Genomic DNA, 57,671 nt, shown 5'->3' on the forward strand with positions numbered 1-57,671 from the left:
GACATGGAGAACACCTCGTTTTTGAGATTTTCTCTGAGTTTAACATAATTATGCTTTTAGGGTTGATGATGTACTAGATTTACAGTGTTATAAAGTTTTTGCTCTTACCAACGAGGTAAGTCGCTTGTTTTATACCTAACCATGGACTGAAACAAAGCTGTTTACATCAAAATAATCTTTTTCCAGCGCCATGACAATTACACGAACTTATGTGAACAGAGAAAAGGCGCTAAGATAAAAGAACGCTTTATCTTAATCTTACTATCGTTTAATCAAACTAAAGAGTTATGAATAACCCTGATTTACACCCCTTCGTGTTCCTGCAGCCCCTTCCATTCCTTCTTAAATTTTAAATTGGTTCTTCATTGGTTGTGATTTTGTAGTCAATAAACTTTTAAATAAGAATCTAATTAGCGGGAAAGACAGTACTTCTTCAATAAGTAGCATTTTCGAATACTTGGCATTTTTGAAAATAAATCATGTTAATACCTTGAAGAATTACTGGTTAAAAGAAAAATGCATAATATATAATATGCTACTAAAACTCACTTTCTTTTGTACGGAAGGTAACAAGCATATAAGGTATTACAATAATTTAATGATCAACATTTAAACTGGGGAATTACGTTTTTTTCATGTTTTTAGCCAGTTTAATGATAACGAATACTTATGTAGAACTGTTGAAGAACGTCTTCAGTAAAAGCATTATGTATTCAAGAATTAGCTAAGTACTTGGACAGCAAATTTAAAGAATTTTCCGGATACAGGTCACTTTTCCACACTGCTACACCTAGCTAACCTTTTATATGAAGAAAGACAATCGAGTGCGGAACGATCGAGGTCCGACTAACATGTAGACTATCTTTAAAAGCATACATTTTGAGATGTTCTAAAAAGAACCAATGTTCTTTCATAGAGCCTTCTATGCCCGAGAAAAAGATATACCTTCCAAATAGATATCTTAAAACCTAAGTAAACAAAACTTATAGCTGCTCAAGAAAGCACTTAACTTTATTAAAATGATCATAAGATTGACGCTTTAAGCAAGAAGGTTGACGCTTCATACTAGTTACGTAACTCTCTGAAATTTGTAAAATGGACATATACAGCAAATCTATGCTGAATCCACTAAACAAAAGAGGAGCGGTTCCTTATGCAAAATGTGTTGTTGAATAACGGTGTGGAAATGCCTATTCTTGGTTTTGGTGTATTTCAAATCGACGATCAAAATGAATGTGAACAAAGTGTTTATGAGGCCATTATGGCAGGCTATCGTTTAATTGATACGGCCGCTTCGTATCAAAATGAAGAAGCTGTCGGTAGAGCCATTAAACGCAGCGGCGTAGCGAGAGAAGAATTATTCATTACCACGAAAGTTTGGGTGCAGGATGCAGGCTACGAAGCTACCAAAAGTGCCTTTGAAAAGTCTTTGGTCAAGCTGCAGCTCGACTACCTCGACCTCTACCTGATTCATCAGCCGTTCGGCGATGTATACGGTTCTTGGCGGGCGATGGAAGAACTGCACAAAGAAGGGAAAATCCGAGCCATCGGTGTCAGCAACTTTTCCCAAGATCGCTTGATCGACCTCATCCTTCATAACGAGATCATACCGGCCATTAACCAGGTCGAGACCCATCCCTTTAACCAACAAGTCGATAATGCAGATTTTATGAAAGAAAACAACGTGCAGATCGAGTCATGGGGACCTTTTGCCGAAGGGAAAAATGATTTATTCCACAATGAAGTCTTAATGTCCATTGGTGAGAAATATAAAAAATCTATCGCTCAAGTCGTCCTGCGTTGGTTGACTCAAAGAGGCGTTGTTGCGATTCCAAAATCGGTCCGCAAAGAAAGAATAGTTGAGAACTTTAACATTTTCGATTTTGAACTGTCTCAAGAGGATATGAAGCGGATTGCAGATCTGGATACGAAGCAGTCGCTATTCTTCTCGCATCAGGATCCGGCTATGGTGAAGTGGATCGGTACCCGTAAGCTTGAACTTTAGTCAACAAAAACTTAATGTTCGAAGCAGGAAAGGACAATAAATCATGCGTAAACGTCAATTAGGCAATTTGGAAGTATCCTCTATCGGTCTTGGTTGCATGGGAATGAGTTTTGGCTATGGCCCGGCATCCGATGCTAAAGAAATGACTAGGCTTATCCATTCTGCTATTGATCGCGGGGTAACTTTTTTTGATACGGCTGAAGTCTATGGACCGTTTACGAATGAGGAACTTGTTGGAGAAGCACTTCAGCCTTTTCGAAATAAAGTAGTTATTGCGACCAAATTCGGATTTGACCTACAGGGTACAAGACCAACCGGACTAGACAGTCGGCCCGAACATATAAAAGAAGCCGTAGAAGGTTCACTAAAACGGTTGAAAATCGAATCTATAGACTTGTATTATCAGCACCGCGTAGATCCCGACGTACCGATTGAAGAGGTTGCGGGAGCTATGCAAGACTTGATTCGAGAAGGAAAAATCAAACACTGGGGCCTTTCTGAAGCAAGCGTAAGCACGATTCGACGCGCCCATAAGGTTCAACCTCTCGCCGCCGTTCAAAGTGAATATTCCATGATGTGGAGACAACCCGAAGAAAACTTGCTGCCCGCGCTCGAAGAACTCAACATTGGATTCGTTCCTTTTTCTCCATTGGGAAAAGGGTTTCTTACTGGAAGCGTCGATCAAAACACAACTTTTGATAGCTCTGACTTCCGTAGTATCGTCCCACGCTTCAAGCCGGAGAATCTTAAAGCTAATCAGACGCTGATTGAGCTTGTGCAGCAGATTGCCGCTAACAAAAAGGCGACTTCGGCTCAAATTGCCCTGGCTTGGGTCTTGGCGCAAAAGCCTTGGATCGTCCCGATTCCTGGCACTCGCAAATTGGAACGACTGGAAGAAAATCTGGGAGCGGCAGATATAGAATTGACCTCCGAAGAACTTCGGGATCTGAATAAAGAACTCTCAAAGATTGAAATCGCAGGAGAACGCTATCCGGCAGAGCATGAGAAAAAGATTGATAAGTAAGATCTCCGCTCCTAGAAGTGAGCATTCAAGCAGCGTATGAAATGTTGCTATTCGTCCCCGAACTTTTCGGAAAACAAAAATAGACTGGACCTCTTTTAAAAGGGTCCAGTCTATTTTTTGAAAAGAAAGAAATCGATAACCGCAGCCTAATGCTCGCTCTCCCCACAAACCACTACTTTAAACTTCCACGTAAAGCTTGTCTAATGAAGATTAGGTGCTTCATTATCATTTTGAAAGTTTGATGCATTTAGCTGCCCGGCACGCCAATTTGAAGGTGTGTCGCCTTCCCAAACTCGAAACGCCCGATAAAATGAATTCTGATCCTCATATCCAAGTAAAAAAGCAACTTCTTTGATATCCAACATCGGATCCGTTAAATAACTTTGGGCCTGCTCATGTCTGGCTTCGGTCACTAATTGTTTAAAGCCTGTTCCCTCATCCGTAAGGCGCCGCTGCAAGGTACGATCGCTTAGTCCAAGTTCGCTCGAAACAAGTTGAATATCAGGACGGCCAGCGGAAAGGTTCCGTTTAATCATCCATTTGACCGTTTGAGTAAGTGAACTGTTTTGCTGCTGTTCATCCAACATTCTCTCCAAGGTCGGAGTTAAGATTTCCAACAGTTCTGCGTTGTATGAGTTGAAATAAAGGTCCAGATCTTTTCGATAAAGGGTCAAGCGGTTATGTTCGGCACCGGTCCGAACCGGACAACCAAAGTGCTTTTCCAGGCTGTGCACAGGTTCTAAAGACTGTTCCAGCTCTACAAGATGCGGCCTTATCCATTCTTTGGTTCCGTGCCGTCCAAGCTCAAGCAGCGTGATAAGTATGCCTACCGCCAACATGGCTGGCACAGGCTTCTCCGCGTACAGCCAGTCAAATTCTATCGTACAATATTCGTCTTTCTCGACGATTAGAAAACGCTCGGGAGCGCACATTTGTTTATAGCGAGTAAGTCTGGATAAGGCATCGCGGTAATCACGTGCGTGATAGGCGGCCAAAACGCTAGGAGGCAGTTGGGCAATATCCCGGTTGACCATCAAATCAAGAACAAGAACCGCCGAATCCCTGACAGAATCGGACAGAACTTGCCATAAGGTGAAGTATTGAGCGGTTGTAACCGTACTCGTATCGCTTATCAGAGTCACGGGGAGCCGGGCTGTACGAACGATATCCAATGGCGATACATTAATCTGCTGCATCCTCTTCCAAAATCCGATGGGTATCTTAACCGCATCCAAAGAATAAGGCATCACATGCTTCACTCCTTTCAGGGTCATAAGATTATCTATATATTTTACTCATCGAATACGCTTATGTCTCTAGCTGAAAACGACACGGCTCTTGCATGTTGTGCCAACTTTTGTTTTCTTATTCTTTAAACGATGCTAAAATTTACAGTTTCCAAAACAGAACCTTCAAAAAGAACGCAGCCTGATCAGCTGCATGCTTTTTTGAAGTTCATTTTGAATCAAATCTCTTGTTCAGCGATGAGTTTTTGCTTTGCTTATTTCACTGGGGCAACACCGCTTGTCATTCCTTTGAGTTCGCCAAGGGTAGTTTGATTACCTTCTTCATCTAAAAGGATGGTATCGTCGCCCTGGAATTCGCCTACCTGCGCTTTAGAGCTGGCAGATGTTGAGGCATGATTAGGAAGAATCTCTACACCAGGAATTTTTGAATTATCCCAACCAACAGGAGATATATTGCTGGAGACGAGACTTAAACTAACAGTTAAAGAGAAAGTTATACTAAAAAAATTAATCATTTTATAGACCTTCTTTCACTGTAGGTAGAATTAATAATATTCACTCGTAATTTTACTTCGATATAGACAGTAGGACTATTATAAAACTATTATAGAAATTTTTGCAAATACCAAGATCCCAGCTGAAGAAGCTAGGATCAGAGATAGCGGAGTTAACAGAAGGCAGCTCTCCTAAAGTTGTTTGATTCTCCTCTACGCTAGGACTAGATGCAAAAGCACATTCCTTTATCTTTGATCAAGGGATCGACGTGGCAAGCAAGTCTGATTTCGAGAAAAGCGAGGAGGTAGAGGGAGGAATTCAATGAAGGAACGATAGGGTTCGCCTTTGGGGTTCGAATTGATTCAAGATCAGGATTTGAACTTGCGCCGTTAATCGAGAAAACTCCGCTGGAATTTTCCTGAGGAAGCCGCTTTTTGTTCGTCGTCTGTCCGCCCGCTTCGCAGCTCTTTACAAATTCCCGACCGCAGGAGTAAGATAAACCTGTAAGTTGTATACAGGTATACCGGTTCGATAACGAGATTTATATTTTATCCAGGAAGAGAGAGTGGACAGCATGAAAATCGGAATGATCGGGCTCGGGAAAATGGGATACAATCTGGTTCTGAATCTGCTTGAGAACAAACATGAAGTGGTAGTCAACGACGTGAATCCGGAGCCGGGACGGGAATTGGCCGGCAAAGGCGCGATCGCGGCGGAGTCCGTGGCCGAACTGGTCGGACAGCTGGCGAAACCGCGCGTCGTCTGGGTGATGGTACCGGCCGGAGCGATCGTCGACGGCGTGCTCGAGGGCTTGTCGGAACTGCTGGAAGAAGGCGATATCGTTATTGACGGCGGCAACTCGCAGTACAAAGATTCGATCCGCCGTTCGGAGATGCTGGGACGCAAAGGGATCTTCTTCTTCGACGCGGGTACGAGCGGCGGCATGTCGGGCGCGCAGAACGGCGGCTGCTTCATGATCGGCGGCGACCAAGGCGCTTTTGCAACGATCGAACCGCTGTTCCGGGACCTGGCGGTCGAGAACGGCTATCTGTACACCGGACCGAGCGGAAGCGGGCATTATCTCAAAATGGTGCATAACGGTATCGAGTACGGCATGATGCAGGCGATCGGCGAAGGATTCGAAGTATTGGAGAAAAGCGCGTTCGATTACGATCACGAAGCGGTGGCCCGCGTCTGGTCGAACGGCTCGGTGATCCGCAGCTGGCTCATGGAATTGACGCAGAACGCTTTTTCCAAAGACCCGAATCTTGACGAAATCCGCGGCGTGATGCAGAGTTCCGGCGAAGGCAAATGGACGGTGCAGGAAGCGCTCGACCTCGAAGTCAGCACCCCGGTCATCGCATTGTCGCTGCTGATGCGCTACCGTTCGCTCGAGAACGATACGTTCCACGGCAAAGTGGTCGCGGCGCTGCGCAATGAATTCGGCGGTCACGCGGTCGTCAAAGAAGACTGAGCCAAAATCCAGCAGCGGGGAGTCGTTCCATATGCAATATCCTTCGGCTTGGCTGCAGGGGGCTTCGCTCGGCGAATCGATTGCCGGCCGGCTGCGCCTGCAAATTATTGGCGGAGAGATCGAACCGGGAGAGATTCTCTCGGAGAATCGGATTGCGGAAGGGTTCGGGGCCAGCCGCTCGCCGGTTCGCGAAGCTTTCCGGACGCTTGCCGGCGAAGGCCTGATCCGGCTCGAGCGGATGGGAGCGGTGGTCGTGGGGCTCGAGCTGGACGCGGTCAAGGAATTGTACGATGTCCGCTATCTGATCGAGAGCTTCGCCCAGCAGCGGCTGGCTTCCCGGGATAACGCAGCGTTGATCGCCCGGCTTGAACAGCAGATCGACGGGATGAAGCTTGCCGCCAGGTACGGAGACTGCGTAGAGTTTGCCCACCAGGATTTTTCGTTTCACGAACGGATTGTCGAAGAAGCGCAGCACACGCGTATCCGGCATTTGTGGACCAGTATCCGATCGATCGTGATGACGGTTATTCTGCTGACGACGGAGAAAGAATTCGAGCGGGGCGAGAGCCGGATGATCGAGGTCGCGGAGAAGCACCGGATGGTCATCGAAGGCCTCAAATCGGGCAGCGAAGAGAAGATCCGGGAAGTCGTCAGAGCGTATTTTGACGATTCGGATGCTACGCTTGGCCGCAGTTTGTATTAATCGACGAAAATAAGCGGGTCACTCCGTATCCGAAAGGAAGATTTCCACAGGATGAGCGAAAAGTTGATGATCGGCGTCGATATCGGCACGACCAGCACCAAAGCGGTAGTCTTTACGGAAAAAGGAGAAGTGGTTGCCCAGGAGAATGTCGGCTATCCGCTGCATACCCCGTCGCCTTCGGTGGCGGAACAGGATCCCGACGAGATCTACAGAGCCGTCACTTCGTCGATCGCGGGCGCGGTGCGCACGGCGCAGGCACGGCCGGAGCAGATTCTGCTGCTGTCGTTCAGTTCCGCGATGCACAGTCTGATCGGTGTCGATGCGGACGGAAATCCGGTTACCCGCTGCATCACGTGGGCGGACAACCGCAGCGCGGCCTGGACGAAGAAGCTGAAGCGCGAGCTGAACGGAGACGGGATCTACGCCCGGACCGGTACGCCGATCCACCCGATGTCTCCGCTGTCGAAACTGCTCTGGCTGCGCCATGATGAACCCGAGTGGTTCAACCGTTCCGCCAAGTTTATATCGATCAAGGAATACGTCTTTTTGCGGTTGTTCGGCGAGTATGTCATTGATCATTCTATCGCTTCCGCTACCGGGCTGTTCAATCTGGAACGATTGGATTGGGACGAGGAAGCGCTGCAGACAGCCGGCGTGACGCCGGAGCGTCTGTCCCGGCTTGTTCCGACGACGCATGTCATGCACGGCCTGCAGCCGGCGGCGGCCAGCGAATTGGGTCTTGCCGTGGATACGCCGTTTGTCGTAGGCGCAAGCGACGGCGTGCTGTCCAATCTGGGCGTAGGCGCGATCCGTCCGGGGGTCGTCGCGGCGACGATCGGAACAAGCGGCGCGATCCGCACCGTCGTGAACCGTCCCGTTACCGACCCCAAAGGCCGATTTTTCTGCTACGCGCTGGCGGACGGATTGTGGGTGATCGGCGGTCCGGTCAATAACGGCGGCATGCTGTTCCGCTGGGTACGCGACGAATTTGCGGCTTCGGAAGTCGAGACCGCCAAGCGGCTGGGCATCGATCCCTACGAAGTCTTGACCCGGATCGCCGAACAGGTGCGTCCGGGCAGCGAAGGGCTGCTGTTCCATCCGTATCTGACCGGAGAACGGGCGCCGCTGTGGAATCCCGATGCGCGGGGATCGTTCTTCGGCTTGACGATGAACCATCGCAAAGAGCATATGATCCGCTCCGTGCTGGAAGGCGTCATCTTCAATCTGTATACGGTCATGCTGGCTATGGAAGAGCAGATCGGCCGTCCTCAGAAGATCCATGCGACCGGCGGATTCGCGCGTTCGCCGCTGTGGCGGCAGATGATGGCGGACATCTTCGATCAAGAAGTCGTCGTCCCGGAGAGTTTCGAAAGTTCCTGTCTCGGCGCGGCGGTGCTGGGGTTATACGCACTTGGGCGCGTCGATTCGCTGGATGTCGTCGAAGGGATGATTGGCGGTACGCACCGGCATGAACCGATCGATGAGAATGCCAGAATCTACAAACACCTGCTGCCGATCTTTATCTCCGTTTCGCGCAGTCTGGAGCAGGAATACGAAGCGATCGCCCGGTTCCAGCGGGAGATGGCGGGAGAACTCTGAGCCTCCGAAGACGAAGCCTGAGCTGTAACGACTCCTTTCATGCCAAAAAGCCGCTTTTCCGTTTGGCATAGGCCATGGAAAAGCGGCTTTTGGTATTTTGGGTTTGCCAAGCGGCAGATGCGGGCCTACCGGCGCATGACCGAAACTGCGCTCAGCGTGCCCGGCTCGGCGAATGGTCGATCGAGGCGGCCATCACTTCGCCGTATGCCCAATAAGACGGGGGAACGTCGCTCCAGGTCATCGGAAGGCCCTTGTCCGCGGGACGTTCGATCAGGCGGTTGATCAGTGCGGCGGTCTCGGCTCTCGTCACCGGCCGATCGGGGCGGAAGCTGCCGTCCGGATAGCCGTCCATGGCGCCGTGCGAAGCGGCAGCCGCAATCGCGGCGGCGGCCCAATGTCCTTCGGTATCTCCAAAAGCGGTATCCGGTCCGCCTGCCCATCCGTATACGTTCACCAGGATTTGCGCCATTTCCGCCCGGGTTACGGCACGTTCGGGTTCAAAGCGGGCGCCTCCCGTACCCTGCATCCAGCCTTTGGCCGCAGCGACGGATACACCCGTCGTAAGCCATTTGCCGGAATCGATATCCCGGAAATCCGGATCGGAAGCAGCAGGCTCCCCGCTCATTGTCCGCTGCAAGATGACTGCCAGCTCCGCCCGGATCACGGGCTGTTCGGGGCGGAAAGTTCCGTCCGTATAGCCGTTCATATAGGCGGGATACTTGTGCTTCTCCGGCGTCAGTGCAAAAGCGTAGGGCGGGGATACGGCTTCGCCGGCGTGCAGGATGCCTGCGGCTCCGGCGTTTCGGCTGTCATAAGGCAGATAGCCTTCTTTTTCGCCGACGATGTAATAATCGCCTTCCGGCTGAACCAGCCGAAGATCCATTCCGTTCTCGCCTGGGACGGACGCAGCCGACGCAGGCTGACCGGGAAGGCGTCCGCTTGCGCGGTTGGCGGCCGTGTCGGCCCAATACAGCCCGATCTTCACTTCTTCGAGAGGCAGACCGGTAACCGCATCGGTGACGCTGATCCGCACAGGCGTCGTGACGCCGGTTTCCAGGGCGGAAGCGGGCACGGGAGAAGCTTCGGAAGCGGCCGGGAGCAGAACTCCGGCAGCCAGCAGCAGAGCGACAAAGGACGAACCGACGCGTTTGGGGACGGGCGTGCCGATGTTCATGGAAATCGCCTCCGTATCGGAATGGGATCAGCGGACAATCGAGTGGCGGACGGGGTCATGGGGGTCTTACTCTATACATAAACCTTTAAAAATCGGGAGAATCCGATCGCGGTCTCCCTGAATGGAAAAAGTTACGGCAGGGAGGCCCATACGGAAAAAAAGCCTGCCGAGCCGCATGCCGGGAAGGCTTGCGGTCTCGATAGACTTCTATTCCTGAAGCGCCGGCGGTCCGGATGATTGCATTTGAGGATGGAATCATACGAAGATTGCAGTCGGGATCGAAAAAAAGCATGCGACCCGGACAAGCGGCCGGCGCGGGACTTAAGCGACGTTGCGGCGGCCGGAACGGAAATCGGTCCGGCTGGCGAAGACTTCGCAGGATGCGCCGCGAAGCTTCGCGGTATAAGAACCGGCACAAACCGGACTTACGCAGTGGAACGAAGAGACGTCAAAAAGCCTCTTCCCATACAGATAAGAAGAGGCTTGAACAAGCGGAATCTCTTCTTATCTCTCCGTTCATTCAACGTTCCGCCAAGCGGAAAAATACGAATAAACGTGCAAGAATTAGCACCGTGCCCCCAATGGGGTCGGTTGCCGGGCTTCATCGGGCTGGTCCCTCCGCCTGCTCTTGATAAGATGTTTCAGGGTCTGGCTTATAGAGAATACATATGTTTGAATTATCGCATGACCCGCCGAAAACTGTCAACGGACCCTTGGAAGGTTTCCTGCTTCTTGGCCGCTGCCGCTTGCAATTCCGGCCGGCGATCCTATAGGCTGGATAGACATAGAGAAAGCTGGGCCGAAGAACGGAGGATGCGCGATGACCAAATGGAAAGTAACCTGTATCCAGCACGATGTGATCTTCGGAGACCCCGAAGCCAATTATGTACGGATGGAAGAACGGATTGACCGGGCGATGCAATCGAATCCCGATGTTCTGGTGCTGCCCGAATTGTGGACGACCGGCTACGACTTGACGCGGCTGGACGAGATCGCGGACAAGGAAGCGCGGCGCACGAAAGCTTTTCTTGCAGACCTTTCACGCAGGTACCGGGTACATCTGGTCGGCGGGTCGATCGCCCAGCGTACGCCGGCAGGCGTATTCAATACGCTGCTCGTGTACGACCGCGAAGGCCTACCGGCTGCGGAGTATCGCAAAGCCCATCTGTTCAAGCTGATGGACGAACATCTGTATCTTCAGGCGGGCGAGCAAAAAGGACTGTTCGAACTGGGCGGTGTCCGCGGAGCGGGAGTCATCTGCTACGATATCCGTTTCCCCGAATGGATCCGGGTTCATGCCGCGTCCGGTGCCGACATTCTGTTCGTTGCCGCCGAATGGCCGCTCTCCAGGCTGGCTCACTGGCGCGCGCTGTTGATCGCCCGGGCGATCGAGAATCAATGCTGGGTGGTCGCCTGCAACCGAAGCGGCAGCGATCCTTCGAACGTATTCGCGGGGCATTCGATGATTGTAGGACCGTGGGGAGAGATCGTCGCCGAAGCGGGAGAAGAAGACGAATTTTTGACCGCAGACCTCGATATGGACGAAGTGGCGAGAGCAAGAGGACGGATTCCGGTATTTGAAGACCGGAGACCGGAGCTGTACCGCTAGCCGCTTGTCCCGATAGACAAAAGCGTGCGGGCAGCTCCGGTCTCCGGTGCCAAATGGAGCGGTTGGAATCGACGGGATTCAGACCTTGATCTTGCGACCTTTCCAGCTTACGGAGTGGAACACGTTCACTCTAATGAACGAATACAAATAGATGCCTACGAAAAACGAGAACCAGATCGGATGAATCGCAAAAACCGCTTTTTTGAAATTGCCGATCCGGCCGGCAAACCGGGCGGTCTGCATCGCATACAGGACATACAAGCCTCCGCTGAGCAGGATAGCGGCCGGATTCCAGGCGATCAGGGCAGAGATCAGGGCGGCCGCGGCGATGAAACTGCCGGAGATCCAGAAGATGACCATGAGCATGACGACCGGATGTGTCGACTTGGAACCGACGGCGAAACTTTTGCACCAGCCTTCGATCAGGCTGCCCAGGCCTTCCGGGTACATACGGAAAGACAAGATGCCTTTGCCGCCGAGGCAGCGGACAGGAAGATCCTGCTCCACAAACGCTTCGCCCAGCGCCAGATCGTCCATGATCGCGCCTTCGATTTTTTTGTGTCCCCCGGACAAAAAGTAATCGTCGCGATTGCACAAAATACACGGACCAAACGAACCGGCCGTTTTAAACCGCGAACCCCAAAGGGTGAACAGATTCATGCCGACCACGACGATGATATTGAAAACGATCGAGATATATTCGTACAGACGCTCCACGGTATGGAAAGGTTGCAGAGCCATAATGCCCCGCGCTCCTTTTGCTTGGTAGGCATGCAGCAGATGGCTTAATCCGTCCTCGCTTTCAAACTGGGTATCGGCGTCCAAGAACAATAACCAGCTTCCGGTGGCCTGCTCGGCTCCATACCAGCAGGCCGACGATTTGCCCGACCCGTCGTTTTGAAGCACCTTTGCCCCGAAGCTTTCCGCAACGGCGGCCGTCTTGTCCGATGAATCGTCGTCCACCACCAGAATTTCGTAGGCCGTGAACCGCTGCTCCTGCAGCGACTTCAGCAGGGGCAGGATTCTGCGCTCTTCGTTTCTGGCCGGAATAATGATGGACAGAAAAGGTAGGCCGGCCGCCGATCCGGAAGAGGAGACCGGGATCGGCAGCGACCAGAATACCAGGCAGCCGGCGATCACGGCCGCAAGTCCAATCGCCAGTTTAATGAAGTCCAAAGCCGTTATAACATTCGCCCCCTTTTTTTATTTGATTTTCCTCGCTCATTTTACCGAATAATCGAACGGTTCTCCCGTATCGTCCTGGATCAATTCCTGGGCGGCAATTCGGGCCGACAAGAGCACGATCGGGACGCCGGCGCCGGGATGCGTACTGCTTCCGGTGAAGTACAACTGTTCGCAGTCGCTCGCTTTGCTTTGCGGGCGATAATGGTTGCTTTGTTTGAGAATAGGCTGCAAGCCGAACGCGGCGCCGTTATACGCATTGAACTTCGAACTGAAATCCAGCGGCGTCGTATGCGTTTCGGCCACGATTTCATTGTCGATATTTTCAAAGCCGCGAATCTTCTTCAACTCGTTCAAAATGTACCCGCGATAATAAGAAACCGTCTCCTCGTTCCATTCGTAATTGGATTCGGCGGCGTTCGATACGGGCATCAGAATATACAATCCGTCTTTTCCTTCGGGAGCCAGGGACGGGTCGATTTTGGAAGCGATATAGACATAAAAAGAAGCGTGGGTCAGTTTTTTGCCGTCGAAAATATCGTTAAGATTCTGATCCAGGTTCTCATTGAAAATAAAATTGTGCACATGTTCGATTTCTTCGTACTTTCGGTCCATGCCGAGGTAGAGCAGGAAACAGGAACACGAATATTTCATGCTGTCGACTTTTTGATCGGTATATTTCCCTTTGGCCGGCTTGTCCTGGACCAGATTTTTGATCGCGTACGGGAAGTCCGCATTGCAAACGACATAATCCGAAGCGATGTTTTGTCCGTCCACGACAATGCCTTCCGCTTTTTGATTTTGGATAGAGATCTCCTGGACGTCTTTGCCGTAATGAACGACGCCTCCGAGTTCTTGGAAGAGCCGCTCCATCGACAAAGCCATCGTATACATCCCGCCTTTGATAAACCACACGCCGTACAAGAACTGCAGCATGGGAATCATCGTATAAAAAGAAGGACTGGTCAGCGGAGAGATGCCGATGTACAGCGTTTGAAAGCTGATCATCTGCCGCAGCCGTTTGTTTTTGATATATCGGCCGACGAACTTATCCGCAGTGTCGTAAGGTTTCAGTTTCAACGCTTTTTTCAGCATGGGGAGGTTATAGAATTCATTCCGTTTACGGAAAGGCCTCGGAAGAATGTAATGCTTGGCAATAATGAATTTCTGATAAATCTCATGCAGATACCGGAAAAAGCCTGCGGTGTCTTCTTCGCTCATCGCTTCGATCGTTTGGGTCAGCTTGGTCAGGTCGGAGGAGATATCAAAAGGCTGGTCCGGAATATCGCTGAAATAAGCCCGGTAAATCGGATCCAGCCGCTGCATGGGAATGTAATCGTCCGGATTGCGGCCGCACACTTCGAAGACTTCCCGGTAGAGTTCCGGCAGCATCACGATGCTTGGCCCCAGATCGAATTTGTATCCGCCGTCCAGCTCGATCCGGTTCATCTTGCCTCCGGGCGTCAATCCTTTTTCATAGATTTCCACCCGATAACCCGCATGCTGCAGCCGGATGGCCGTGGCAAGCCCTGCTACCCCCCCTCCAACGACAATCACCTTTTTACTCATGCAAACCCTCATTTCCATCCTGTATTTGCTTCATTGCTGTGATTACAGAAGCCATTTTCTCAACTTTTTTAATGCGCTGCGGTTTGTATCGGAGTACGGCGGGAATTTCCCTTGAAAACGCAGGTAATGGTAAGTTTGAACCTTCGTTTTCTCATAACTGAAAGCCAGAAAGCCGGCTTTGCCGTGATAAGCGCCGTATCCGCTTCGGCCGACCCCTCCAAAGGCGATATGGGGACTCGCGGCATGATGGATCACTTGATTGACGCTGACCGTCGAGGAGCGCATATAGTCGTTGAACCGCTGGATTCGATCGTTGTTCGTACTGAAGATATATCCGGTAAGCGCATCGCGCTGAAGACAGCCTGACGATAGCAAAGACTCCAAATCGGTATAGGGAATGACCGGAAGAACCGGCCCGAAAATTTCTTCTTCCAACACCGGACTGCCCGGCTCCATATCCGTCAGCACGGTCGGCGCGACAAATCGGTCGGATCGATCATTCGTACCGCCATGTCTGACCGTACCCTGACCGATAAATTCGACCACTTTCTGAAAATGGGCCTCGGTACAGATCCGGCCGTAATCCGCGCTTGTCTGAGGCTGCTCGCCGTAGAAAGCGGACAGCGAAGCGGAGATTTCATCCAGCGTTTGTTCGTACACGGACCGATGGACGTACAGCGTATCCGGCGCGATACAGGTCTGACCGGCATTCAGAAATTTGCCCCAGACGATGTCTCTTACGGCAGCCGCGGAAAAGCCCGTTTCGTCCAGAATGCACGGGTTTTTACCGCCGAGTTCAAGGATCACCGGCGTCAAATGTTTGGCTGCCTGCTCGGCCACGGCTTTCCCGGTGGTGCCGCTGCCCGTGAAAAAGATCAAGTCGAAGGGAGCCGAGGTGAGGCGGCTTGCGGTCCGGGCATCCCCCGTCACCACGTAGAGCTGTTCGGGAGGGAACGTTTGATTGATCGCTTCTTGAAGCAGCTCGGCCGATGCCGGCGCGGATTCGGACGGCTTGATGACGCAGGAATTCCCGGCCGCAAGGGCTCCGATCACCGGCATCAGGGTAAGCTGAACCGGATAATTCCACGATCCGATGACCAGGACACTTCCATGCGGCTGCCTTTTTTTGCGGAGCACTTCGACGGAGCCCAACTTGAGGTGCCGCGAGCTCTTGGGCCGGTTCCACTTGTCGAGGTGTTTGCAGACGTAATCGATCTCATTCAACAGCACGGCGATCTCGGACGAAAAAGACTCGAACGCCGGTTTGCCCAAGTCCGAATACAGGGCATCGGTAAATTCTTTTTCCCGCTCCACCAGAATCTTTTTCAGCTGGATCAGCTGCTTTTTGCGCATCTCGCCGGAAGGAACCCCTTTGGATAACCGTTCTTCCCTCTGCCTTTCCGGTAAACTCTCCAGCAAAGGGTATTCATTTTCCGGCATGGGCGGAATCCCTTTGCACGATTTTTTGGCTGACCAGTTGGCCGCTCAGCGTGACCATAGGCATGCCGCCTCCCGGGTTTACGGTTCCGCCTACGAAATACAAATTGTTATAACGTTCACTTTGTTTCGGATGCTTGAAGCCTTTGTTTTTTTTGCGATCGGACAAGGTTCCATAGATGGCGCCCCGATCCGAACCGTACATCTGTCTGATCTTGTCCGGCGTCCAGACATCTTTGGTGACGATATTGGCCCGCAAATCGTCCAGACCCATTCTCTCGAGCTTCATCAGGGTCCGCTCGGCAAATTGTTCGTATTCCTGCGGGGTAATCGGTTTCTGGTCTTGAATATAAGGAATATGCGGCAGCACTTTGATGTTTTCGTATCCTTCCGGAGCCTGTGACGGGTCCGTCTTGTTGACGTTGACCAGATAAATCACCGGATCCTCCGGCAGTTTGTGCTGGTGGAAGATGGACTGCATCTGCTGCTTCATATTTTCCGCGAAAAAGAAGTTGTGGTGGCGAAGCTGCGGGTAGCTTTTTTTTACGCCCAAATGCATAACGAGACCGGAGCTGGCCGGTTTGAATTTTTTCTTTAATTTTTCCATATAAGCGCTGTCTTCTCCCAGCAGTCGTTCGTAGACCGGGATGACTTCCATATTGGAAACGTAATAATCCGCGGTTAACCGCGATCCGTCTTCCAGCAGGGCTCCCGTGATTTCGCCGTTCTTCTTTTCAAGCTTGGCGATCGATTTGCCGAGGTGGAAATGAACGCCCGCTTCTTCGGCCAGCTTCACCAAACCGTCGGCCAGTTTATTCAAGCCGCCGGGTACATACCAGACTCCCTGGTCATGCTGCATGTAGATCATCATATTCAGCACGGCCGGGGCGTCGTAGGGAGACGAACCCACGTACTTGATAAAGTAGGACAGCATATCGCTGAACTGTTTATTGCTGATCCGTTTGTCGATGGCTCCGCGGACGGTAGACAGCAGATCGAAGTTTCTCAAAGCGGCAAACAGGGTCGTATGTTTCATGATTTCCCGGGTCGTATCGACGCCATGCTTGAAGTAGGTCTGATCCGTCATATCGTAAAGCTTTTTGGAATAGAGAAGGAGGTCCTGATACTCGCGCATGTCTTTTTCGCTCAAGGAAGAATTCTGCTCCTGCATTTCCTGGAGATCTTCGTATAAGTCGATGATATTGCCGTCAGGGAAAAAGGACCGCCATTGATGATCCAGCTTCTCGATCGGAACGTAGTCCTGCATGGATTTGCCGCTCGCCGTAAACAGCTTTTCAAAAACCCAGGGCATCGTCAGGATAGAAGGTCCCAAATCAAAACCGAAACCGTCCTGGTCCAGCCGGTTCAGCTTGCCGCCGATATGATTGTTTTTCTCATACAAAGAAACCTCGTATCCGGCTTGTGCCAATGAAATCGCAGCCGACAATCCTCCAAGTCCGCCGCCGATCACCAATATCTTTTTGTTTGTCGTTTTCACTTGTCGGTTTGCTCCTTCTTATCGATCCAAAATGGGTTTCATTCTTGCGCCAAGCCGTTACGGGCCTTCGATTGATTTTCCTGCCGCTTCCCTGATGGCGGATGCGACCCTTTGCCAGGCTTCTTCCGCTTTTTCTTTGGGACCGAAGTGCGTAAAAGAGTGTTTGCAGTCTTTGAATACTTTCGACTCGACCTCGACTCCGGCTTCTGTCAGTTTCTTCGCATAATATTCCGCTTCCGGTCTGAATGCATCGTCCTCCGCGATGAGAATAAGAGCCGGAGCCAAGCGGTCGCTTAGGGCGGCGCGAACCGGAGAAGCGAGAGGATGCTCCGCCTGGCCTTTGCCCGGTACGTAGCATAGATTCAGAAAATGGGCGACCTGGGGATATCGGGCACGCCACTTATCCGTTTCCGGTTTATCCGCATACGGCGTGGCAAAATCCAGCATCGGGCAGGACAGCACCTGAAGCAGCGGCTGCCGTTCTTTTTTTTCTTCCAGATACAGACAGAGAGCAGCGGCCAGATTGGCGCCTGAACTTTGTCCGCCGACCATGATTTTCGCCGCGTCGATATTCAATTCGCCGGCGTTCTGCTTCAGCCACCGAAACACTTCGTAGACTTGTTCAAGCGGTCTTGGAAAAGGATACTCCGGCGCTTTTGCATAATCCACGTTCACGACGACGCAGCCGGTCCGGTTGGCCAGGTAGCGGCAGTAGGGATCGTCCATTTCCTTTTCATGCATAATAAAAGCCCCGCCATGAAAATTCACGTAAACCGGAAACTTCTTCGCTTCGGCCTGCAGGGGATAGTAGAGGGAGAGATCCACAGGTTTTACGGATGTATCGACCTGCCGCTCTTTTTTCTCTTTCACCGGTTCAACAAGGAGCATAGGCCGCTTTTTGGCCTGATTGGGCAGGAGGCGCATCAGCTTTGCCGTGATAAGGGTGAACACTCGCATAACCTCGCTTTACCGTTGAACTTGAATAAAGCCTATGTATACGCCAGTCATGATTATTGTTACCCGTAAACGAACGCGGCGGCTACAGAACTTGATAACTTCCTCAAAAAAGTTTTGTTCTTGGGCAGGATAAGTCCCTTTTCATTCCGAAACGATCTGCGATTCGCGATAAGAAGAAAGACGCCCGACTTTTTCTTAGTGAAGTCGGGCGTCTTTATCGGTTGGCATGGAGCGGGTCCTTATTAGGATGAATCGGGATCAATAGCCGGGTTCAAGCAGCTTCTCGTCAAAAGAAGGCACCAGGCCTTCGCGGGCGGCGCGGACCAGCAGCGAACGGATCGCCGCATAGCCGTCTTCGCCCAGATCGGCCGTGAACTCGTTAACATACAGTTCGATATGCGAATCGGCGACGGCCGAATCCATCTCCTGCGCGTGCTCCAGCACATAAGCGCGCGAGGCTTCGGGATGGGCCCAGGCGTATTCGACGGAAGCGCGTACCCACTGCGCGACGGAGCGGGCATCCACGCTGCCGCGTTTGGCGATAATCGCGCCGAGCGGAATCGGCAGTCCGGTATCGCTTTCCCACCAGTCGCCGAGATCGGCGAGCTTGTGCAGGCCGTAGTTCTGATAAGTGAAGCGCGCTTCATGAATCACAAGGCCCGCATCGATCTCGCCGCTCTGCACAGCCGGCATGATCTTGTCGAACGGCATGACCACGACTTCGCCAATCCCGCCCGGAATGGCTTGAGCCGCCCATAAGCGGAACAGCAGGTAGGCGGTCGAGCGCTCGCTCGGTACGGCAATACGCTTGCCGGACAGATCGCCCGGCGCGGCGGCGCCCTGGGTCAGCACAAGCGGTCCGCAGCCGCGGCCGAGCGCTCCGCCGCACGGAATGAGCGAGTACTCCTGCAGAACCCAAGGCAGGGCGGCATAGGAGATCTTCATGACTTCCGGACCTTCGCCTGCGGCGGCCCAGTTGTTGGTGATATCGATATCGGCATAGGCGATTTCAAGTTCCGGTGCGCCTTCGATCAGGCCGTGCGCCAGGGCATGAAACACGAATGTGTCGTTGGGACAGGGGGAAAATGCGATCTTCAAGCGAAAAACACCTCCGGTAATAGTGAACTTGCCGTGCGAAGCGCGCCGAGCGCTTCGCCGATCTTCCAGGCAGCGCGGTCGCGGGGACCGACCGCGTTCGAGATTGCCCGCAGCTCCAGCGCGGGCAGCCCGAACTGCCGGGCGGCCTCCGCGACGCCGAAGCCTTCCATGCCTTCGGCCGCCGCGCCGGGCACGCGCGCGGCCAGCGCCTGCGCGCCCTCAAGCGTGCCGGTCGTCGTCGCGACCGTCAGCACCGGGCCGAGGCGCGCCTCGAGGCCGGCGCCGCTAAGCGCGCCGGCCAAAGCGGCCGAGACGCCGGACTCGGCCGGAATCACGGACGAGCCGAAGCCCAGCTCGTCCACGGAAATAAAGCCGTCCGGGCTGTCCGAGCCCAGGTCGGCCGCAATCATGCGGCTCGCGACAACAAGCGAGCCGATCTCCGCCGTGCCGGCGAATCCTCCGGCGATGCCGGCACTGACCACGCGCAGGTAGTGTCCGCGCGCGAGAGCGGCGGCGGTGCCCGCCGCCGCTGCCGCCGTGCCGACGCCGGCGGCGATCACGTCGAAGCGGGGATCGTCCGCGATTCCTTCGAGAACCGCCAGGCGTTCGGCTTCGACGGCCGTGACGATAAGGACTTTCGGGGCGGATCGAACGAACGGATCCGCGGGCTGCCGGCCTTGTGGATTCGGCTGGTGCATAGAATCGACTCCTTGTATAATGAAATGCGTTTCCATTAATAAATATTTGAAGTAACTTTATTTACGTTACCGCTAAAATAAGGACTTGTAAAGCGAGCCTCGGCGTTCGCATCCAAGCCGAAGAAGGAAGGAATCCGATCCCATGCCGGAAATCGACGATCACCTGGACACCGGACTGTCCGTTCTGTTTATCGGCTTCAATCCCAGCCTGCGTTCGGGGGAGACCGGGCATCATTACGCGAATCCGCGCAACCGGTTCTGGCGGATTCTTGAAGACTCGGGCCTGACTCCAAGGCGCTATGGACCGGAAGAAGACGGCGAGCTGCTGAAGCTCGGTTATGGCTTCACGAATATCGTGGCCCGTCCGACGCGGGGGATCGACGACATCGGCCGTGAGGAATACCGGGAAGGCCGCGAGATCCTGCGCGCCAAGCTGACGACCTGTCTGCCGCAGGTCGCCTGTTACGTAGGCAAAGGCGTATATACCGAATTTACCGGCCGTAAACGGGCAGCCTGGGGCTTCCAGAAAGAGTCCGCCGTCGACGGAGTGATCGATTTTGTCGCGCCTTCGTCCAGCGGTCTTGTACGTATGCCGCTGAAGGAAATCGTGGAAATTTATACCGAGCTCCGGCTCTTTTTGGAAGAGGAAAGTTGATCGCGGGAACGAGCGGACAATTTTTTTGGCATTTTTCTCTCGGGAAAGCCGATTTCTGCCGATATACTCTCTAACTATAAGTCGGAAAGGAGGAGCATATGGAAACCGTACAGGGCTCTTACAACTTGGGATTAGTGCTTGTCTCCTGCATCATTTCGGTTCTCGCCTCCTATTCGGCCCTGAATCTGTCGGGAAGAATTCATCTGGCCCACGGACGCCTGCGCGCTTTCTGGCTGGCCGGCGGAGCCGTATCGATGGGGATCGGCATCTGGTCTATGCATTTCATCGGAATGCTTGCTTTGCAGCTGCCGATGCCGATGACCTACAATATCCCGTTGGTGATCGTATCCATGGTCGTGCCGATATTCGTATCCTTTATTGCGCTTTGGACCGTTACGCGAAGCAAGCTGACCCTGAAGTCGCTGCTGGTCGGCGGACTGCTGCTCGCTTCGGGCGTGGTCGATATGCATTATACGGGGATGGCCGCGATGGCGATGAAGATCAGCTACGATCCGAAACTCGTCACGTTGTCGGTACTCATCGCGATTACCGCTTCGATGGTGGCGCTGGCCCTTATGCGCAGGCTCCGGGAAGAAGGCAGCCGTAACCTCTATAAATGGGCGAGCTCTTTGATTATGGGCGCGGCGATCGCCGGCATGCATTATACCGGAATGGCGGCGGCGCATTTTCACGTGCATGAGCACCCGGCTTCCGCGATCGGCAGCAACCGGGTCGACACGCATACCCTGGCGCTGATTATTGCGTTGAGCAGTCTGCTGCTGATTGTGGTCACCATCTACGGGGCATTTATCAACGGACGGCTGACTCAAAAAGACAAGATGATCCGCAGGCAGGAAAAATGGTACCGGGCGCTGTATGAGAACAATGTCGACGGGATCATCACCATCAGCACCTCGGGCGAGATTATCGATCTCAACACGGCCGCGCTGGAAATGACCGGATCGAAAAGGGAAGACTTCGTGGGTCACCCGGTCGCGGTGCTGCAGCGGTTTTTCGATCCGGACTCTTATCGCGAAGCGCAGATCCAGCATGGAGAAGCTTTTAGATCCAACGCGCTCGCGTACGAAACGCAGATTCTGCATCCGAACGGGCAGCCGATTCATCTGGGCGTCGTAAGCGTGCCGGTCAATCTCGACAACGAAATGACCGGCACCCATATTATCGTCCGCGATATCAGCCAGCAGAAAAAAGCACAGGCGCAAATCGAGCATCTGGCCTATCACGACGAGCTGACGAATCTGCCCAACCGGCGGCAGTTCGATTCGATCGTACAGGAGAAGATCGACGGGCTGCAGGGAAACGGACGACTGGCTGTCATGGTGCTCGATATCGACCGATTCAAAATGATCAACGATTCGCTCGGCCATGCTTACGGCGATGCGTTTCTGCAAAAAGTCGCGCAGCGGATCGAGGAAGTGATCGATACGGACAATGTTTCGCTGTCGCGGATGGGCGGGGACGAATTCGCCCTACTGGTTCATTCGTTCCCGTCGGTCGAGGAAGTGGCCCGCCTTGCGCAGCGGATCGTCTCGATTATCCAGATTCCCTATACGCTCAAAGACAACGACTTCTACGTCAGCGCAAGTATCGGGATCGCTTTGTATCCGGAGCATGGAGAGAGCCGGGAAGAGCTGATCAAGAATGCCGATTCCGCCATGTATGAAGTCAAACGCGGCGGCAAAAACGGGCATCGGTTCTACTCGGCGGATCTCGACGAAGAACTGCTGTTCAAGATCGAGATCGAAGCCGATCTGCGCAAAGCGATCGAACGCGGCGAGCTGGAAGTCTACTACCAGCCGCAGTACCGGATGCCCGACCGCGAGCTGATCGGCATGGAAGCGCTGCTGCGCTGGCACCATCCGGTGCGCGGCATGATTCCGCCGGGCAGATTCGTGCCGATTGCGGAAGAAACGGGACTGATTATGGATATCGGCCGCTGGGTACTCAGAGAAGCCTGCCGGCAGGCCAAATCCTGGCACGACGAAGGCCAAACGAAGGTCCCGGTCTCGGTCAATTTGTCCACGCAGCAGTTTCACCAGCCCGATCTCGAATTCGAAGTCGAACGCATACTGGTGGAGACCGGTCTCGAAGCGAAATACCTGGAACTTGAAATTACGGAAAGTATGATGATGGACGCTGCGGCTTCGATCGAGATTATGAACCGTCTGAGCCGCCTGGGGATCCGTCTGAGTCTCGACGACTTCGGTACCGGTTACAGCTCGCTCAGTTATTTGAGTACGCTGCCGATCAGCCGACTCAAAATCGATCGTTCTTTCGTCATGAAGCTGGAAGAAAGCGGAAGCGAACGGGCGATCGTCACGACGATCATTGCCATGGCCTACAGCCTGGGAATGGACGTGATTGCCGAAGGGATCGAGACCGAAGGCCAGCTGGCGATTCTGACCGGGCAGCAGTGTCTGGAGTTTCAGGGCTACTACTTCAGCCGCCCCGTCCCACCCTCCGCCTTGTTCGCAGCCCCACCCGACGAAGACGAAGAACAATCAACAGAACGCGGAGCCTAAGGGCTCCGCGTTTTGTTGGTTTAAGGGTAAAAAGTCCCGGGAAGATTGGAGGGTTCCGCTTCGCTTTGTCATTTTGCCGGAATTCTTAAATTTTTGACATTTGTCGTAACCGGATGCGGACAGACAAACAAAAGAGACCCAAGTTCCAACGACAAGGTTGGAAATCAGGTCTCTTTTTCCGGTAAACGACAGGGAAGCCTGTGGATACTAATCAGCCTTTGATCCCGTCTTTATAATGCTTGCTCCAGTGCTTGTCTCCGGTATGAAGAGCGTCTTGTACGGTTTTTTCCAACGTTTGCAGCAGTTCGGCTTTGATCTGCGAGACTGTATCGAAATAGACGCGTTCTTCGTTTCCGTTGACCCGGTCTCCGTAAATGGCCAGGGCGGCGTTGTCGCAGCGGTGTTTCTCTACGAGTTGGTCGATCGACTGAAAAGCATGCTCCACATAGTACGAAATACCCTTATGTTCGGACGGCAGCAGTTCTCTCAGTTCTTGAACACGGTTTTGCATTGGCATGTTAAGTCACCTCTTTATGAATGTAAATTTACAATATCACATTTTCACAAAATGTTCATTAATTTTTCCTTAAATCTTTTTTTACATATGAATTTAAGGTTGAAAAAGAATGAAAGCAAGGAAAATGCGGGTTTGCGTACTTGGGCTCTAAGCGGCGGGTGACCTTCGTTTTCGTTTTATCAAGTGTCTAACTTGTGTCTACTAGATATTTCGGAACATTCTTTTCAATCGTGAATAGGAAATTACAATGCTCGCTCGATAAATAGGTAGGACTATTCGACTATTTATGGTTCTGACGAAAAATCGCGAAAATTCTAATAATCTGTAACTTTTTTTAACCGCGGTGTAAAGACATCTTTTCTCTCCTATCCCTATACTGAAAGACAGGAGTTGGAACCGGGCTTAAGCAGGGCAGTACCCGTATGAAAATTCCGTAGTATCCGGAGCGGCGGCTGTCGACAGACAGGATCGGACCGTCCCACCGGAAAAAACGGAGGTAGTCGAGATGAAAAAGTTCGATTGGCGGAATGTATGGAAAAAAGGAAGCTTGGTCGCCCTGATCGCCGTGCTGCTGCTGACAGCGGCGCAGCGGACGGAAGCGGCCGGCGCAAAACAGGTTCCGCTCGGGTACAACGACGAGCTGACCGGGATCAAGGCGGAGATCAACGGAGGTTCCTTGTATGTGCCTCTGCGCGAGACTTCACAGCAGCTGCACCTCAAGGTAGGCGGAACGACAGAGAAAATCGTCTTGGAGGGCAGCAAGCACAGCATTGTGATCGTTCCGGGCAAGCAGCAGGCGATCAGCGGATCCAAGACCGTTGCGCTCAAGACCTATGTCAGTGCGGGGCGCACGATGATTCCGATTTCCCTGCTCAAAGGAACGTTCAACTTCGGAATTGCTTACGATTCCAGCGTGCCGCTGGTGCGGATCACGAGCGGCAAACAGCTGCTCAGCCTGCAGAGTTTCGTCGATCGGAACCGGGCGGTACTGAAAGGCGAAGACCGCGGCAAGACGGAAGAGAAGCCTCAGACCGTCAAACCGGTCTCCGCGAAGCCGATCTATCTAACCTTTGACGACGGCCCGACCGCCCATACGAACGAACTGCTCGATATCCTGCAGAAGTATGAAGCCAAAGGTACCTTTTTCATGCTCGGACCGAATATCGCGTCTTATCCGAAATCCGTCAAACGTCTGGTCGATTCCGGCAATTCGGCGGGGCTGCACGGCATGACGCATGTCAAAGACAAGTTTTACGCGTCCCCGGCATCCGCCCTGGCGGAAATGAAGCAGGATAACGAGATGCTGTACAAAGCGGTAGGCGTCAAAACGACGCTGATTCGTACCCCTTACGGCAGCAAACCTTATTTCAAGCAGGCTTACCGCGATAAGGTGCTGTCTTCGGGTTTCCGCTTGTGGGACTGGAACGTCGATTCCGAGGACTGGAAATACCAGACGGATCACGCCAAAGTCGTACGCAGCATTCTCGACCAGATCGATACGCTTGAACAGCAGGGCACCGTCCCTGTCGTCTTGATGCACGATCAGAAGGCGACGCTCAAAGTTCTGCCCGAAGTCCTAAAAACGCTGAAGAGCGAAGGGTTTACGTTCGAAGTCATCGGGCAGAACACGACTCCTGTGAATTTTTGGCACGACAAACGGTAAAATGGAAAAGATCCAAAGACTCTTTCCTCGGGAAAAGAGTCAACGTGTCGAGAAAGTCTGATTCTGAGAGAAGCGAGGAGGCGGAGGGAGAAATTCAGTGTAGGAACGATAGTGTTTGCCTTTGAAATCGGGAAAATTCCGCTAAATTCCAATCCTTTTTCCCGATTTCAACATGCGACCGGAACGAATTTCTCCCGCAGCTGACGAGCTTCTACAACGAATAGGACTTTCTCGACAGCCTGACTCTTTCCTTGGGGAAAGAGTCTTTTTCTTTTGCTTAAAGGGTTCAATATGCCTGTTCAATGTGGGATAATCGACTCAGGTTAAGCAGGTACGTATGGGAAAACCGACTCTGGGTATGCAAGGGGCATGCCGGAAAGGATCATGGATCAAATCGCAACCTTAGAATGTGAAAACGGAATCGAAAAGGTGGGGACCGCGCAGATGAAACTGAATTTGGGGAAAAAGATGGTGGCCGGATTTATCGCTATTTCCGGGGTGACTTATGCAACAAGCGCGTTTTTTATTTTCTTCTTGAAACCTTATATTGCCGACTCGATGGCCGATTGGCTGTATATGACGATTATTCTGCTGCTGGGAGTTCTCTGGAGCGGCATTCTCGGCTGGTTTGTCTCCAGACTTCTGACGAGGCCTATTGTACGGCTGGCGAATACCGCGCGCGAAGTATCGGGCGGCAATCTCGCCGTAGAGGTGCCGGTGCGAAACGCGCAGGACGAGATTACCGTGCTGAATGATGCTTTTCGTCAAATGGTGGGAAGTCTGCGCGATATGGTCGAAGATATTGCGTCGGGTGCGGGAGTCACGTCCGAAAATGTACGGATGATGAGCAGCGCGATCTCCGAAGCGGCCGAGCAGATCGAAGAGATCTCCGGAGGGGTCGACCGGATTCACGAAGGCGTCGAACGGCAGCAGCATGCCACCGAGAATTCCCGCCGCAACGCCGACGAGATGCTTGAAGCGTTCCGCGGGATGCAGGGCAGCTCGGAAGAGATGATCGGATTGTCCGGCAGCATGGAAGGTTCCGTTCGTTCGACCCGCGATATCTTCCTGGCTTTGCGCGAAGGGATCGGCGAGCTGGCCGAGTCGAGTGTCCGTTCGCAGGAAATGGTAGGCAGGTTGGAACGCGAGGCCGCGGATATCGAGATTATCAACCGCTCGATCCGGGATATTGCCGAGCAGACGCATCTGCTGGCTTTGAACGCCTCGATCGAAGCGGCACGGGCCGGCGAACACGGAACGGGCTTCGCCGTCGTCGCCCAGGAAATTCGCAAGCTGTCCGAACAAAGCGCCGATTCGGTCGGACAGATCGGCGAGCGGATCCAGCGGATTCAGGACCAGGTTCGCGATACGGTGCTGCTGATCCAGCAGCAGAGCGAGCGGGTCTCGCAGGAGTCCGGACATACCGGAGCGGTGGAAGAACAGCTCGTAGGCCTGGAAGGAGCGGTATACGGGATGGTCGATGCCGTCCGCAGTATCGAACTCATGATTTCGCAGCAGACCGGCCGCGTCGACCAGGCGCACCGGCATGCGGGCGAGATCAGCGAGCGTGCCGTCTTGTTCGCCGAAGAAGCCAAACGGATCGCCAGTTCGATCCATGAAGAAACGGCGATTATGGAAGAACTCTCGACGTCTTCGGAAGAACTGAACCGGATGACTGGCAGACTGCTGGACAAGACGACGGCTTTCCGGATGTAAAAAGGTTTTTAACGCGAAAATCCCGCAGCGTAATCCGGAACTTCTCCGGTGCTGCGGGATTTTTGCGTTTGCGGCGGTAAGGAAACGTAGGCGAATACCGGTTACAGTCCCTGCGCAATCGTAATCAGGGCGGTGACCGTCGCGATATTGAGCAGCGTCGAGACCAGTACGGTCTGAGCGGCGAAATCGGGCTCATTGTCATATTCTTCGGCCAGAATCGACGAGTTCACGCCGGTCGGCATTCCCGATGCGATCAGCAGAGCCTGGGCGGGTACCCCTTCGATACCGAGCAGGAGAATAAGCAGATAGCCGATGACCGGAGCGATCATGAGCCGCAGAATCATGCTGAAGTAGATCGAGGAGCGTCCGAGCCGCAGCGGATATTTGACGATTTGCGCTCCCAACGTCAGCAGAGCGACCGCGACCATCGAATTCTGGATGTAGCCGAGCGGCTGCGTGACGAAATTCGGCAGGGGCACGGCGAGCGCATGAAAAGCAAATCCGAGTACGAGCGCATAAGGAACGGGCATTTTCAAAAAGCCGATAATGACGCTGCGGTAATTGCCGCTCAGTTTGGCTCCCTGAATCGAAAGGACGCCGTAAGTGAAAGTCAGCAGACTCTGGAACGACATGATGAGCGCCTGGATCGATGCGGCAAGCGGCGATGCGGCAAAAACCAGCTGATTGATCGGAAGTCCGTAATTGCCGGAATTGTCCAGCAGCACGCTGTTGGTAAAAGCGGCTTTCATTCCGCTGGAATACTTGAGAGACCGGGTAAGGGCAAAAGACAGCAGGTAGAGCACCCCGACATAGAGGCTGTAGAACAAGGCTACGCCGCCCAGCAGTTCGATCGAAATATTCGACCGGTACAAGCTCATGAACACGACGGCCGGCGTAATATAGTAGAAGTTGATCTTGGACAACGTATACAGATCGAGCCGAAACAGCCGCTGCATCACGGAACCGGCGGCGATCAAGACAAATACGGGCAGCACGACATCAAGCAGAATCCGGACAATCATCGGGGCCTCAGCTTCTTTCGGTCGGGTTTTCGCCCTAAGGACGAGTCGTGTTTCATTATAGCATCAAAAATCGCCTAAGCTTCAACGATCCGGCCGATGCCGTCCGCGGGGCTGCGTATCTCTGTACAAGCGGCGCTTCTTTGCGGTAAAGTGGAAGAAGAAACGGCGCGCCGCAGCAGGCTGCGCGACCCGGGGAGGAGAACGAAGATGACAGAAACGACAGAAACGGCCGAACGGGTCAGATTGTCGCAGTGGGATGCGATCGTATTGGAGAGTGTGCGTGCCCTTGGACTTACGGATGAAGAGATTTTGCACCGGACGGCGGATGGGACGCTGCCCGAGCCCCAAGATGAAGCCATCTCGAGCTTCGAACCGCTTCGGGTGCTTCAGGCCGAACAGCCCGAACTATTCGGGCAGGCGGTCACCGCTGGTTACCGGATCAAATACAATACGCTTGGCGGCATAAACACCTGGATCCGAATCGTATTCGGACACACCCCGGAAGTCGAGCGCGGCGAAGGCATCGAAGGCGTGTCGGCCGAACTGACGCCGGAAGAGCGCGATCGTCTGGCTTCCGTACTCTCGATCGGCTGGACGATCGAACGTCAGGGCACGGAAGACCATTCCCCGGGAACGGCTTCGTATCGCGTTGTACCTGTCCGCTCCTAACCGGTCTTTACCCTATCCGGAGCAGGGCAAGTCAAACTTGGATTGTCTTATCGATCCGCTCGGTGTCCCCAGAGGCTTCTGCTTGTTCCTGCAAAAGGAGCGGGCGGAAGCCTTTTTGTCCATGAAGATGAAGGCAGGACGGCGGAAAAGCTCCTTTTGCATTCAGGGTTTCAACGCTCGTTACGTTGTGCGCGATAGGCGGTAAACCTATTCAGGTGATTTTATACGTTAACGCGTTTATGCGAGTCGGGTTTTTGATACCCTGTACCCGGTTTGTTCCGTCTTTTCCCGGTTCTTTTTCCAAGGAATGAGTCTTCGGCAGGAGTTCCGTCTATAAAGGCTAAGTATTGTCCGTATTGGGGTAATTATAGATTCGACCCTACATATTTATACATTTTGGATAGCCCAAATAAAAATATAGATTCAAAGGAGAGCTGGAGATGGAATTGTTCGAACGTCCCGGAGAAGAACGAACACGCACGCAACGCCGCGAATGGCCGAACGAGTCCGGACGCACGCTTCGGGCTTTTGTCCTGCTGCGCGAACCGGAATGCGACTTTCCGCGTTTTATCCGCAATATGAAGAACGATTGGGGGATCGAAGCCGATGCGCTGCCCGAAGAAGGGAAAATGCTGTTCACGGCGGAAGGACTGCGGGTATCGTGCGAACTGGTAACGGAGCCGCTGCCCGAGAGCGAAGTGGAAGAACGCTGCGATGTCAATCCGCTGTGGTCCGAAGCCGCGAAGCAAATCAAAGGGTACCGGGCGCATGTCACGGTATCGGTATCCGGCGTCACGGACCCGCTCGTCGGCCATGTGCTGTTCACCCAGATTCTGTGCAGTTTGCTGAAGCAGGAACATGCGCTTGCGCTGTACCGCTCTCCCATGTTCATGCCGGCGGAAGCCTATGTACGCAACGCGATGCTGCTCAAGGAAGGCGAACTTCCGGTGCAGCTGTGGGTGTTCGTGGGATTGTACGAGGAGGAGCAGGGTGTATCGTCCTATACGGTAGGACTGCGCAATTTCGGCCATGAAGAAATCGAAGTGCTGCGTTCCAGCCATGATCTGGTCGACGTGTTCGAGCTTACGTTCCGCGTGACGGGATATATCGTGGACTGCGGCGCAACGCTCATGGACGGCGAAACGATCGGTTTCTCCGAAGACCAGCGGCTGCTGCTCCAGTTGTCGCCGGGGATTGCGGTGGAAGGACAGTCGATCAAGATCGGTTATTGAATACGCCGGGTCGGCGGCAGCGTGGAAGTAAACGTCTGCTGTCGACCTGCGGCTCCCGTATTCGGCCGTTTCGGAGCAGGTCTATTTTACCGGAAAATCGGGCCGGTAAACGGAGCCGGATTCGCATAGAGGAAGTTGTACGTACAACTAATCGGACAGAGCCCGTAACATCGAGAGAGGCAAAAGAAGGCCTACGGTAACGACGGATGGGAAGCCGATTCTTGCAGGGCTGGCTCCGGTGATTGCGGGAACATTGGGCGGCGCTTACCGCCCCCCGGTGGAGACAGGCAGGAAAACCAGCTGCTGCGCCGAATACGTAATCGAGATTTGAAACGTTTTCGAAAAAGGGGAGAACCGGCATGACCGAAGCACTGCAAGGCAAGGATGGACAAGGGGAAGGGAATAGAGCCGATCATCGGTCGGCTCGGAAAATTCTGTTTCAGGGCGACTCGATTACCGACGGCAACCGGGGGCGGGATACGGACCCGAATCATATCCTCGGGCACGGCTACGTCTTCTGGATTGCGGCGGAGCGCGGATGGGCACTGGCTTCGCGGCAGCCGGAGTTCATCAATCGCGGGATCAGCGGCAATCGGGTGAGCGACCTCGAAGCGCGCTGGGCCGAAGACGCGATCGACCTGCAGCCGGATACGATCAGTATACTGGCCGGCGTCAACGATATCCTGATGTCGATCGCCGAGCCGGGAGGATTCGATCCGGCGAGCTATGAGGCGGGCTGCCGCCGGCTGCTCGAGCGGACGCGCCGGGAACTTCCGGACGCCCTGCTGGTGCTGTGCGAGCCGTTCATTCTGCCCGGCGGGCATACGGATGCCGACTGGACCGCCTGGAGAGCGGCGGCGGATGCCTGTGCGTCGGTCGTCCGGACGCTTGCAGGCGAATTCGGCGCGGTTTTCGTGCCGCTGCAGGATGCTTTTGACGCCGCATGCGAGACCGCTCCGGCTTCGTATTGGATCTGGGACGGCATTCATCCGACGACGGCCGGACACGGGCTGCTGGCGCGGCGCTGGCTGGAAGTCGTGCAGGGAAGCGCGGCGGCGCTCGTCTGAATCCGCTTCGCCGTGCCGGCATAAGCGGGGAACCTGATCCAACAAAAAGGCTGCGAGCCTGCATCCGTCTTTCGTTTCATGGATTAATCCATGAAGCGGGAGAAGAAGGATGCGGCTGCGCAGCCTGTTCGCTTATTTCCGATAATATTTCCGATAAACCGCAGGTGTCGCGTTTTCGTACTTTTTGAACGTTTTGATAAAATAGCCCGGTTCATTGAAGCCCAGTTCCGCGCTGATCTGCGAGACCGGAAGATCCGTCTGCTCCAGCAGCTGCCGGGCCCAGACAATCTTCAGCCGGGCGGCGTAGCCCGAATAGCTTTCCCCGATCTCTTTGGCGAACAGACGGCTGAAATAGCTCGGGCTGATATGACAGAGTTCGGCCATTTTCTTCAGCGGCACCGATTCGTTCTTGTGCGCAAACAGATAATCCAGCGCAGGCTGAAGAACGGGGTGTTCGGAGCGTTCGCTTCCGACGGAGCCCGCGCCAAGCGTCGCATCGGCGAGCAGGCGGGCCGCGTCGCGGCGGGCATTTTCCGGATGGCGCAGCGTATAGCCCGGCAGCAGCTCGGACAAGCTCGGCAGGGTACCGCTGCCCGACGCTTTGTCGAAGATCTCCGCGATCCGGTTCTTGTTTGTCGCTTCTTCCACGATATAGCTGCACAGCAGCGAGAGCATATTCGAGATCGTCACGATCTCCTGATACGACATCACCGGAAGATCGGCGTAATGGTCTTTGAGTTTTTCCCATTTCTCGCTGTACAGCTTCTTGTTCTTGGAAGTCAGGATCTGCTCGAGTTCGGTCGAACCGGCGTGATCGGACAAGCGTACCTGCCCCGCCATCACGGCGCCGATGTATTGGCCGTCGATCATGACAGGCACGGCGATATCGATAATATTGTAATGGCAGAGATAGATGTACGGTTTGTTCGAACGCACCGCTTCCAATCCGCCGCGGGAGTCGCATTTCTGACAGTAGGGGAGCAGGTCTTCGTCTTGGCGCACCGCGTTGCAGAACGATTGGCAGGCGCTGTGCCGCGTGACGGCATTTCCTTTGTAATCGACGGTCAAGATGGCGAGTTTGGTGACGGAGGCGAGCGAATCCTGGAGGCGTTCCCACTTTTCGAGGTCGAACACGGTCTGGATACTGAGAAGTTCGCCGGTCATGGCAGTTCCTTCTTTCGAAAATGGGATTTTGAGTACATACATAAACGCATAAAAGCATGTAAGCGATGACAAAAAGGTGCAACTTTAACCGGTAGGACATCAAATTACGATTGCAGATTATAATATATTGCTTTAAAAGTCCAATGTAAACCTTAAAATTGTAGATTATGATAAAAGAAAGCGGCATCAGGATGCGCAATCGCAGCTCACTCGCAGTTTCAATCGTATTTTGATATCCTGCCGCGGCTGCAAATCAATGAAAATATCACTACTATCTGGAGGGATTTAAGATGAGAAAAGCTTTTATCAGTCCGTCGAAATATGTGCAAGGCGAAAATGAACTGCTCAACCTGGGTTACTTTGTCGGCTCGTTCGGCAAATCGGCACTGCTGATCGCGCACCCGGACGACGCGGCAAGAGTCAAAGACAAGCTGGATGCGACAGCGGAGAAGTTCGGAATCTCGTTCGTTGAGAGCGGTTTCATGGGCGAGTGTTCGCGTCAGGAAGTTGCTCGTCTGCAGGCGATCGCCGAAGAGAACAACTGCGACTGCGTCATCGGTCTCGGCGGAGGCAAAGCGATCGATGCCGCCAAATGCGTAGCCCAAGGCGAAGCGCTGATCATCTGCCCGACGATCGCCGCAACCGACGCACCGACGAGCCACTCGGCCGTGCTGTACACGCCGGAAGGCGCTTTTGACGACTACGCGTACTTCAAGCAGAGCCCAAGCGTGGTCCTGGTCGACACGACCGTTATCGCCAACGCGCCGACGAGATTCCTCGTATCCGGCATGGGCGACGCGCTGTCCACCTACTTCGAAGCCCGCGCAACTTCCCGCTCGTATTCGAAAGTCAACGCGGGACTGCCAAGCGGCGCAAGAGAAGGCAAAGCGGCTCCTGCGATCGGCACGAACGCGGCGATGGCTCTGGCCACGCTGTGCTACGAAATGCTGCTCAAAGACGGCGTCAAAGCCAAAGCGGCCTGCGACGCGAACGTGGTTACCCAGGCGCTTGAAAATATCGTCGAAACGAATATCCTGCTGTCGGGACTCGGTTTCGAAAGCGGCGGCTTGGCCGGCGCGCATGCGATCCATGACGGTCTGACCATCCTTGAAGAAGCGCATCATTACTTCCACGGCGAAAAAGTAGCTTTTGGCACGATTGCCCAACTGGTCCTGGAAAACGCGCCGACCGAAGAACTCAACCAGGTTATGGACTTCTGCCTGGACGTCGGTCTGCCGGTCTGCCTGGCGGATATCGGCGTGAAGTCGATTACCCGCGAACAGCTGCTGGAGATTGCGGAGAAAGCCTGCATTCCGGAAGAATCGATTCATGCCATGCCTTTCCCGGTTACGGTAGAGCAGGTGGCAGCGGCCGTTCAGACCGCCGATCGACTCGGCAGCGCGTACAAAGCGGCCAGAGGCCTGTAAGTTCCCAACGCGCCGGGCTGAGGCCCGGCAAGTTCGACCAATTAGGAGGTAAGCCTTTTGAAAAAAGTCATCAACAAACCCGAAGACCTCGTCATGGAGATGTGCAGCGGACTCGTCCTTGCGCATCCCGAACTGGAATTCCTGCAGAAATATAAAGTCATCAAGAAAAAAGAACTGAACGCAAACAAAGTAACCCTGATCAGCGGCGGAGGCAGCGGCCATGAACCGGCGCACGCCGGCTTTGTCGGCAAAGGCATGCTGGATGCGGCGGTCTGCGGCGACGTGTTCGCTTCGCCGTCCCAGATCCAGATCTACCAGGCGATCAAGTCGACCGCCAGCACCCAAGGTACGCTGCTGATCATCAAAAACTACAGCGGCGATATCATGAACTTCAAAAACGCTTCCCATCTGGCAGCCGAAGACGGCATCGAAGTCGATTACGTTCGCGTCGATGACGATATCGCGGTCGAAGACAGCCTCTACACGGTAGGACGCCGCGGCGTGGCGGGCACCGTGCTCGTACACAAGATCGCGGGCGCCGCAGCCGAAGAAGGCCGCAGTCTGGCCGAAGTCAAAGCGGCGGCGGAGAAAGCCGCGGCGAACGTACGCAGTATCGGCTTTGCCCTGACGTCGTGTACCGTGCCGGCAAAAGGAACGCCGACGTTCAAACTCGGCGAAGACGAGATCGAATACGGCGTGGGCATCCACGGCGAACCGGGGATCCGCCGCGAGAAAATGGCGACGGCCGACGAATTGGCTGCGCATACGGTCAAGGATCTGCTGCGCGACATGAAGCTTGAAGACGCCGAAGGCGAAGAAATCGCCCTGCTGGTCAACGGCTTCGGTTCGACTCCGCTGCAGGAGCTGTATCTGTTCAACCACGCGGTCACGCGCGAATTGACGGAGAAGAAGATCAAGATCAACCGGACGTTCGTCGGCAACTACATGACGAGCATCGACATGGCCGGCATCTCGGTCACGTTCATGAAGCTCGACGACGAACTCAAGGAACTGCTGTCGCGCGAAAGCGATACGCCGGCGTTCAAAGTATCGGGTCCGGTCGTGCAGCCGGCTTACGAAGAACTTCGCAGCTCCGGCGCGGACGATGTCACGGCTTCCGCTTCGTTCACGGTTGAAACGCCGGCCGAGTATGCGCAGGTATCGGGCGGCACGATTACCCGCGACAATGTCGTGTACGTGATCGACAAGATGAGCGAGATCATCATCGAGAACGAAATCCCGTTCTGCGAACTGGATTCGCAGGCCGGCGACGGCGACTTCGGCATGAGCGTCGCCAAAGGCTTCAAGCAGCTCAAGCGCGAATGGAAAGAAATTCTGTCGCATGACGATCCTTCGATTGGCGGTTTCCTGAACGAGTGCTCGCTCGTCATCATGGAATACTGCGGCGGCGCTTCCGGACCGATCTGGGGTTCCGCGTTCCGCGCGGCCGGACGTTCGGCGGGCGAGAAAACGGAACTTGACGTAGCCGGTTTCGCCGAGCTGCTGCAGGCTGCGGTAGCGGGTATTCAGTCGACCGGCGAGCGTTCGTTCGGACGCGGGGCGGTTGTTGGCGACAAGACGCTGATCGACGCGCTCGTGCCGTGCGCGGATGCCTGGACGGCAAGCGCAGCGGCCGGCGACGACGTCAAGACGGCCTTCGCCAAAGGCGCGGAAGCGGCTGTGGCGGGAGCCAAAAAGACGGAGGAGATCGTGGCGCGCATGGGACGCGCGGGTACGGTCGGCGAACGCAGCATCGGCTATCCGGATGCGGGCGCGCACGCGCTCGGCGTGATCTTCACGCAGCTGTCGGAAAGCTTGAAGTAACAAGCGCGCTTCCTGGCGCGCATACAAGAGCGGGAGAATAACGGCAGCCGGGCGATCCGGCTGACCGCCTCTTTGCTCTGCGCTTCCAACGCCCGTATCCGGCATTTCCGCCGCTTGAAGGAAGCGTGCGGCATACCGGTTTGTCCGGTGTCCCTAATTCAGCCTTCCGCAATTTTAATTAGTTGTTCGACCGATCGATTCCCGTTCAGCTTTACGATTTTATACTGATGCGACCAAGGTCGCGGGGAGATAGCCAAGTGAAAACCTTATCCAACCTCTTCAAGAAACCGGCAGGACTGCTCGCATTGTCTCTGGTTCTGGTTGTGCTCGGCAGTCTGCTGGCCGGCATGTTCAACACATCCTTCTACAAAGTGAACGTCAAGGAAATCTCGTTCAAAGCCGATCACGGCACGCTGCACGGCCTGCTGTATATGCCCAAAGGCGCAGGACCCGACGATCCCCGTCCGGTTATCGTGACCACGCACGGCTATCTGAACACAAAGGAAATGCAGGACGCGCCGGCGATCGAAATGTCGCGCCGCGGCTATATCGTACTCGCGCTTGATATGTACGATCACGGCGATTCCCGCTGGGCTGGCGATATCAAGGTCGGCGAGCAGTTCTCGACGTTCTGGATCTACTCGCAGTTCGATGCCGCCAAATATATGTACGAACAGGATTACACGAAAAAAGACGAGAACGGCAACGCGTACCTCGCGGTCAGCGGTCACTCGATGGGCGGCTTCTCCACGCTGCTCGCCATGTACATGGACGAGATGAATTCGCTGCAGGCCGGACACCGGATGATCTATACCGGCATTTCGGTTGGCGCGGACTTCTCGTACGCCGCCGCCGTTGCGCCGCAGGATCAGCTGACGGCCGCTTACGGCGACCGTACGGTCGGCATGATTGCCGGCCATTACGACGAGTTCTTTTTCAATAAATCCGATGAAGAGAAAACGGCCGCCGAGAAAGCCGTCGTCGGCACCGTCATGCACAAGGACTTTGCCAAAACGCTGTCGGGACGCGCCTTCCTCGGACTCGCCGAAGGCAGCGAAGAAGCGAAGCAGGGACAATATTACACGGTGGATGCCGGCGACCTCAAGGTTGAAGACCAGGTCGTCCGTCCTTCGCAGACCGGCGAACGGATCATCTATACGCCGAACCAGACGCATCCGTGGAATCACTTCTCGCCGGAAACGACCGGCTATCTGATCGATTTCTACACCCATGCGTTCGAAGGCGTAACGTCTGCCAGCCAGACCGATGCGGGCTTGTCTTCGGGCAACCAGATCTGGTGGCTCAAGGAAGCGTTCAACTTCATCGCCATGATCGGATTCTTCCTGATGATCGTGCCGATGTCGGTACTGCTGCTTCGTCTGCCGTTCCTCAAGCAGTCGATTACGACGGTTACCGCTCCGCTGGCCAAACCGCTCGGCGGCGGGCAAAAAGCCGCTTACTGGATCGCCGTCGTGTTCAGCGCGCTGATTCCGGCGATCTTGTTCCCGACGCTGATGGACAAATCGGCCGGCGGTCTGCATACGCTGACCCTCATTGCGATCGTGCTGCTTGTCGTCTCCGTGATCGCGGCCGTGATCGGCTTCGCCCGTTCGGGAGCTTCGGCGGCTATGCGCCACGTCGGCATCGGCGGTCTCATTCTCGCGGTCGTCTCCGCCGTGATGTGGATTCTGTTCGCCAAAGCGGACGGCATCGTGCCGCTCAGCCCGTTCTTTAACGAACCGACAACGAACCAGATCGTCTACTGGGCCCTTGTGTCCGCGTCGATCACGGCGTTTATCACGTTCGCGTTCTATTACTTTAACAAAAAGCATGCCGGCGCCCGCTTCTCGGATTACGGCATCAGCTTGAATCCGATGACGATTGTCGCAAGTCTGTGCACGGCGGTCATCGCTGTTGCGATCGGCTACCTGCTGCTGTTCGTCATGCAGGCGATCTTCGGCACGGACTTCCGGATCTGGACGTTCGCGGTCCGCACGTTCACGGTTGAACATTTCATTACCGGACTGCGCTACATGCCGTTCTTCCTGATCTACTACTTCGTCAGCGCCGTGGCGCTGAACGCCGATACCCGCTCGCGCAAAGGCGGTTATCTGCTTGCGATCTTCCTGAACGTGGGCGGCCTGATCCTGTGGCTGATCGCCCAATACGGTCTGGACTTCGCCAGAGGCGTAGCGCTGTATCCGGCTCAGAACCTGAACGGAATCCTTCTGTTCGCTCTGGTGCCCGTGCTGGTTATCGCCGCTGTCTATGCACGCAAACTGTTCGAGAAAACAAACAATGTCTGGCTGCCGGCTTTTGTAAACACGATTTTGTTTACGCTGGTGACGGTCGCCAACACGGTTATGTTCTGGAACCTGGTTTAATCCTTCAAGAAACGCCGGATTTCGATCCGGCGTTTTTTTGTTTTCGCTAATAATTCCTTCTTTCCTAGCAGATAATAAGGATAACAAGCGTACAAGGAGCAGTCGGAATGAACAAGATGCTGGGGGAATTGTTTCAGGGGAAAAAGTTTGTGGGTTCCAATCTCATCAAAGCGAATATCTGGTTTATGGTCGTCTTCGTACTTAATGTGACGATCAGCTTCATGTACATGGCTTATTCGGTTCAAGCCGACTATCAGCAGGTTCGGCAGGCGGCCGATCTGCGCATCCAGCTGCTTACCCTGGAGAATGCCCTGGTCGATCAGGAAACGGGCCAGCGCGGCTTTTTGCTGTCGGGCAAAGAAGAATTTCTGGAACCGTTCGATCAGGGGGCGCAGCTGTACGAACGAACAGCGGCCACCTTGCTTGGCAGAGCGGAACATGTCAGCGAATCCGCCGATTTCAAGCAGAATAAGGCTCGGCTGATCGAAATCGGTCGAAGCTGGAAAAAGGAATATGGAGACCCCCAGGTGAGAAAAGTCATGGTCGGGGGTACGGTTACGAACACGGACCTGGAAGCCAGCCGAAGCCGGTTTGATTCTTTCCGCAGCCTGGAGGCCGAACTGCTGGCTTTCGTGGAACAGCTTCGGGATAAACGCCGAACGGATATGCTGCATAACCTCTATTATCTGTTCGCGATTATGGGAACGATTTTTGTAGCGGTCCAGTCTTTTATGCTCTACTATCTGCAAAAAGGCCTGACGCGGATCGCCAAGCCGATTATCGAACTCGATCAAGCCGTCGCTTCGTACAAAGGCGGCAATATCCAGGCGACTCTTCCGGCTTACGGAGAAGCCAACGAGATCGGGCGGTTGATCGAGAACTTCCGGCTGATGCACGAAGAAATGGAGAAAGAGAAACGTACGCTCGACGAAACCTATCAGATGATCAATGTGCTGAATCAGGCGCGCAGCGTGGAAGAGTCTTACCGGGTTACGCTGCAGTCGATCGGGGCTCTGGTTTCCTGCGATCGGCTCTCCATCATTATTCGCAGCGGAGACAGGGGATTCGCGATCAAGGCGGTTTTCGAAAACAGCCAACTGGATTACCGGGATATTCCGCTCGGCGGGGAAGAAGGCGATATGTACCAGCTGCTCCGGGGCGGGTTCTCGATCCTGCATGAAGACTGGTCGAAATACCGGGCGAAAGGCTCGATTACCGACGGACTGTACGAGAACGGTATCCGTTCATCGCTGCATATTATTCTGAAAAAGGAAGCCCGGGTCTTCGGCGTGCTGAATCTGCTCTCCAAAGAGCCCCACGCTTTCTCCGTTCAACAAAAGGAACGGCTGGAACAGCTTTCGCCCATGATCGTGACCGCGCTCGAAAATGCGAAAGAAACGACGCGGATTCAGGATATGGCGCTGCACGACGGGCTGACCGGACTGTGGAATCGCAGATATTTCGAAGCCTGCATGGACACTTTTGACGTCGAGCGCGGACAGAAAGGACCGGATTACGCATTCAGTCTGATCCTGCTGGATGTCGACCGGTTCAAGCTCTTCAACGATAACTGGGGACATCAGGAAGGAGATCTGGTGTTGAAATACCTGGCGCAGCTGCTGGAAACCTGCGTGAGACCCGGCGATGTCCCGGTTCGTTTTGGCGGGGAGGAATTCGCCGTTCTGCTGCCGCATACCCGGCTGGAAGAAGCGGAGGCTGCCGCCGAACGGATCCGCAGACGGCTGGAGTCGGAATCCCCGTCGCGCAAATACAAGATCACCGCAAGCTTCGGAGTCGCGGAATGGACCGACGGGTTCGACCGCCAGCAGCTGATCGAAGCCGCCGACCGGGCGCTGTATCAAGCCAAGGAAACCGGTCGCAACCGCGTCTGCGCTTACCGGGAGGAACCCGGCGGAGAGCTTGTCTGATTTCTCCCGCAGCCGCTGAGCCTCTATAACGAATAAGAGTTTCTCGACCGTCTGGCAGTCCGATCCAATCGGGCTGTCTTTTTGCAGTTTGGAGAAAACGTTTGCGAAAGGGCAGGGATTAAAAAGCGGAGCTCGAATGTTTAAGGCACGAAGCCAACAGGAGAGGGGACAACAAGATGACAGAAAGCCGCATCCAGAACTACCGACAGATTCGTTTGGGGGTCGATTATTATCCCGAGCATTGGGAGGAATCCATGTGGGAAGAAGACGCTGCCTTGATGCGCAAATCGGGCGTAAGAGTGATCCGGGTCGGCGAATTCGCCTGGAGCCGGATGGAACCCCGGGAAGGGGAATTCGATTTCGGATGGCTTGACCGGGCGATCGATCTGTTCGGTCGGCACGGAATCGATGTGGTCATCGGTACGCCGACGCATACGCCTCCAAGATGGCTGACGGACAAGTACCCGGACGTACTGCCGATCATGTCCAGCGGAGCCGTCTACCAGCCCGGCGTTCGCGGACACCGCTGCTTCAACAGCCGCTCGCTGCGCACATTCGGCGAGCGGGTGATCGAACGGCTGGCGGAGCGCTATGCGTCGCATCCGGCCGTCATCGGCTGGCAGACGGATAACGAATTCGGCATGCTGGACAGCCAGAGTGCCCAGGCGGCGGAAGATTTCCGCGACTGGGTGTACCGGAAATACGGAACGCTCGACCAGCTGAACCGGGAATGGGGAACGGTCGTCTGGAGCGGCGAGTATTCCGATTGGAGCGAAGTTACGCCGCCGCTCGGCGGATCGCCGTATCAGAATCCGTCGTTCCTGCTCGATTTTGCCCGTTTCCAATGGGACACGATCGCCGATTTCCAGGCGGGGCAGATTGCGGCGATTCGCAAGTACTGCCCGGAACATTTCATTACGCACAATTTCCACAGCTACCCGCAGCGCATGGATCTGTATCAAGTCGGCGCCGAACTGGATTTCGCTTCTTTCGACTATTATCCGAATACGTCGCCGGGCAAAGCCGCCACATCTCCGTACAGCGGTGCGCTTTCGCTTGACGTGACCCGCGGGGTGAAACGCCAAAACTTCTGGATCATGGAACAGCTCAGCGGCTCGCCGGGAGCCTGGATGCCGATGTGGCGTATGCCCCAGCCCGGCTATATCCGGGCTTATGCCTGGCAGGCGATTGCGCGCGGCGCGGATACGGTCGTTCATTTCCGCTGGCGCAGCGCTCCGATCGGGGCGGAGCAGTTCTGGCACGGTCTGATCGACCACAGCAACGTGCCGGGGCGTCGTCTCGCCGAATTCGCCGGGATGAGTGCCGAAGTCGAGAGGCTGGCCCCGATGCTCGAAGGCACTTCGGTAGACGCGCAGGTGGCGATTCTGATGTCGCATGAGCAGCTTGAAGCGCTTCGGATTCAAAAGCAGACCGACAACTTCGATTACTACGAAAATATCAAGGAATATCACCGGGCACTGACCAAACTTGGGATCGTGTGCGACGTGATCGATTGGCGTCAACCGCTGGACGGCTACCGGGTGGTTATCGCTCCGCATCTGTATCTGCTGGACGACGAAGCGGCGGAACGTCTGTCGCGCTTCGCTGCCGACGGAGGCACGCTGCTGCTGACGGCGCGGACCGGCGTCAAGAATATGCGCAGCGTATGCGTGATGCAGCCTCTGCCGGGGCTGCTCTCGGACTGTGCCGGCGTGAAGGTACGCGAATACGATCCGCTGGGCAGCGATATTGTCCGGCTCGATACGGAAGACGGAGAGCAGTTCGCCTGCAGCCAATGGGCGGACATCCTCGACCTGGAACCAAGCGGACGCACGGAAGTGCTTGCGCGCTACGGAGGCCATGTCTGGTTTGCCGGAGAAGCGGCGGTGACCCGGCATCGGTTCGGCCGCGGAGAGACCTACTATCTGGGTACGCATCCCGAAGAACCTTATTTGCGTTCGCTGCTTCTGCAGATCTCCCGTGAGCGGGGGATCGGGCATATCGAAGGGCTTCCGGCAGGCGTACAGGTCTCGGTACGCAGCGGGGAGAGCGGAGCCTATCTGTTCGTTCTGAATCTTGGCCGTGAACCGCGGCGCGTTCGGCTGGGCGGCTCTTATGCCGAGGCGGCATACGGAGAAGGACTGCTGAATGGAACAAACCCGGCCGGCGAAATCGAGCTGGAGCCTTACGGGGTCGAGATTTTCCGGGCGTGAGCTATTTTTATTAAAGTTTCTAACTTTATTTTTATTTTCCTCTTGAAAATCTCGAATTAAAAGTAATAATAGAGAAGCAGGACACTTTATCGATCCGTTTTCATTTTCGAGAACGAAAGGGGTTAGAAACCGATATGATTCAGACTTATCCGGCCAGTTCGCGTTTCGAATACGATAAAGGCTGGCTCAAAGGCGGCCACAGCTTTTCTTTTGGCGAATATTACGATCCCGAGAACGTCAAATTCGGTCCCATGCGGGTCTGCAACGACGATATTATCGCGCCGGGCAAAGGGTTCGGTGCGCATCCCCACAGCGATATGGAGATTATCTCGATCATCCTGTCGGGCCGGCTTCGCCACGAAGACAGTCTCGGCAGCGTTGCGGTGACCGGCTTCGGCGGCGTACAGCGTATGAGCGCCGGAACCGGCGTGATCCATACCGAGCATAACCCGTCCGACCACGAAGACGTGCATATCCTTCAGCTCTGGTTCGAACCGACCGAGCGCGGCAAACAGCCGTCTTATACAACGGGCGAATTCGATACGGCCGCTCTTGACGGCGCGCTGATCCCGATCGCTTCCGGCCAGGGCATTGAAGGCGTCACCGATCTGGGGCAGGATATGACGATCTATTTGAGCCGGCTGGAACAAGGGCAGCAGATCGATTTCCGGCAGGCGCCGGGACGCCGCGTCTTTCTGTTCGTGATCGAAGGCGAGCTGACCGTGACCGGCGAAGGCGGCACTTCCGCGTTGGGACGCCGCGACACGGCGCGCATCACGGAAATGCCCGAGCTGTCGCTGAGCGGATCGAGCCCGGTCTTCTATATGCTGGTGGATCTGCCGTAAGCGAAAAGGAGGAAGCGAACATGACTATGCAGGATCACGACCGTATTCTTGTCAAACATGCGGTAACGGGGCGAATGTTTGTGAACAGCGGCGTCGATGATGTGACGTATACGCTGGAACGCCTCGAAGAAAACGGGGCCGCCGTGCTGGAGATCCGGGGCATTTCACCCTGGGCGGCCGAGGATATCCGCAGTGTGCAGCGCGAGCTGAACGTGTTCCATTTCGAAGAGCCGCCGGGCCAGCCGCCCGTCAAGCATTGGTTCTATGTGGGCGAGCACGACGTCGTTTATAACGAAGCGACTTCCACGCTGACCATCCGTACCGGTGCCGAAATCACGTACAAACCCGACGAATATTGGGCGTAATGCACCGGCATATTTCCGGGCATACTGAAGAGGAGCTTCCCCATGGGAAGCTCCTCAACGTGTCGAGAAAGGTCTGCTTCCGAGTGAAGCGAGGAGGCGAAGAGAGAAATTCAGTGTAGGAGCTAAAGCATTTCGAAGAAATGCACTTCGGAAGCTTATGCTATAGTTCGCCTTTGAAATCGGGAAAATTCCATTGAAATTTGATCGTTTTTCCCGATTTCAACACGCGACCTAAAGCCTTTCAAAGAAAGGCACATCGTAAGCATCTACTAACGAATTTCTCCCGCAGCCGACGAGCTTCTACAACGAATAGGACTTTCTCGACAGCCTGAGCCATTCCCCGAAAGGAACGGCTTTTGGTTCACGTCTATAGGCGGTTCGAGATTTAACCCAATTCCACCGTGACTTCGTGACTCGTGCCCGCTTCGAAGACCGGCAGTACAGAGCCTTCGATCGGTTTGCCGTCCACGGTGACGGACTTGACGCCTTTGGATACATGGCTCGGGTTCTGGATCGCAATCTTGTATTCCGCGCCGCGGAACGAGCGGGTGATGCTGTATCCGTCCCAGGCTTGAGGAATACAAGGGTCGATACGCAGACCGTCGTAATCCGGATGAATGCCGAGGATCGCCTGCGTGATCGCCACGTAGTTCCAGGCCGCCGTACCGGTCAGCCAGGAATTCTTCGCTTCGCCTTCGCGAACCGCGTCACGCCCTGCGATCATCTGGGAGTAGACGTAAGGTTCCATGCGGTGCACTTCGCTGATGTCTTCCAGATAAGCCGGCGCGATCTTGGCGTACGTCTCGAAGGCGCGGTCGCCGCGTCCGATCACTGTCTCGGCGATCGTGACCCATGGGTTGTTGTGACAGAAGATGCCCGCGTTTTCTTTGTAGCCCGGCGGATAGGTCGAGATCTCGCCGAGGTTCAGATAATACTTCGAGTAAGCCGGCTGTTGGAGCATGATGCCGTAATCCGTCTCCAGACGGTCGCGGACGGAATTGAGCGCCTTCTCGGCCAGGCCTTCTTCGACACCGATTCCGGCCATGACGCAGAAGCCCTGCGGTTCGATAAAGATCTGGCCTTCTTCGTTCTCATGGCTGCCGATCTTCTCGCCGTGGTAATCGTAGGCGCGCAGGAACCAGTCGCCGTCGAAGCCGTGTTCGATCGTAATCCTGCGCATGTTCTCGACTTCGCGTTCGGCACGGGACGCTTCCTCTTCCAGTCCGCGTCGGCGGGCCAGTTCCGCGTAATCCGGTCCCGCGAAGACAAACAGTCCGGCGATAAAGACGGATTCCGCCGTTTTGCCGTCCAGGTTGGTCGTTGTCTGGAACGATTCGCCCGGTTCGTTCGAGAAGCAGTTCAGGTTGAGGCAGTCGTTCCAGTCGGCGCGGCCGATCAGCGGCAGGCCGTGCGGACCGAGGTTGTTCGTTACGTGGTCGAAGGAACGCTTGAGATGCTCGAACAGCGTCGCGCTGCCCTGGCGTCCGCTGTCGAACGGTACATCTTCGTCCAAAATGCCGTAATCGCCCGTTTCTTTGATATAGGCCGCCGTGCCCGTAATCAGCCAGAGCGGATCGTCGTTGAAGCCGCTGCCGACTTCGTTGTTGCCCTGCTTGGTGAGCGGTTGATACTGGTGATACGCGCCGCCGTCGTCGAACTGGGTAGACGCGATATCGATAATCCGTTCGCGGGCGCGGTCCGGAATCTGGTGCACGAAGCCGAGCAGATCCTGATTGGAGTCGCGGAAGCCCATGCCGCGGCCGATGCCGGATTCGAAATAGGAAGCCGATCTCGACATATTGAACGTGACCATGCACTGATACGGATTCCAGATATTGACCATCCGGCTGAGTTTCTCGTCGCTGCTTTGGATCGAATATTTGCCGAGCAGACCGTCCCAATAAGCGGCCAGGTCGGCCAGCGCCGTATCCACCTGGGCATCCGTCGCGAACGCTTCGATCATGGCTTTGGCCGGTTTCTTGTTGATGACGTTCAGACTTTCCCATTTCTCTTCCTGCGGGTTCTCGACATAGCCGAGCATGAAGATCAGGGATTGTTCTTCGCCCGGAGCCAGTTCCAGATCGATCCCGTGCGAAGCGATTGGAGACCAGCCGCTGGCGACGGAGTTGCCGGACTTGCCCTGCGAGGCGACCTGCGGCGTATCGAGTCCGTTGAACGCGCCGAGGAAGCTGTCGCGGTCGGTGTCGAAACCGTCGATCTTGCGATTAACGGAGTAGTAGGCGTAATGGTTGCGGCGCTCGCGGTATTCGGTTTTGTGATAAATGACGGAATCTTCGATTTCGACTTCGCCGATGCTTAAGTTCCGCTGGAAGTTAGTCATGTCGTCGTGCGCGTTCCACAAGCAGAATTCCAGATAAGAGAAAATCGAAAACCTTTTCGGTGAATCGCTGGTGTTGCTGACTTTGACGCGATAGACCTCGGCGTTGAATCCCAGGGGGACAAAGGCCAGTTGATTGACTCGAAGGCCGTTACGCTCGCCGGTGATCGACGTATAGCCGAGGCCGTGGCGGCATTCGTAGAAGTCGAGATCGCGCTTGACCGGCATCCAGCCCGGTGTCCAGTAATCACCTTCGTCATGCACGTAGAAGTAGCGTCCGCCGTTGTCGAGTGGAACATTGTTGTACCGGTAGCGGGTCAATCTTCTCAATCTGGCGTCGCGATAGAACGAGTAGCCGCCCGCCGTGTTCGAGATCAGACCGAAGAACTGCTCGTTCCCCAGATAGTTGATCCACGGATAAGGCGTTTTGGGCGTTTGAATGACGTACTCTTTGCTGGCATCGTCGAAGTAACCGAATTTCATTGTTCGAACTCCTCTCAAATAAACCCTCGTATGGTCGTAAAAAACTCGAGTATAATAGGGATGTAAGCGGTTTACAATGGGATAGCGTAAAATGACCCGAAATGTTCAGAAATCGTTTTCGTAAAATAGGGAAAAGATCAAAAAAGCCGCGGTTCATCCGCAAGGATGACCGCAGCTTTTACTCTCCCCAGACTCGAATCCGGTTGCCGTCGTTCATTTCAAGTTTAAAGCCGTCGGCCGACAGGGAGGCATGGCCGCTGCCCGTGATCTGCCGGTCGGCAGGATTAGGCAGCGGCACGCTGAAGTCCGGCGAAGACTGCAGCGTCTGACGCGGTCCGAGCGTATAGGAGCCGAGAGAGAAGAACAGATCTTCGCTTCCCTCGGCACTGCCGTAGGCGATACTGCCCGTCTGCCGGACCGTGATCTCGCGATTGCCGCGGTTGGTCACGATAACCGAGCATTGACCGGTCATTTTGCCGTCGCCCAGCACATACGTACAGTTTGTCTGGTCCTGATCGACATTCACCGTGTAGACGCTCGCAGGAATGACCATCTGTACGCCGGCAAGCGCGGCACTGCCCGCCATCGGGAGCAGCCACAGCAGCGCCAAGCCGAACAGAATGCGGTGACGGTTAAGCGAATCCCAGATCAGGAACAGCGTCCAGAGTGCAAGTCCCAGAAAGAGCAAGCCGGTGTACATAAGCTGTCCGCCGCCGGGAAGAGGAATGGAAATCGGCACCCGGATCGCCAACAATCCTTCTTCGTACAGCGGGCGTATGCCCGGATAGCGGATGTTCAGAACCGTAAGAATCGCGGTCATCATCATCGCCAGCCGGAAACGCTTTTTGCTGCGAATCCATGGAGGTTTGCCCGGGGCATAGTCGTCTGCGGTCGGGTTGTACATGGCTATCGCCTCCTTTTTCCACAGGATAGGGCCCAAAAGACCCTTCCTGGGTTAAACGTTTCGTCGACACCCAAAGTTATATTTAAACGGCGATTCGGGTAATAAAAGCTGCAGCCACAAAAAAGAACAGCGGCACCGGACCCGTATCCGATCGGTCTGCCGTACATAAAAGAATGGGGGATTTAGCCATGGTTATACGCGAAACCGAAGAAGCATTCGTACTTGTCCAGCAGCACGACCACGCGGAGTTGTCGGGGGAAGCCGCCGCCCGCTTTGCGGACCGCTTCTATATGATGGAACGGGTGGAAGAATCGCCGGACATGCCGGAAGTGACCAAGGAGGCGATCGTGCTTGGCGTGACGGAACACGACCGGGGCTGGATTCGTCCCGACGATACGCCAGTCTGGGACGATCACCTGCACGCGCCGTGTTCGTTCAACGAATATCCGATGCTGCCCAAGATCGTCTTTTACCGGATGGGCGTCGACGAACTGGAAGAGAAACATCCGTACGCCGCGCTGCTGAGCAGTATGTACTACAGCGTGTTCGAGGATATCCAGACGTCGGAACGGGAAGACTGCCTGGCGTTCGTGCACCATGAAGAAGAACGGCAGCAGCGGCTCAGCGCCAAATACAGCGGCGTGCAGCAGGAGACGCTGCTGCTGCACCGCCAGATCCTGCAGACCTGCGACGGCATCTCGCTCTATGTCTGCCTGAACGCGCCGGGCATCGCTAAGGAAGACGAGCATCCGTGGTTCAAAGACGGCGTGCCGGGCTCCGAACCGTTCGGCGGCGGCGGGCTGCTTCAGCTGAACTGGCAGGATGAGTCCACGGTCAAGTCCGAGCCTTCGCCGTTCGACGGCCCGTTCAGCGCCAAGCTGCGCGAGAAGCATGTGCCGAAAGCGCGTATCCGCGAAGTCGGGATCGCGCAGGCATACGAAGAAGCGGCGTGGAGCGAGCGGGAGATTCGGTTCGTGTAACGACTGTAGCTCGCGTGTTTTCATTTTTTCAAAAGCAAAAGGACGATCCCGCCTCTTAACCGGCGTGGGATCGTCCTTTTTTATACCGATTTCATACCGTAAGATTCCCGCCCGCGGCCGGCAAGGACGCCTGCGTCTTCCTATCGGTTTCGTCGACTTGCGCCGACTCTTTCTCTATCCCGTACAGCGCCAGCGCCTTCCTCGCCGTTTCCCGCATCCGCCATTTCAGGTAATCGCCTTCGATCACGCGGACCCTTTTGCCGAGAAAACGCAGTTTGGTCAGGACGTACTGGCTCTCGCTGCCCGTGAAGCTGAGGTGTATCCGGTAGATCTGGTCGCTTTCGTCGAACTCGACGCGCTTGTCGAAGCAGGAGAAAGCGTGCAGAATCCGCGTCAATTCCCCGTTGAACATCTTGATGACTTCCACGCTTGCTTCGTGGCGCGGGGCTTCGAGCAGCCCTGCCGCACGCGCGGACATCTCTTCGTAGCGGCCTCGGGACATCCGGGCTTCTTCGACCGAGACGATATGGCACAGCCGCGTGTTCATGGGCGAGCGGGTAGCGGAATTGTACCAGAGCAGATACCATTCGCGCTTGACCATCGAATACTCCAGCTTGCAAGGCAGGCCGGGTTGGGACGGATTGAGCTTGCCTTTTTTGGTCATGCACTGAATGGTCATGCCCTGCCGATTACGCAGGATACGGCGGATCGGAGCCAGCAGGGGATGCACGGTCTGCGTTTCGGCGTTGCCCGCTTTTTCCTCGAGTCCGTCCAGCAGATCCGGCATTTCGTCATCCAGCGTGCATTCCTGCAGTTTGGCAATCGTACGTTCTTCCAGCGCTTCGGACGCCGCCGGATGATCCAGCATCGATTTGAGCCAGGACCGTTCCTGCGACGTGAGCGTGTAGACGCCTGTTTCCTCGAGCCGGGACGACAGCTGATAGCTGAAGATTTTCTCAAACGGATGCGTCATAGTAGGCCTCGATCTCCTTCCATTCGTCGATAAACGACTGTCTGAGTTCCGCCGGTTCCAGCACTTCGCAGCTTGAGCCGAATCCCCGCAGCCACGGACGGATCTCGGTGACGCCGTTGACTTCGATCTCGTATACGAACGAATTCTCGTCGGCTTCCACGATCTGTCCCCATTGGCCCTGCATGCGCACGCGTTCTTCGATAAAGTCCGCCTGTTCGCGGCCCGGCCGGTAGAATCTCGCACGCACGGTGACGGGTTCGCCGGTATCGATCAGCCAACTGCGGCGCAGGCGTTCGTCGAGATTGGCTTTTTTGAGCGCGAAGTAGGCTTCCGGCACTTCCTGTTCTTCTTCGATCTCGATCATGCCTTCCATACGGAACTTGACGACCCGCCCTTTGGAGGCCGCGCCGATCAGATACCATCTGCCGTATTGGTGGTCGTAGACGACTTTGAGCGGCAGGGTGCTCTCGCGCCGGACTTCGGTTTCGCGGCCGAACAGAGGGTTGGTGTCTTTGGCGGCGTAGCTTTTGCGGTTTTTGGGCGAAAAATACTGGAACGAGATACGACGGCGCAGATGGATCATCCGCAGCAGCGTATACAGATGGGCTTCGTCCAGAATCCGCGCGTCATAATGATATTTGTACGAAAAAGGCTCCAGCAGTCCATCGTCCCATTCTTCCGCAGGCACCACGGACTTGAGCGCTTTTTTCAGGTTGTCGCGTAGCAGATAACCCTGAACCGACGGGATCTGCGTGTTCGCCATGATATCGACGAATTCGTACAGGTCGATCAGTTCTTTTGGCGACAGGCAGTCGGTCAGTTCGTTGTTGAGGATGTAGCGATAAGGCCGGCCGCCCGGCTCGCGCCGCACGACGCCGATCTCTTCGAGATAGCGCAGATCGGAGCGGATCGTTTTCTCATCCGGCATGGCCGCGTCGACCGGAAGCTGCTCGCAGCAGGCGTCGAGCAGTTCGGCCGCGGTCTGCGGCTGGCCTCTGAGCGCCGTCAGCAGGAGCGGCAGGCGGCGGCTCTCGGATTCCTTCATCGACTTGGCACGGTATAGGAACAGCAGCACCGGCTCGGCCGAGTCGGCATATCCGTAGCGGAACAGATCCGCAAAGTCCGCGTCCCCGCTGATCTCGCGCAGGCGGCGCACCGTCTTGTCGAAAGTATGTACGGAAATGCCCAGACGTCCCGCGAACTGCTGCCGGTCGTACCCGCCTCCGCTCAGCGCCAGCAGGCGCAGGAACTGGATTTCTTTGTCGAAACTTTCTTTGGCCATGGGACGTTCCTCGCTTTCTCGCTCCGATGATCGGGATCCGTTTGTCTGTTTTCATTGTAAAGGAATCGGAGCATGTATGTAAAAAACCGAAGGTTCTCTCGTAGACTCATTTTAAGCGGAAAAGAGAGCGGACGGACAGGGCGGAAGTATGGCGATCGCGGTATCGCCTGGCATACTTCGCGCCTTGGCGGGAGCATGGCGATCGGGATATCGCCTGGCATACTTCGCGCCTTGGCGGGAGCATGGCGATCGGGATATCGCCTGGTATACTTCGCGCCTTGGCGGGAGCATGGCGATCGGGGTATCGCCTGATATACTTCGCGCCACCGTCGCAGCCGGCGAGGTACTTCGCGGAGCAGGTATGCTCGATGCCTTCGGCATTCCGCAGAACTGCACGAACACCGGCACCGTCCTGCTCGAACCCGGCAAGTTCGGTCGTATATTCGACCGCCACGCCAAGCTCCGCGAGGCGGTCGGCCAGCAGACGTTCGTGGCGGCCCTTGAACGCAATATGCCCGCGGCGCCTGCCGTTGGCCCGGAAGTTGAATCCCGGCGCAGCATATCCGTGCTTGAGCGCCGCTTCGACCAGATCAAGCTGACGGTAGAGTTCGAGCGTGCGGGCCTGCACGGCAAGCGCGCGCGAAGTGATGCCGGGTTCGGTTCTTTTGTCGACAATGCGTACGCGGATCTGCTGCTTCGTCAGCCAGAGCGCCAATACCAGCCCTGTCGGGCCGGCTCCGCAGATCAAGACTTCGGGATCGGATGTCGGCATGGATCGATTGAGCTTCCTTTGTACAACTTGTATGAAGGGGGAAGAGGGAGCGTAACCTTACCTTTAGGGGTTGACAATGGATTACCCGGTTTGGGGCGCGAAGTCTAATAGACGATTCTATGATCGTCATACTTGCGCCCTGTTCCCGTTTCGCTCCCCACGCGAAGATAAACGCAGGCCAGGGACGACGGCATTCGCCGCAGTCCCGGATCGTCCGAGGCGCTTGGAAGGGTTACTTCGACTTCTAATCGTGCAGGCGCCGGTTCGAATCCGGCTTCCGTCATCACGCGGCGGAATAGCTCAGGGGATAGAGCGGCAAACTTACCTTTCCTCCTTTTCCTCGGACATGCTTGCAAGACCTGGACACGAATCGCCGGCGAGGCGCGGGAGAGGGATCCTTCGACAACCTCGGTAAAAAAACGGCAGCGGGCGGGTTCGAGCCCCGCCATCGCCTTCTCCGTTTTTTCTTCGCCGGCTTATCGTGCCAGCTTGTCGTAAGTATCCGACATGCCGTATTCGACAGCTTCATAGAAGTACCGCTTGGACGCAGGAAGTCCAACTGCGATTCTCCGGTCAAAGGACTGGACGGTCGGCGTGCAAGCGGCACCGCATCCCTACAAACAAGGAGGAACTCCCATGAGCCGCGCCGTTCAACGGTTTACCGAATCCCTTTATAATACGGAAGGATACCGGGCCCATCACCGCAGTGTCGAAGACGAATATCTGCAGATGCTGCTGACCAACACGCTTGGCCATACGTTCTATGCCGATGCCCACGATCTGCTGACGCAGGCGGCGGAAACGCACGAAGCCATGATCGAACTGAATCCGGAATTTATGGCCAAAGCGCTTGGATTCGCCCGTCAAAAAGGCTTTATGCGGCTGCAGCCGATCTACGGCTTGGCGGTGCTGTCCAAAGCGCGTCCCGATCTGTTCGTCCAGGTGTTCAAGCACGTGATTCTGATCCCGCCGGATCTGATGGATTTTCTGACGATTCTCAAAGGCATGGGCCGCGGCCAGGGAGGCCGGGCGGTCAAACGCCAGGTCGCGCTGTTCCTGCGGCAGACCTCGGAATACTGGGCGATCAAATACGGCGGCCGGGGCCGGGGATACAACCTCGGCGATGCGATCGCGACGGCGCATCCGATTCCGGCCGACGAGCGCCAGCAGGCCCTGTTCCGTTATCTGCGGGGACACGAGACGACGCTTGCGGACCTGCCGCAGATCGCGGCCGTCCAGCAGCTCAAGAAAGCGGGCAAAGACAAAGAACGCATCCGTCTGATCCGTGAAGGCAAGCTGCCCTACGAGACGGTGACGGGCGCGGTCACGGCGAACAAAAAGATCTGGGAAGCGCTGCTGTATCAGATGCCGACATTTGCGCTGCTGCGCCATCTGAACATGCTGGACCGCGAAGGGCTGCTGGAGCATCCCCAGCATCTGCGTTACGTAGTCGAACGGTTGAACGACGCCGAGGCGCTGCGCAAATCGAAGATTCTGCCGCTGCGTTTTGCGACCGCCTACGGCCAGGTCAAGCATCCGGTCGTCAAGGAAGCGCTGGCCCAGGCCGTCGATCTGACTTTTCAAAGTTTGCCGAAGCTGCCGGGCCGTACGGCGATCCTGCTCGATATTTCGGGTTCGATGGACGGCGAGTATCTGCGGACGGGTTCCGTATTTGCGCTGGCGCTGTACAAAAAGACCGGTGGGAATTCCGTTTTTCTGACTTTCGATCATGAGGTGCACGATCCGCAGCCTTCGCGAAACGCATCCATTATGCTCCAGGCGTCGCGGATTCGGGCCCGTGGAGGCACGGATACCGGAGCGCCGATGCGGCGTCTGGCCGAGCTGCAGGAGAACGTCGACCAGATCATCATCATCACGGATGAACAGCAGAACGAAGGCAGTCCTTTTTATACGGAGCTTCAGCGCTACCGGGCCAAGATCAATCGCAAGGCAAGGGCGTTCGTGGTCGATCTGTCGCCTTACCGCGGAGCGATGGTGCCCAAGGAAGATCTGAACACGCATTATATTTACGGCTGGAGCGATCAGGTGCTGGCTTATATCTCGGCGGCGGCGCAGGGTTTCGATTCGATGAGCGCGCATGTATCCCGGATAGAACTGGACCGAATGCAGGGAGAAGAGAGCAAGCATATCGATCAACGCGGGTAAAATAGAAGAAAAGCGAATAACGGACCGAGCCGTGCAGAGCATACGGAGCGGCCGTTTGCAGGAGAAGGAGGCCGTCATCATGAGTTACGAAACGATCGGAAAAGTACGGGTATGGGGCAAAGTGGACGAAGGTGCGCTCAAGCAGGCCCAGACGTGCGCCTACCACGGAGAGGTCGTGCAGACGCTGCTGATGGCCGACCATCACAAAGGCTACAGCCAGCCGATCGGCGGCGTGGTTGCGTACGAGGGACAAATCTCGCCGAGCGGCGTCGGCTACGATATCGCCTGCGGCAACAAAGCGGTGCGGACCAACCTGATGGCAGCCGACATAAAAAAGAAGATGAAGCCCATCATGGACGAGATCGGGCGCCGTATCGAATTCGGGGTCGGACGCTCCAACGCCAAGCCGGTGGATCACGAGCTGTTCGACGATCCGGATTGGTCGGTCTATCGGCAGATTAGCGGGAATGTGCATGACAAGCTCAAGAAGCTCGCGCGCGAGCAGCTCGGAACGGTCGGCAGCGGCAACCATTACGTCGACCTGTTCGAAGAACCGGAGACGGGCCGGCTGTGGGTCGGCAACCATTTCGGCAGCCGGGGCTTCGGCCACAAGACGGCGAGCGGGTTCCTGAATCTGGCGGCGGGCCGCGACTTTCTGGGCAAAGCGCCGGGCGAGAGCATGGATCAGCCGCCGGTGCTGCTCGATCTAAGCAGCGAGAACGGCGACCTATACTACCGCGCGATGAAGCTGGCCGGGCGTTATGCGTATGCGGGGCGCGATTACGTGATCGACCAGGTGCTCGGGATCTTGGGCGCGACGAGCGACTTCGAAGTGCATAACCATCACAATTTTGCCTGGAAAGAGCGGCATGAAGGCAAAGACTGCGTCGTCGTGCGCAAAGGGGCGACGCCTTCGGCTCCCGGGCAGCTTGGCTTTATCGGCGGCAGCATGGCGGATATTTCGGTGATCGTGCGAGGCAAAGACACGGCCGAGAACCGGGATTCTTTTTATAGTACGGTGCACGGAGCGGGCCGCGTCATGAGCCGAACCCAGGCTGCGGGCAAAATGAACTGGAAAACGCGCGTGCGCGTCGGCGGCGAGATTACGGAGGAGCGGATGATGAGCGCGGTCAAGCAGTTCGATGTGGAGCTGCGCGGAGGCGGAACGGACGAGAGTCCGTTCGTGTACCGCAAGCTGCGCGAAGTGCTGGACGCCCACTCCGAGACGATCGAGGTGCTGCACACGCTCAAGCCGATCGGCGTGGCGATGGCGGGTGCGAACGAGTACGATCCGTACAAGGATTAGACATACCCCGAGTCCCGTTCCTGCGAACGGGGCTTTTGGGCATGGAAGAATAAGGGGAACTCAACGGTTCCAAGAGAGCAGGCAGGCCGACGGCCCGGAGATGAAGTAGAATAGGGAGCAGGAACCTGCCGATAAGACACTGCTGGAAAAGAGGAGAATCCAAGATGGACCCATCGAACAAGAACCGCGCATCCAAGCCGCCTACCGCGGAGCGCGACAAGAAAATCAGCAAGCTGATGACGATGATGCTGCGGCATGCGCCGGAAGAATTCGGACTGCGGCTGGATCCGGAAGACGGATCGTGCGAACTGTCCGAACTGCTGGCAGCCGTGCGTCTGAGAACCGGTTACGAACAGATCACGGAAGAAGAGATCCGGGGCGTGGTCCGCCGTTCGGACAAACAGCGCTTCGAAATTCTGGAGCCGCAGGATCTGGCGGAAGCGGGAGCTGCGGCGACAGCCGGAGCGGAAAAGCCCGGCGAAGAAAAGGCTGGACAGCCACGGGAGGCAGAAGCGCGGGAAGGCTTTGACGCAGGCGATGCCGCGCCGCGGATCCGTGCGCGCTACGGCCACAGCTTCGGGAAACTGACCTATCCGCAGGGTACGCCGCCGGAGACGCTCTATCACGGTACGCATCTGCAGGCGCTGCCTTCGATCCAGGAACACGGGCTGCTGCCGATGGGACGCGAGTACGTCCATTTGTCGGCGGAGACGCAGTTTGCCGCTCTGGCCGGGCGGCGGCGCGGCAAACTGGCCATGCTGCGGATCGATACGGCCGCCGCGTCCCGGGCAGGCGTCGTCTTCTATGATGCCGGCAGCGGGGTATGGCTGGCCGAACGTGTGCCGGCGGACGTGCTGACGGCAGAAGGCGCGGAGGAATCGGATGTTCAAAGGGGGAATCGGCGATGAAGGCATCAGAGGGCAGTAAGCATCCGAACGCGGATCGCCGCACGATCGATATCGGAATCAATCTGATGCACCGGTCGTTCGGAAGCGACCGCGAGCAGGTCGTCGAGACCGCGGCCGAAGCCGGCGTTACGCGGCTGATTCTGACCGGAACAAGCGTCCGCAGCAGCGAAGCGGCGGCGCAGTACGCGGCGCGTTATCCCGGCCGGCTGTACGCGACGGCCGGCGTGCATCCGCACGACGCCAAGAGCTGCGGCGAATCCACGCTGCGCAGCCTGCGCGAGCTGGCTGCGGGAGACGCCGTTGTCGCGATCGGCGAATGCGGATTGGACTACAACCGCGATTTCTCGCCGCGGGAGGTGCAGCGGGAATGGTTCGCGAAGCAGATCGCGCTGGCCGCGGAACTTGCGCTGCCGCTGTTTCTGCATGAGCGCGACGCGCACGCCGACTTCGCGCAGCTGCTGCGCGAACATCGGCCGAAGGATCTGCCGGCGGTCGTGCACTGTTTTACGGGCAGCGAGGAAGAACTGCGGACGTATCTGGAGATGGGGCTGCATATCGGCATCACCGGCTGGATCTGCGACGAGCGGCGCGGCGGAGCTCTGCGCGAACTGGTGCGGCTGATTCCGCCGAACCGGCTGATGATCGAGACGGACGCGCCGTTTCTGACGCCGCGCGATCTGCGTCCCAAGCCGAAGGACGGCCGCAACGAACCGGCTTTCCTGCCGCATATCGCAGCGGCAGTAGCTGAGTGCACTGGACGGAGCACGGAAGAGATCATGCGGGAGACGACGGAAACGGCGGAACACTTTTTCAACTTGTAAGAGCAATATCGAAGGACGGAATAGAACATTTCGAATTGAATATGTTAATATGAGTGTTATTAAGCGGAAGACAACAGCGCAAGTCCAATCTGGCCGATAACAAGGCATGCGAAGGAGATCGAAAGGATGCGTAAACTTGTATTTTTCGTAGGAGGCGCCGGGAGCGGCAAGACCACGCTGGCAAAAGGAATCACTGACAAGCATCATGCGGTCTTCCTGGATATGGATACCGTGTCCCGCCGGGCAAGCGAGAAGATCATGCGGATTGCGGGCCACGATCCCGACGACCGCGATTCGGCGGCTTACAAAGAATTGTGCCGGGATCTGGGCTATGAAATGACGATGGATGTAGCGCGGGAGAATCTGGAGCTGAATGCCGACGTATTCGCGGTAGGGCCGTTCACCAGCGAGATCCGGAATGCGAACTGGATTCACGAAGAACTGGCGAAGATCGGCGCCACCGTCAACGACGTCGAAGTCAAAGTCGTGTACGTCTATCTCGCCGATATGACGCAGTACAAGAAGCGTATCGAAGAACGCGGACACAAAGCCGACGAGTGGAAGCTGGCGAACTGGGACCTGTTCGTGAAGCGCATGGAACGGACCGATGTGGCGTGGGACCTGCCGGGCGATTCGGTTCTCTATTTCGATAACTCCGCTTCGACGCTGGAAGAAAATACGCTTGCGGTCGAGCGTTTTGTGTACGGCACACGGGATTAGACGAAAAAAATCTGCGTGCCGCCGGAACAATAGGCCGGGCGCAGCTTGCCAAAAAAACGAGGCTTCTCCACTGGGAGAGGCCTCGTTTTTGGTTAGTCTTATATCGTATTTGGTGGGTATGACGCTGTCCAGCCGCGGAATGATCCGCGATAGACAGGCTTGCATGCGGAACTTACGGTTCTTCTTCCCGGTCGTACAGCCGGCTCTTCGGCTGTTCGTCCTTCAGATCCCTGGACAAACGGCGGAAATGCCGCATATGAAGCACGAAAGTGTAGGCACGCAGCGCAGCCAGCAGAACAGGCAGCAGAATGCCGGGCAGCGTATACAATTCGAAGTAGAAGATGGCGGCAATCGCCAAGGCGACGAACAGCACATCGAACATCATTTTCTGCTGCAGACGCAGCTGGAGCTTCCGCTTATCCATCCGCAGGTTCTCCGCTGCGTCCGCCTGCCGCCTGGCCTTCCGCCGCTTCCCGCAGCCGGACGGCAAATTCGTCTTCCGACAGGATCCGGACGCCGCTGCCGCCCGCCGCAAGCCGCGCGGCCGACTGCGTCTTGCCGCTCATATACCCGCCTGCGGCGTATTTCGCATAGTCGCTGCGTCCGACGACCACATAATCGGTCTTCCATTCGACCGATTCGGCGCACAGCGCGCCCAGTCCGGCGGCTGTGCGCTGGGCTTCTTCGCGTTTCATGCCGCTCAGGCGCCCCGAGAACACAATCCGCTTGCCGTAGAGCGGATTGCCGCGGTCGGCCGCCGGATTCGGCGCAGGAGGCGCGGCTTTGCTCTTCGCAGCCTGACCGGGCGCGATGCTGCCGGCCGCGGAACCGCCGGTCTTCCCGGCGGCCGCTGCGCTTCCCGTTCCCCGCGCGGCGGAAGCCGCTGCTTTTCGGCTCCGTCCGCCTTTGGCGTCCGAAGAAAAGGTGACATGCTCGCCGCTGTCGAGCATCTGGCCCAGCCGGTAGCCGTAGCGCTCGGCCAGCCCCCCGCAGTCCGACGCTTCGCCTTCTTCCG

General features: G+C 55.7%; 46 protein-coding genes and 1 riboswitch (1 of these 47 running past the window's edge). Of the genes, 26 read left to right on the forward strand and 20 right to left on the reverse strand.

Going from position 1 to position 57,671, the window contains the following annotated elements; all coding sequences use genetic code 11:
* Window positions 1-1,153 precede the first annotated feature (1,153 nt).
* Complete coding sequence (locus HRQ60_RS18155) at window positions 1,154-2,005, forward strand: aldo/keto reductase (RefSeq protein WP_172198413.1); 852 nt, start codon at window positions 1,154-1,156, stop codon at window positions 2,003-2,005.
* A 43-nt stretch (window positions 2,006-2,048) separates the two neighbouring features.
* The gene (locus HRQ60_RS18160; RefSeq protein WP_172198416.1) at window positions 2,049-3,029 is read left to right on the forward strand and encodes an aldo/keto reductase; all 981 of its coding nucleotides are present in this window, start codon (window positions 2,049-2,051) and stop codon (window positions 3,027-3,029) included.
* Between the two features lie 200 nt (window positions 3,030-3,229).
* Here HRQ60_RS18160 and HRQ60_RS18165 read toward each other — a convergent pair whose 3' ends face one another.
* The gene (locus tag HRQ60_RS18165; RefSeq protein ID WP_172198419.1) at window positions 3,230-4,276 is read right to left on the reverse strand and encodes a helix-turn-helix domain-containing protein; all 1,047 of its coding nucleotides are present in this window, start codon (window positions 4,274-4,276) and stop codon (window positions 3,230-3,232) included.
* A 254-nt stretch (window positions 4,277-4,530) separates the two neighbouring features.
* Window positions 4,531-4,791: a hypothetical protein gene (locus HRQ60_RS18170; RefSeq protein ID WP_172198422.1), complete on the reverse strand. Its 261-nt coding sequence runs from the start codon at window positions 4,789-4,791 to the stop codon at window positions 4,531-4,533.
* 554 nt (window positions 4,792-5,345) lie between these two features.
* Here HRQ60_RS18170 and gnd point away from each other — a divergent pair.
* Genes gnd through gntK form a run of 3 tightly spaced genes read left to right on the forward strand, consistent with a single transcriptional unit; the run spans window position 5,346 to window position 8,547 of the window.
* On the forward strand, window positions 5,346-6,245 hold the full coding sequence (gene gnd / locus HRQ60_RS18175; RefSeq protein WP_172198425.1) for a phosphogluconate dehydrogenase (NAD(+)-dependent, decarboxylating): 900 nt from the start codon (window positions 5,346-5,348) through the stop codon (window positions 6,243-6,245).
* Window positions 6,246-6,276: 31 nt separating this feature from the next.
* The gene (locus tag HRQ60_RS18180; protein ID WP_172198429.1) at window positions 6,277-6,948 is read left to right on the forward strand and encodes a GntR family transcriptional regulator; all 672 of its coding nucleotides are present in this window, start codon (window positions 6,277-6,279) and stop codon (window positions 6,946-6,948) included.
* Between the two features lie 51 nt (window positions 6,949-6,999).
* Window positions 7,000-8,547: a gluconokinase gene (gene gntK, locus HRQ60_RS18185; RefSeq protein ID WP_172198432.1), complete on the forward strand. Its 1,548-nt coding sequence runs from the start codon at window positions 7,000-7,002 to the stop codon at window positions 8,545-8,547.
* 151 nt (window positions 8,548-8,698) lie between these two features.
* Here the strand turns inward: gntK and HRQ60_RS18190 are convergent, their stop codons facing one another.
* Window positions 8,699-9,721: an S-layer homology domain-containing protein gene (locus HRQ60_RS18190; protein ID WP_172198435.1), complete on the reverse strand. Its 1,023-nt coding sequence runs from the start codon at window positions 9,719-9,721 to the stop codon at window positions 8,699-8,701.
* A 501-nt stretch (window positions 9,722-10,222) separates the two neighbouring features.
* Window positions 10,223-10,359, reverse strand: a riboswitch (SAM riboswitch).
* Between the two features lie 182 nt (window positions 10,360-10,541).
* On the opposite strand from HRQ60_RS18190, the gene HRQ60_RS18195 reads away from it, so the two are divergent.
* A complete protein-coding gene (locus HRQ60_RS18195; protein WP_172198438.1) occupies window positions 10,542-11,330 on the forward strand; it encodes a carbon-nitrogen family hydrolase in 789 nt (262 codons plus the stop codon).
* A 78-nt stretch (window positions 11,331-11,408) separates the two neighbouring features.
* Here the strand turns inward: HRQ60_RS18195 and HRQ60_RS18200 are convergent, their stop codons facing one another.
* The 7 genes from HRQ60_RS18200 to HRQ60_RS18230 all read right to left on the reverse strand — a co-directional run bounded on the left by HRQ60_RS18200 (window position 11,409) and on the right by HRQ60_RS18230 (window position 19,769).
* Complete coding sequence (locus HRQ60_RS18200) at window positions 11,409-12,506, reverse strand: glycosyltransferase family 2 protein (protein WP_216671637.1); 1,098 nt, start codon at window positions 12,504-12,506, stop codon at window positions 11,409-11,411.
* A 45-nt stretch (window positions 12,507-12,551) separates the two neighbouring features.
* Entirely contained in the window at window positions 12,552-14,081 is a 1,530-nt protein-coding gene (locus HRQ60_RS18205) for a phytoene desaturase family protein (RefSeq protein ID WP_172198441.1), read from the reverse strand.
* Window positions 14,082-14,123: 42 nt separating this feature from the next.
* Complete coding sequence (locus tag HRQ60_RS18210; protein WP_172198444.1) at window positions 14,124-15,521, reverse strand: aldehyde dehydrogenase family protein; 1,398 nt, start codon at window positions 15,519-15,521, stop codon at window positions 14,124-14,126.
* On the reverse strand, window positions 15,508-17,016 hold the full coding sequence (locus tag HRQ60_RS18215) for a phytoene desaturase family protein (protein ID WP_172198447.1): 1,509 nt from the start codon (window positions 17,014-17,016) through the stop codon (window positions 15,508-15,510). Before HRQ60_RS18215 ends, HRQ60_RS18210 begins: the two co-directional genes overlap by 14 nt.
* A gap of 57 nt (window positions 17,017-17,073) precedes the next feature.
* The gene (locus HRQ60_RS18220) at window positions 17,074-17,967 is read right to left on the reverse strand and encodes an alpha/beta hydrolase (protein ID WP_343044736.1); all 894 of its coding nucleotides are present in this window, start codon (window positions 17,965-17,967) and stop codon (window positions 17,074-17,076) included.
* 264 nt (window positions 17,968-18,231) lie between these two features.
* Window positions 18,232-19,071: a 1,4-dihydroxy-6-naphtoate synthase gene (locus HRQ60_RS18225; protein WP_172198453.1), complete on the reverse strand. Its 840-nt coding sequence runs from the start codon at window positions 19,069-19,071 to the stop codon at window positions 18,232-18,234.
* Window positions 19,068-19,769, reverse strand: coding sequence for a futalosine hydrolase (locus HRQ60_RS18230; RefSeq protein ID WP_172198456.1), 702 nt, complete (start codon window positions 19,767-19,769; stop codon window positions 19,068-19,070). Before HRQ60_RS18230 ends, HRQ60_RS18225 begins: the two co-directional genes overlap by 4 nt.
* Window positions 19,770-19,911: 142 nt before the next feature.
* Between HRQ60_RS18230 and HRQ60_RS18235 the strand changes: the two genes are divergently transcribed.
* Together HRQ60_RS18235 and HRQ60_RS18240 are read left to right on the forward strand one after the other, a co-directional pair.
* Window positions 19,912-20,424: a mismatch-specific DNA-glycosylase gene (locus tag HRQ60_RS18235; RefSeq protein WP_172198458.1), complete on the forward strand. Its 513-nt coding sequence runs from the start codon at window positions 19,912-19,914 to the stop codon at window positions 20,422-20,424.
* A gap of 98 nt (window positions 20,425-20,522) precedes the next feature.
* A complete protein-coding gene (locus HRQ60_RS18240; RefSeq protein WP_172198461.1) occupies window positions 20,523-22,967 on the forward strand; it encodes an EAL domain-containing protein in 2,445 nt (814 codons plus the stop codon).
* Window positions 22,968-23,178: 211 nt separating this feature from the next.
* Here the strand turns inward: HRQ60_RS18240 and HRQ60_RS18245 are convergent, their stop codons facing one another.
* Window positions 23,179-23,484 (reverse strand): hypothetical protein, encoded by a 306-nt coding sequence (locus HRQ60_RS18245; RefSeq protein WP_172198464.1) that lies wholly within the window; start codon window positions 23,482-23,484, stop codon window positions 23,179-23,181.
* 505 nt (window positions 23,485-23,989) lie between these two features.
* On the opposite strand from HRQ60_RS18245, the gene HRQ60_RS18250 reads away from it, so the two are divergent.
* Window positions 23,990-25,147, forward strand: coding sequence for a polysaccharide deacetylase family protein (locus HRQ60_RS18250; protein ID WP_246281395.1), 1,158 nt, complete (start codon window positions 23,990-23,992; stop codon window positions 25,145-25,147).
* 444 nt (window positions 25,148-25,591) lie between these two features.
* Complete coding sequence (locus HRQ60_RS18255) at window positions 25,592-26,863, forward strand: methyl-accepting chemotaxis protein (protein ID WP_172198466.1); 1,272 nt, start codon at window positions 25,592-25,594, stop codon at window positions 26,861-26,863.
* Between the two features lie 101 nt (window positions 26,864-26,964).
* Here the strand turns inward: HRQ60_RS18255 and HRQ60_RS18260 are convergent, their stop codons facing one another.
* Window positions 26,965-27,885 carry an AEC family transporter gene (locus HRQ60_RS18260; RefSeq protein WP_172198469.1) on the reverse strand — a complete coding sequence of 307 codons (921 nt, stop codon included), beginning with the start codon at window positions 27,883-27,885 and terminating at the stop codon, window positions 26,965-26,967.
* 207 nt (window positions 27,886-28,092) lie between these two features.
* Here HRQ60_RS18260 and HRQ60_RS18265 point away from each other — a divergent pair, with 207 nt between their 5' ends.
* From HRQ60_RS18265 to HRQ60_RS18275, 3 genes are all read left to right on the forward strand, one after another.
* Window positions 28,093-28,554 (forward strand): hypothetical protein, encoded by a 462-nt coding sequence (locus HRQ60_RS18265; RefSeq protein WP_216671638.1) that lies wholly within the window; start codon window positions 28,093-28,095, stop codon window positions 28,552-28,554.
* Between the two features lie 440 nt (window positions 28,555-28,994).
* Window positions 28,995-29,786, forward strand: coding sequence for a DUF4261 domain-containing protein (locus HRQ60_RS18270; protein WP_172198472.1), 792 nt, complete (start codon window positions 28,995-28,997; stop codon window positions 29,784-29,786).
* 359 nt (window positions 29,787-30,145) lie between these two features.
* Window positions 30,146-30,853 (forward strand): GDSL-type esterase/lipase family protein, encoded by a 708-nt coding sequence (locus HRQ60_RS18275; protein WP_172198475.1) that lies wholly within the window; start codon window positions 30,146-30,148, stop codon window positions 30,851-30,853.
* A 132-nt stretch (window positions 30,854-30,985) separates the two neighbouring features.
* Here HRQ60_RS18275 and HRQ60_RS18280 read toward each other — a convergent pair whose 3' ends face one another.
* Window positions 30,986-32,017, reverse strand: coding sequence for a PocR ligand-binding domain-containing protein (locus HRQ60_RS18280; RefSeq protein WP_172198478.1), 1,032 nt, complete (start codon window positions 32,015-32,017; stop codon window positions 30,986-30,988).
* 290 nt (window positions 32,018-32,307) lie between these two features.
* Between HRQ60_RS18280 and HRQ60_RS18285 the strand changes: the two genes are divergently transcribed.
* From HRQ60_RS18285 to HRQ60_RS18315, 7 genes are all read left to right on the forward strand, one after another.
* Window positions 32,308-33,444: a glycerol dehydrogenase gene (locus tag HRQ60_RS18285; RefSeq protein WP_172198481.1), complete on the forward strand. Its 1,137-nt coding sequence runs from the start codon at window positions 32,308-32,310 to the stop codon at window positions 33,442-33,444.
* A gap of 57 nt (window positions 33,445-33,501) precedes the next feature.
* Window positions 33,502-35,268, forward strand: a complete 1,767-nt coding sequence (gene dhaK, locus HRQ60_RS18290) for a dihydroxyacetone kinase subunit DhaK (protein ID WP_172198484.1) — start codon at window positions 33,502-33,504, stop codon at window positions 35,266-35,268.
* 257 nt (window positions 35,269-35,525) lie between these two features.
* The gene (locus tag HRQ60_RS18295; RefSeq protein ID WP_172198487.1) at window positions 35,526-37,652 is read left to right on the forward strand and encodes a serine aminopeptidase domain-containing protein; all 2,127 of its coding nucleotides are present in this window, start codon (window positions 35,526-35,528) and stop codon (window positions 37,650-37,652) included.
* A gap of 107 nt (window positions 37,653-37,759) precedes the next feature.
* Entirely contained in the window at window positions 37,760-39,580 is a 1,821-nt protein-coding gene (locus HRQ60_RS18300; protein WP_246281396.1) for a sensor domain-containing diguanylate cyclase, read from the forward strand.
* 176 nt (window positions 39,581-39,756) lie between these two features.
* On the forward strand, window positions 39,757-41,793 hold the full coding sequence (locus tag HRQ60_RS18305; RefSeq protein ID WP_172198490.1) for a beta-galactosidase: 2,037 nt from the start codon (window positions 39,757-39,759) through the stop codon (window positions 41,791-41,793).
* 134 nt (window positions 41,794-41,927) lie between these two features.
* Window positions 41,928-42,638, forward strand: a complete 711-nt coding sequence (locus tag HRQ60_RS18310) for a pirin family protein (protein WP_172198493.1) — start codon at window positions 41,928-41,930, stop codon at window positions 42,636-42,638.
* A gap of 20 nt (window positions 42,639-42,658) precedes the next feature.
* The gene (locus HRQ60_RS18315) at window positions 42,659-43,003 is read left to right on the forward strand and encodes a hypothetical protein (protein WP_172198495.1); all 345 of its coding nucleotides are present in this window, start codon (window positions 42,659-42,661) and stop codon (window positions 43,001-43,003) included.
* A gap of 385 nt (window positions 43,004-43,388) precedes the next feature.
* On the opposite strand, the gene HRQ60_RS18320 is transcribed toward HRQ60_RS18315, so the two are convergent.
* Both HRQ60_RS18320 and HRQ60_RS18325 read right to left on the reverse strand, forming a co-directional pair.
* The gene (locus HRQ60_RS18320) at window positions 43,389-45,824 is read right to left on the reverse strand and encodes a glycoside hydrolase family 94 protein (protein WP_172198498.1); all 2,436 of its coding nucleotides are present in this window, start codon (window positions 45,822-45,824) and stop codon (window positions 43,389-43,391) included.
* Window positions 45,825-46,002: 178 nt separating this feature from the next.
* Entirely contained in the window at window positions 46,003-46,728 is a 726-nt protein-coding gene (locus HRQ60_RS18325; RefSeq protein ID WP_172198501.1) for a hypothetical protein, read from the reverse strand.
* A gap of 188 nt (window positions 46,729-46,916) precedes the next feature.
* Here HRQ60_RS18325 and HRQ60_RS18330 point away from each other — a divergent pair, with 188 nt between their 5' ends.
* The gene (locus HRQ60_RS18330) at window positions 46,917-47,708 is read left to right on the forward strand and encodes a DUF3891 family protein (protein WP_172198504.1); all 792 of its coding nucleotides are present in this window, start codon (window positions 46,917-46,919) and stop codon (window positions 47,706-47,708) included.
* A gap of 91 nt (window positions 47,709-47,799) precedes the next feature.
* Here the strand turns inward: HRQ60_RS18330 and HRQ60_RS18335 are convergent, their stop codons facing one another.
* The 3 genes from HRQ60_RS18335 to HRQ60_RS18345 all read right to left on the reverse strand — a co-directional run bounded on the left by HRQ60_RS18335 (window position 47,800) and on the right by HRQ60_RS18345 (window position 50,735).
* Window positions 47,800-48,681 (reverse strand): WYL domain-containing protein, encoded by an 882-nt coding sequence (locus HRQ60_RS18335; protein WP_172198507.1) that lies wholly within the window; start codon window positions 48,679-48,681, stop codon window positions 47,800-47,802.
* On the reverse strand, window positions 48,665-49,963 hold the full coding sequence (locus HRQ60_RS18340) for a helix-turn-helix transcriptional regulator (RefSeq protein ID WP_172198510.1): 1,299 nt from the start codon (window positions 49,961-49,963) through the stop codon (window positions 48,665-48,667). Before HRQ60_RS18340 ends, HRQ60_RS18335 begins: the two co-directional genes overlap by 17 nt.
* A gap of 106 nt (window positions 49,964-50,069) precedes the next feature.
* Window positions 50,070-50,735: an FAD-dependent monooxygenase gene (locus HRQ60_RS18345; protein ID WP_172198513.1), complete on the reverse strand. Its 666-nt coding sequence runs from the start codon at window positions 50,733-50,735 to the stop codon at window positions 50,070-50,072.
* Between the two features lie 636 nt (window positions 50,736-51,371).
* Here HRQ60_RS18345 and HRQ60_RS18350 point away from each other — a divergent pair.
* From HRQ60_RS18350 to HRQ60_RS18370, 5 genes are all read left to right on the forward strand, one after another.
* Window positions 51,372-52,901 (forward strand): TROVE domain-containing protein, encoded by a 1,530-nt coding sequence (locus tag HRQ60_RS18350; RefSeq protein WP_172198516.1) that lies wholly within the window; start codon window positions 51,372-51,374, stop codon window positions 52,899-52,901.
* Between the two features lie 79 nt (window positions 52,902-52,980).
* Window positions 52,981-54,207 carry an RtcB family protein gene (locus HRQ60_RS18355; RefSeq protein WP_172198517.1) on the forward strand — a complete coding sequence of 409 codons (1,227 nt, stop codon included), beginning with the start codon at window positions 52,981-52,983 and terminating at the stop codon, window positions 54,205-54,207.
* 164 nt (window positions 54,208-54,371) lie between these two features.
* Window positions 54,372-55,115 carry an RNA 2'-phosphotransferase gene (locus tag HRQ60_RS18360; RefSeq protein ID WP_172198518.1) on the forward strand — a complete coding sequence of 248 codons (744 nt, stop codon included), beginning with the start codon at window positions 54,372-54,374 and terminating at the stop codon, window positions 55,113-55,115.
* On the forward strand, window positions 55,112-55,936 hold the full coding sequence (locus HRQ60_RS18365; RefSeq protein ID WP_172198519.1) for a TatD family hydrolase: 825 nt from the start codon (window positions 55,112-55,114) through the stop codon (window positions 55,934-55,936). The genes HRQ60_RS18360 and HRQ60_RS18365 overlap by 4 nt, the downstream gene beginning before the upstream one ends.
* Before the next feature lie 126 nt (window positions 55,937-56,062).
* Window positions 56,063-56,656 (forward strand): P-loop nucleotide/nucleoside kinase family protein, encoded by a 594-nt coding sequence (locus HRQ60_RS18370; protein WP_172198520.1) that lies wholly within the window; start codon window positions 56,063-56,065, stop codon window positions 56,654-56,656.
* A gap of 172 nt (window positions 56,657-56,828) precedes the next feature.
* Here HRQ60_RS18370 and HRQ60_RS18375 read toward each other — a convergent pair whose 3' ends face one another.
* On the reverse strand, window positions 56,829-57,080 hold the full coding sequence (locus HRQ60_RS18375; RefSeq protein ID WP_172198521.1) for a hypothetical protein: 252 nt from the start codon (window positions 57,078-57,080) through the stop codon (window positions 56,829-56,831).
* Window positions 57,073-57,671 carry the 3' portion of a 3'-5' exonuclease gene (locus HRQ60_RS18380; RefSeq protein WP_172198522.1) on the reverse strand. Its footprint extends 481 nt past the window's final position, so the window shows 599 of its 1,080 coding nt (coding positions 482-1,080); the start codon falls outside the window, past its right edge; it ends in the stop codon at window positions 57,073-57,075. Before HRQ60_RS18380 ends, HRQ60_RS18375 begins: the two co-directional genes overlap by 8 nt.

Origin of the sequence: Saccharibacillus qingshengii (assembly GCF_013185195.1) — a bacterium.
Taxonomy (GTDB): domain Bacteria; phylum Bacillota; class Bacilli; order Paenibacillales; family Paenibacillaceae; genus Saccharibacillus; species Saccharibacillus qingshengii.

Coding starts and splice junctions, on each gene's coding strand:
- HRQ60_RS18155 (WP_172198413.1), top strand. CDS start 1,154: ATGCAAAATGTGTTGTTGAATAACGGTGTGGAAATGCCTATTCTTGGT.
- HRQ60_RS18160 (WP_172198416.1), top strand. CDS start 2,049: ATGCGTAAACGTCAATTAGGCAATTTGGAAGTATCCTCTATCGGTCTT.
- HRQ60_RS18165 (WP_172198419.1), bottom strand. CDS start 4,276: ATGCCTTATTCTTTGGATGCGGTTAAGATACCCATCGGATTTTGGAAG.
- HRQ60_RS18170 (WP_172198422.1), bottom strand. CDS start 4,791: ATGATTAATTTTTTTAGTATAACTTTCTCTTTAACTGTTAGTTTAAGT.
- gnd (WP_172198425.1), top strand. CDS start 5,346: ATGAAAATCGGAATGATCGGGCTCGGGAAAATGGGATACAATCTGGTT.
- HRQ60_RS18180 (WP_172198429.1), top strand. CDS start 6,277: ATGCAATATCCTTCGGCTTGGCTGCAGGGGGCTTCGCTCGGCGAATCG.
- gntK (WP_172198432.1), top strand. CDS start 7,000: ATGAGCGAAAAGTTGATGATCGGCGTCGATATCGGCACGACCAGCACC.
- HRQ60_RS18190 (WP_172198435.1), bottom strand. CDS start 9,721: ATGAACATCGGCACGCCCGTCCCCAAACGCGTCGGTTCGTCCTTTGTC.
- HRQ60_RS18195 (WP_172198438.1), top strand. CDS start 10,542: ATGACCAAATGGAAAGTAACCTGTATCCAGCACGATGTGATCTTCGGA.
- HRQ60_RS18205 (WP_172198441.1), bottom strand. CDS start 14,081: ATGAGTAAAAAGGTGATTGTCGTTGGAGGGGGGGTAGCAGGGCTTGCC.
- HRQ60_RS18210 (WP_172198444.1), bottom strand. CDS start 15,521: ATGCCGGAAAATGAATACCCTTTGCTGGAGAGTTTACCGGAAAGGCAG.
- HRQ60_RS18230 (WP_172198456.1), bottom strand. CDS start 19,769: ATGCACCAGCCGAATCCACAAGGCCGGCAGCCCGCGGATCCGTTCGTT.
- HRQ60_RS18235 (WP_172198458.1), top strand. CDS start 19,912: ATGCCGGAAATCGACGATCACCTGGACACCGGACTGTCCGTTCTGTTT.
- HRQ60_RS18240 (WP_172198461.1), top strand. CDS start 20,523: ATGGAAACCGTACAGGGCTCTTACAACTTGGGATTAGTGCTTGTCTCC.
- HRQ60_RS18245 (WP_172198464.1), bottom strand. CDS start 23,484: ATGCCAATGCAAAACCGTGTTCAAGAACTGAGAGAACTGCTGCCGTCC.
- HRQ60_RS18250 (WP_246281395.1), top strand. CDS start 23,990: ATGAAAAAGTTCGATTGGCGGAATGTATGGAAAAAAGGAAGCTTGGTC.
- HRQ60_RS18255 (WP_172198466.1), top strand. CDS start 25,592: ATGAAACTGAATTTGGGGAAAAAGATGGTGGCCGGATTTATCGCTATT.
- HRQ60_RS18260 (WP_172198469.1), bottom strand. CDS start 27,885: ATGATTGTCCGGATTCTGCTTGATGTCGTGCTGCCCGTATTTGTCTTG.
- HRQ60_RS18265 (WP_216671638.1), top strand. CDS start 28,093: ATGACAGAAACGACAGAAACGGCCGAACGGGTCAGATTGTCGCAGTGG.
- HRQ60_RS18270 (WP_172198472.1), top strand. CDS start 28,995: ATGGAATTGTTCGAACGTCCCGGAGAAGAACGAACACGCACGCAACGC.
- HRQ60_RS18275 (WP_172198475.1), top strand. CDS start 30,146: ATGACCGAAGCACTGCAAGGCAAGGATGGACAAGGGGAAGGGAATAGA.
- HRQ60_RS18280 (WP_172198478.1), bottom strand. CDS start 32,017: ATGACCGGCGAACTTCTCAGTATCCAGACCGTGTTCGACCTCGAAAAG.
- HRQ60_RS18285 (WP_172198481.1), top strand. CDS start 32,308: ATGAGAAAAGCTTTTATCAGTCCGTCGAAATATGTGCAAGGCGAAAAT.
- HRQ60_RS18300 (WP_246281396.1), top strand. CDS start 37,760: ATGAACAAGATGCTGGGGGAATTGTTTCAGGGGAAAAAGTTTGTGGGT.
- HRQ60_RS18305 (WP_172198490.1), top strand. CDS start 39,757: ATGACAGAAAGCCGCATCCAGAACTACCGACAGATTCGTTTGGGGGTC.
- HRQ60_RS18310 (WP_172198493.1), top strand. CDS start 41,928: ATGATTCAGACTTATCCGGCCAGTTCGCGTTTCGAATACGATAAAGGC.
- HRQ60_RS18315 (WP_172198495.1), top strand. CDS start 42,659: ATGACTATGCAGGATCACGACCGTATTCTTGTCAAACATGCGGTAACG.
- HRQ60_RS18320 (WP_172198498.1), bottom strand. CDS start 45,824: ATGAAATTCGGTTACTTCGACGATGCCAGCAAAGAGTACGTCATTCAA.
- HRQ60_RS18325 (WP_172198501.1), bottom strand. CDS start 46,728: ATGTACAACCCGACCGCAGACGACTATGCCCCGGGCAAACCTCCATGG.
- HRQ60_RS18330 (WP_172198504.1), top strand. CDS start 46,917: ATGGTTATACGCGAAACCGAAGAAGCATTCGTACTTGTCCAGCAGCAC.
- HRQ60_RS18335 (WP_172198507.1), bottom strand. CDS start 48,681: ATGACGCATCCGTTTGAGAAAATCTTCAGCTATCAGCTGTCGTCCCGG.
- HRQ60_RS18340 (WP_172198510.1), bottom strand. CDS start 49,963: ATGGCCAAAGAAAGTTTCGACAAAGAAATCCAGTTCCTGCGCCTGCTG.
- HRQ60_RS18345 (WP_172198513.1), bottom strand. CDS start 50,735: ATGCCGACATCCGATCCCGAAGTCTTGATCTGCGGAGCCGGCCCGACA.
- HRQ60_RS18350 (WP_172198516.1), top strand. CDS start 51,372: ATGAGCCGCGCCGTTCAACGGTTTACCGAATCCCTTTATAATACGGAA.
- HRQ60_RS18355 (WP_172198517.1), top strand. CDS start 52,981: ATGAGTTACGAAACGATCGGAAAAGTACGGGTATGGGGCAAAGTGGAC.
- HRQ60_RS18360 (WP_172198518.1), top strand. CDS start 54,372: ATGGACCCATCGAACAAGAACCGCGCATCCAAGCCGCCTACCGCGGAG.
- HRQ60_RS18365 (WP_172198519.1), top strand. CDS start 55,112: ATGAAGGCATCAGAGGGCAGTAAGCATCCGAACGCGGATCGCCGCACG.
- HRQ60_RS18370 (WP_172198520.1), top strand. CDS start 56,063: ATGCGTAAACTTGTATTTTTCGTAGGAGGCGCCGGGAGCGGCAAGACC.
- HRQ60_RS18375 (WP_172198521.1), bottom strand. CDS start 57,080: ATGGATAAGCGGAAGCTCCAGCTGCGTCTGCAGCAGAAAATGATGTTC.